Raw genomic sequence first — 56,841 nt, 5'->3', positions numbered from 1 at the left:
TAAAGTGGCGCCGATCCAGATCATGCCGGTGAAGGCTCCGCCCCTGGAGCAGCCACGGATCGCTCTTGAGCCCACGGTCGTGGCTCAAGCTGACCTAAAGATGGCGCACTCTGATGTGCCCCAGATCGGGATGCCCAACTCTCCTCTTGTCGGCATGAGCTTCGGTAACGGTCGTGGCACAGGACTTGGCTCCGGCGATGGTGCAGGTATTGGTCCCGGATCTGGCGGCAATACCGGAGGCGGTATCGAGCGCATCGGCGGTGGAGTCAGCGCACCGATCGTCACCTTCCAGCCAGAACCCGAATTTTCAGACGAAGCCCGCAAGGCGAAGGTTGGAGGCAATGTGCTCGTCTATCTCCAGGTCGATGAATCAGGCCACCCGATAAACGTTCGCGTCTTGCGCGGGATCGGCATGGGCCTGGATCAAAGAGCTGTAGCCGCTGTTCAGCAGTATCGCTTCAGGCCGGCGATGAAAGACGGCCATCCGGTCCGCATTGAGATGAATGTGGAAGTAAACTTCTCCATCTTCTAGTAGACCGGCACTGCATCCGACCCGTTAGGATGATCTTCTAAGCTTGCATCAAGGCTTATCAGGAGATCAGGGATGCGTATCGCGTTGGGATGTCTGGCACTCGCAGCTTGCATGGGGACGGCTTTTGCCCAAGACACAGTAATCCACGGCAAAGACGGCATTGCCCTTCCAGCGGCACCCAAGACCGAGAAGCGTCCGGTGACCGACACATACAAGGTTGCGGGCGCTACAGATGCGAAGGTGACGGACGACTACCGGTGGCTCGAAGATGCGAAGAGCCCGGCGACGCGGGCCTACATCGGCGCACAGAACGCGTATACGCAGCAGTATCTGGACCAGGTGAAGATTCTGCCGGAGGTTCGGACGCAGATGGCGGCGTTGCTGAAGGTTGACCAGATGAGTACGCCTACGGAACGCAACGGCAAGTACTTCTTCTCGCGGAGGCTGGCGGATGAGAATCAGGCTTCGATCTACATGCGCGTGGGGCTGCATGGGGAAGATGTGAAGTTGATCGATGGGAACAGCCGGAGCTCGGATGGGAATACTTCCGTGAATCTGAACGGAATTACAGAGGATGGATCGCTGCTGCTGTACGGCGTGAGAGTGGGCGGCGCGGACGAGAGCGAGGTTCACTTCTTCGATGTGGCAAGCCGCAAAGATACGGCTGACGTGCTGCCGAGTGCGCGGTACTACGGGGTGCAGGTGGCTCCGGATAAGAAGGGCGTGTACTACTCGCGCTTCTATCCGCATGTGGGGAACAAGGTTTTCTATCATGCGTTCGGCACGACGACGGACAACGACACGATGCTGCTGGGTGGCGAGTACCGGGGCGAGAAGCTTGGGGAGATCGACGGGATTGGCGTGCGGATTACGGCCAATGGACACTACCTGGTGATGAGCATCAACCGGGGCGTGCCCGCAGAGCGCGAGGACATCCTGCTGAAGGATCTGCGGGTGAAGGATTCGCCGATCGAGTCGCTGGTGTATGGCATCGATAGCCGGTTCAGCGAGATGAACGTGGGCGACGACTTCTACGTGGATACGGACTTCAATGCGCCGAACCATCGTGTGCTGAAGGCTGTGATGGGACAGAAGCCGGAGGAGTGGAAGACTGTGATTCCCGAGGCGAAGGATGTTCTGGAGGGGGTGAACATCGTCGGCGGCAAGATGTTTGTGCTTCGGCTGCACGATGTGAAGAGCGAGCTGACGGCCTATACGCTGGAAGGTAAGGAAACGGGCAAGATTGCACTTCCGGGGATTGGCGCAGGCTCTGAGTTGTCAGGGCGCGTGGAGGATAAGGACGGGTTCTATACGTTTCAATCGATCGTGACGCCTCCGACGATCTTTCACTACGACGTGGTGACGGGTAAGAGCGAGGTCTTCGATACGCAGAAGGTTCCGTTCAACTCCAGCGCTTATGAGTTGAAGGAGGTTTTCTACACGTCGAAGGACGGAACGCGGGTGCCGATGTTTATCGCGGGCAAGAAGGGCCTGAAGCGTGACGGCTCTGAGCGCCTGTTGATGACGGGCTACGGTGGCTTTGCGTTGAGCGAGACGCCGGTCTGGAACCCGGAGTATGCGTGGTGGATGGAGCAGGGCGGCTACTTTGCGCTGCCTGACCTGCGGGGCGGTAACGAGTACGGCGAGGCTTGGCACAAGGCGGCGATGTTCGAGAAGAAGCAGAATGTCTTCGACGACTGGTATGCAGCGGCTGAGTATCTGGTCGCGAACAAGTACACGAGTGCGGCGCACTTTGCGATTCGGGGGCGCTCGAATGGCGGACTGCTGATGGGCGCTTCGATGACGCAGCGGCCGGATTTGTTTGGTGCGATCTGGTGCGGGTATCCGCTGCTGGATATGTTGCGCTACCAAAACTTTCTGATGGGGCGGACGTGGACGACGGAGTACGGATCGGCTGAGGACCCGGCGCAGTTTGCTTATATACGGGCCTACTCGCCTTATCAGAACGTGAAGATGGGAGCGAAGTATCCGGCGATCCTGTTCTTTACGGGCGATGGGGATACTCGGGTGGACCCGATGAATGCGCGCAAGATGACTCCACTGATGCAGGAGGCAAGTGGGAGCGGAAGGCCGGTGCTGCTGCACTACAGTCTGAAGGGCGGGCATAGCGCGGGGGTGAGCCAGACGCAGTTGGTGGAGGACTATGCGGATGAGATGGGATTCTTGTGGACGGAGACGAAGTAGGTCTCTTGTCCAGAGTAGGAGCTGGAAAGGCGTAACGCGGATAAGAGGGATACTGGCGGATAAAGGCTCGATCGGACTCGGGCGGTGACTCTGGGGGCCGACAGTTGTAGTCTCATCTTAGTTATGGCGAGATTGAAGAGCTCTGAGAAGCGAGATGCAATTCTGCAGGCGGCGGTGGGGGAGATCGCCGAGGCCGGGCTGGGTGCGGCTACGGCGAAGATTGCCAGGAGAGCCGATGTGGCGGCGGGAACGCTGTTTACCTACTTTGTGAACAAGGACGAGCTGCTGAACGAGCTTTACCTGGAACTGAAGGGTGAGGTGTACAGCCGCGTGAACGAGAGCTTTCCGCATAAAGGCAGCCTGGAGCGCAGGGTGAAGCATATCTGGGTGAGCTACCTGGGGTGGGCGGTGGAGTATCCGCTGAAGCGCAAGGTCTCCGTGCAGTTGAATGTGTCTGACGTGATTACTGCGGCGACGCGGTCGCGGGCGGCGGAGGCTCGCGGGCTGATCGACAGGACGCTGCGTGAGTTAGGTGAGCGGGAGTCGCTGCGTGAGCTGCCTTCGGGCTTTGCGGTGGCGATGATGTCTTCCCTGCAAGACGCGGTGATGGAGTTTATTGCGAAGAAACCAAAGCAGCAGGAGATGCTGACTGAGCGTGCGTTCGAGGTATTCTGGCGGGCGGTGCGTTAGTTCGTTTTATTGATTAAAATAAAATGAGCATCCAGTCAGTCATTATTGAATCAGATGATTCAGGAGGATCTTGCACATGGCTAAGGTCTGGTTGATTACGGGAAGCGGAAACGGTTTAGGCAGGGATATCGCTGAGGCGGCGCTGGCTGCGGGCGATAAGGTGGTTGCGGCGGCACGGCGGACTGAAGAGCTTGATCCGCTGGTGGCGCAGTACGGCGAGCGCGTGAAGCCGGTGACGCTGGATGTTCGCGATGAGACGGCGGCCAAGGCCGCAGTTCAAGCGGCTGTGGATACGTTCGGGCGGCTGGATGTGCTGGTGAATAACGCCGGCTACGGTCAGTTTGGGCCGTTCGAGCAGATGAGCGGCGAGGACTTTCAGGCTGTGGTCGATACATGCTTTTATGGCGTGGTTTATACGACGCGAGCGGCGCTGCCGGTGATGCGCGCGCAGAAGAGCGGGCATATCTTCCAGGTGTCCTCGGTTGGCGGGCGTATGGCGTATGCGGGTAACTCGCCTTATCACGCGGCGAAGTGGGCTGTGGGCGGATTCAGCGATGCGGTGGCGATGGAGGTTGCACCGTTTGGCGTGAAGGTGTGTACGCTGGAGCCGGGCGGCATCAGGACAAACTGGGCACAGCGTGCGGGCGAGAATGTGCCCGAACTATTGCCGGAGTATGAGGCTTCGGTTGGGCCGATCCTGAAGCTTCTGGCCAGCGTGAGAGGAAGATCAGAGGGCGATCCGAAGAGGATTGCGGATCTGATTGTGCGGTTGGCCGCGAGCGATAAGGTCCCGGTGCGGCTGGTCCTGGGCGTGGATGCGGAGAAGCGCGTGCAGAAGGTGGAGGAGGCTCGTGCGAGTGAGGCGAAGAGGTTCCGGGAGCTTACGCTCTCCACTGTGTATCCGGATGCGGAAGCGATTCCGGGGCTGCTGAACCACTAACGCCAGGGGAACGGAAAAAGCCAAAGGCGCATCCTTCATGGGGATGCGCCTTTGGCTTTGGTGCGGTTGAGTTAGGCTGCGGGGGCTGCTGCCACTTCGTCAGGGGCATCGCTCTTGATGGTGACCTTGACGTGCGCGGTGACCTCGCGATAGAGCTTGACGGGGACGTGGAACTCGCCGAGGGAGCGGAGGGGCTCCTCGAGGGAGATCTTGCGGCGATCGACGGTGAAGCCCTGAGCCTCGAGGCCCTGAGCGATATCGCCGGAGGTGACGGAGCCGAAGAGCTGCTCGTTCTCGCCGACCTTGCGCTCGAAGGTGAGTTCGACTGCGGAAATCTGCTTGGCGAGATCTTCTGCCGCGCCCTTCTCCTTGACCGACTTGCGGACCGCCGAGGCCTTCATCTGATCGATGACTGCCTTGTTGGCTGCGGTGGCCTCAATGGCGAGCTTGCCCGGGAGGAGGTAGTTGCGTCCGTAGCCGTCCGCGACCTTGACCACGTCTCCGCGGTGTCCGAGCTTGACGACATCTTCTTTGAGAATGACTTCCATGATGAATCTCCAGTGTTCTTGCGCGGGTTTTGTTCCGTCCGCGAGGGCTAAGTTAGAAGCGGGCCGCGAAGGCGAGCAGGGCGATATTGCGCGACTGCTTGATGGCGAGCGAGAGGCGACGCTGGTGGCGGGTGCAGACGCCGGTCAGACGGCGCGGCACGATCTTGCCACGCTCTGCGACGAAGCCCTGAAGGAGACGGACATCGCGGTAGGAGATGGCGTCGATCTTCTCTGTGCAGAACTTGCAGACCTTCTTGCGGCGGAAGAACTTGCGTCCTCCGGGACCGCCGCCAGGACCGCCGGCGGGACGACCGCCGGGACCGCCAGGGCCTCCGGGTCCGCCTGCTGGGCGGGGGGTGCGAGGTACGTAAGGGGCGCGCTCGGCAGGCGCGGATGCGGCGGGCGCCTGCTGCTCGGGAGTTGCGTTGGTTTCGTCAGCCATGATTTTCTCCTGGTGCTGTTGGTTTGCCTTTACCCGGGCTCCAGACTCACTGGGGAGTCTCTGAACGACCTTCAAGGATGCAAGGACGGAAGACCGGGGTGGCGTTTTGCTGCTTGCGCGATGGTGAGGCTGTCGCGAGAGAGGAACGAGCTTAGACGGTTGCGACGGGCTCGGCTTCTGCGACGGGAGCAGCGGCTACCGGGGCTTCTGCGGGCGTTTCTGCAACGGGCTCGGCAGAGGCCTCAACCGGTGCGGCTGCTGCGGGCACGGGCTGCTGGATCTGCTGGGGGATGGCGCTGCGCTTGACGTGGGTATCGCGGTGCGCCTTGATCTTGGCGAGACGCTTCTCTTCTTCGTCCATGCGGACGGTGATGAACTTGATGACGGGCTCGGAGACGCGGAGGCGACGCTCGATCTCAGTGATGAGCTGGCCTTCCGCGGCGATGTTCATGAGGACGTAGAAGCCATCGTTGAACTTGCGGACGGTGTAAGCGAGGCGGCGGCGACCCATCTTTTCGATGGACTTGACCTCTCCGTTGCCATCGGTGATGTTCTTCTGGAAGCCTTCGACGAGCTTGTCGAGGTCTGCCTCTTCAACGTCGGGACGGACGATGAACATGATTTCGTAGGTGCGATTCATTGGCGCTTCTTTCTGCGAAGTTCTGCTTCGCACCGTGGCGGCTGAAGTGCCTGCCGACAACGGTCTGGACGTTTTATTACTTTGCGGCAGGGCCTTCGGGATCTTCTCCGTTGACCTTGCGGTTGAACTTGTTCATGGCCGCCTTGACTCCCTCTTTGAGGATGGTTTCGACGGCCTTTACGGTTTCGTCAAGCACCAGGTCAAGCTCCTGCAACATCATGCGGCGCATGGGAGAGAGCAGGTAATCGACGCCGCCTGCCTTGATCTCGCGTCCGGTCTCAGTGGGCTGCTTGCCTACGCCGATGCGGATGCGGGTCCACTCTTCCGAGCCGAGCACACCGGAGATCGATTTGACCCCGTTGTGCCCGCCCGCCGAACCGCGCTCGCGAATGCGAAGCTGCCCGAGGGGGATGGCGAGCTCGTCGTAAAGGACGATGAGATCGCTTTGATGACTGAGCCCGAGTTCCTGAAGCAGGGCGGCTACGGAAAGCCCGCTGAGGTTCATGAAGGTTTCAGGCTTGGCCAGCAAGACTTCCTGGCCGGAGATAACGGCTTTGCCGGTGAGGGCTTTGCCGCGGCGATTGTTGACTGCTGTGCCGAAGACCTCAGCAAGACGGTCTATGGCGAGAAAGCCTGCATTGTGCGGCGTGAACTGATATTCGATTCCGGGATTTCCTAGACCGACAATCAGGCGCATAAGGCAGTGATGAGACAGGGGCGAAGCAGTGAACAAGCAGTGATGAGACAGTTGACGGAGCCCACCTTTGATGGATGGGCTCCGAGAGTTTACTTCTTCTTCGGTGCGGCCTTGGCATCTGCTGCCGGTGCTGCTGCGGCGGCGGCATCACCCTTGCCCTTCTTGGCTACTTCAGGCTCGGCTGCGGGAGCGACGGCGGCATCGGGCTCAACCTCTTCCTTGATGAGGGTGACGTGGGCTACGAGAGCGGTCTCATCGCCGAGGAACTTGATGGAACCGGAGTGCGGCAGGTCCGAGATGTGGATGGCGCCGTAGAGCTCGAGGTTCGCAACGTCAACGTCAATGTGATCCGGGATATCGGACGGGAGGCACTCGATCTCAACTTCGCGCATGATCTGATCGAGAACGCCGCCGCCGGTCTTGACGCCAACCGGGATGCCGGAGAGCAGGACGGGAACGGAGACGCGCATGGCCTTATCCATTGCGATGCGCTTGAAGTCGGCGTGGAGGAGCTTGCCCTTGATGGGCTCGTGCTGCCAGTCGACGATCATGGCCTTGGCGAGGGGCGCGCCTTCGACGTTAAGGTCGAAGATGGTGTTGTGGCCGGACTCGGAGTGGAGGATCTTGGTGACGACCTTGGGGTCGACGGTGACGGCGACGGCATCGATGCCTGCACCGTAGACAGTGGCGGGGATCTTGCCTGCGACACGAACGCGACGTGCGTGGTTCTTGTTGAACTTGCCGGTGCGCGGGGTTGCTACGACTGCTTCAAACTTCTGGGAGGCCATGATGTTTCCTTTCGGGCGCGGAAGAAGCAGGGACTAGAGCCTAGGGCCTAGCGAGCCGACTTGCTTTGCTCCGTTTGCGGCTGGGTCCGCCGGGTTCGTGTTGCGTTATCTAGTTGAACAAGGTGGAGACGCTGGTCTCCATGTGAATGCTTTCGATGGCACGGCCCAGAAGGCCGGCGATGGAGAGCACCTTGATCTTTTCCACCTTCTGCGCTTCTTCCCGCAGAGGAATGGTATTGGTCACGACCAACTGCTCAAGCCGTGAATTGGCGATGCGCTCAACGGCTGGGCCGCTGAGCACGGGGTGGGAGGCGCAGGCGTAGACCTTGGCGGCTCCCTGTGCCAGCAGCGCGTCGACTGTCTTGACGAGCGTGCCGGCGGTGTCAATGATGTCATCGAGGATGAGGCAGGTTCTGCCGCGTACATCTCCGATGACGTTCATCACTTCTGTGACGTTGATGTCGGTGCGTCGCTTGTCGACGATGGCCAACGGAACGTCAAGCTTTTTGGCGAAGAATCTCGCACGTTCTACTCCACCGGCGTCCGGGCTGACTACGGTCAGGTCGGGCAGGTTGAGGTCCCGGAAGTATCCGACCAGCACGGGGCTGGCGAAGAGATGATCGACCGGGATATTGAAGAAGCCTTGAATCTGCGCGGCGTGGAGATCGACGAGGAGCGCGCGGTTTGCGCCTGCGGTCGTCAGAAGATCCGCGACGAGCTTGGAACTGATGGCGACGCGAGGGCGGTCTTTGCGATCCTGCCGCGCGTAGCCGTAGTACGGGATCACGACTGTGATGCGCGCGGCCGAAGCCCGTTTGAGCGCGTCCATCATGATCAGAAGTTCAACCAGGTGTTCATCCACCGGAAAGCAGGTGGGCTGAATGACAAAGACGTCCGCGCCGCGAACGTTTTCGAGCAACTGAAAGTAGATCTCGCCGTCAGAAAATCTCTGCATCTTGGTTTCACCCAAGGGCACTCCGACGAACCTGCAAACCTCTTCCGCGAGCCCTCGATTGGCGAGACCGGAGAAGATCTTGAAACGTTTCGCCTCGCTGAGCCGGCCCGTACGCGGTTTGCGTTCGGTGCCGGCTTTTGCGGAGGCTGATGCCGCAGATAGTGTTGCCTGCGCGAGGTCCGAGTTGGCGTTCATCTCGTCGTCGCGCGCTAAATCAGGGGGAAGAACCGCAGGCGTGTCTTTTTGATTCACGTTTGAAAAACTCCAGGCTGTTTGACCTTGGCGGATCTCTGCTGCTTTATGTCTTCCGGGCAGGTTGGCCCGGTACTTCTGTTACGAAATAAGACTTCCGGTTCTTCTTAGGTCTGCTCTGTTACTGCTCACGGTGTTCTCGCGTCAATTACCAATGCTTTACTTCTTCGGCCGGGGCAGCTTGTTGGGCTGAGGGCGGCCAGGGAAATAACCCTGAGATTGCTTTCGTTCCTTCGTGGCGCAGTGCGCTTCAGATAAGAACGCTGGGTCGAGAGCGACTAACCTATCTGGCGATGTGCTGCCTGTCGATCCCCGGCGTTTTCTGGCTGGGCGACTAGGATTCGAACCTAGACTAGATGCTCCAAAGGCACCTGACCTACCGTTAGTCGATCGCCCAGTAAATCGGCCCGGAGGCTGGTGGCCTGTCCTGATCTACAGAAGTAGTTTACAAGATGCGGCCAGCGCGGGGAGATTACTCTGCGAACATGTCACTCCAGTAGAGAGGGCGTGGCAGAGTCGTCGTGACAAGTGCCTTGACGCCGTGCTGCTGGAGCCTTTGTTGAGCGGCTTCTGCGTGCGACTTGGACCGGTAAAGGCCGAAGAGGGCAGAGCCTGAGCCCGAGAGCGCCGCAATGATTGCGGAGTTCTCTTGTTCCGAAGGTCCCATCAAATGTCGCTTGATTTCACGCAGGGAGGGATACTGAGGAAAGACGACCGTTTCAAAGTCGTTTTCTATCCCGGTGCGGACAAGCGCGAGAAGGGAGTTCTCGGCCAGATCAATCTTGATTCCGCTCCTGTCCGTAGTTTCAGGACTGCGATGAAGTTGCTCATCTGGAGTTCCCTGCAATTTCTCAGGGCTGCCTGAGGCTACGCTCAGACTCGGTTCAGGAAAGATACCGGAGGCGCCAGACTGATTGCTTTCCATTTCGCCTTGGTAGCCGAAGACGGACGCGTAAGTGCGGCTCAACTCATTCATCGTATCGCGAATGGGCGGATTGTGCAAATCGGGTGCGGATTTGAACCGTGCGTCCCAGTCGCGGAAGGCCTGGGGGGTGGAGACGCCGACGTTCGGGAGGGCGATGACACAGGGAATCTCGGACTGGCCCTCAAAGGTGATTACGGGGGCGGGGGTGACGGCTTCGCCACGATTGGAGCCGAAGGAGGCGCCGCCGACCAGGAAAAGTGGGACGTCCGAGCCGACCTGGGCGGCGATCTCGAGGCGAGTTTCGGGCGGGATAGAGAGGCAGAGAGCCTTTTCAAGGCCGATGAGGGCGGCGGCGGCGTTGGCTGAACCCGCTCCCATGCCGCCCTGAATAGGAAGATTTTTCTGGATGTGGACGGTGACTTCCGCAGTGCGGTTGAGGACCGACAAGGCCTTGGCGACCATCTTCCAGACCGTATTGCGGGCGTCGAGGGGGACGCGCGGATCGTTGGAGCGGAGGGTGATGCGGGTGACGGCGGCGGGGCGGGCTACCAGAGCGATCTGGTCGTAGAGCGCCAGGGTCTGATAGAGGGTGACGAGGGAGTGGAAGCCGTCAGAGCGCGGTGGGCCGATGGCGAGGCCGAGGTTGATCTTCGAATAAGAGCGGACGTGGGTTGGCATGGTGACTTCTTCCGGTAAGACGTTCGGTGCGGCGGAAGGGCTTGGCATCGACAGGTTTAGAGCGCGGAGAGAACGACTGCGGCGACGGCGAGGCCAAGGAACAGGCTGCGCTTATCGGTGATGGCGTAGACGACAGGGTCTTCGTCGAGTTCACCCCTGGAGGCCTGGAGCCAGAGGCGGCTGAGCCAGAGGAGCAGGACGGGGACGAGGAGCCAGAGGCGGCCGGGATGATGGTAGAGGGCGGTATCGAGGTCCGAGATATAGAGGGTGAGGACTACGACGGAGGCGTAGGCGGAGGCGGTGCCGAAGCTGCGAAGCTGCTCGATATCCGAGATGAGGTAGCCGCGGCCGTTGGTGGGAGCCGATTCGCGGAGACGGAGGGATTCAAGTTCTGCGAAGCGCTTGACGAAGGCGAGGGAGAGGAAGAAGAAGACCGAGAAGCCGGCGAGCCACTTGGAGACCTCGATGCCAGTGGCGCCGGAGCCGGCGATGATGCGGACTGTGTAGAGGCCGGAGAGGACGATGACGTCGAGGAGGACGACACGTTTGAGCTTGAGGGAGTAGGCCGTGGTCGTGATGGCGTAAAGCAGGAGCCAGTTAGCGAAGCGGTACGGTTGCGGGAGACTGAGTCCGAAGAGTGCGACCAAGTTGGGGAGAAAAAGGGCTAGCGCGGCGGCGGCGGCGAGGAAGGCGAGAACGACCAGGCAGCCAGACATGGCGGAGAGATCGCCAGCGGCAAAGGGGCGGCGGCGCTTGCGATGATGGCGGCGGTCGGCTTCGAGGTCGAGGAGGTCATTGACTATATAGGTTGCCGAGGCGCAGAGGCCAAAGGCAACGAAGGCGACGATGGAACCGGCGAAGTGGGCGAAGGACCAGGCGTGGGCGAGCAGCAGCGGAAGAAAGATGAGGACGTTCTTTGCCCACTGATGGAGTCGGATGGCGCGCAGCCAGGCTTTTGCAGGGTTGGCGCGGTCCATGAAGGTCTGGGTGGGGGCAATGCGGGCGGCTTGGAGACCGGAGGCGAGGCCGGAGGTCGGGTTGGCGACCATGGGCTCCAGGCAGCGGGTGAGAATGGGCAGGTCCGGGCTCGCGTTGCCGATGTAGGAGAACTGCTCGCCGAACTGCTGGAGGAAGGCCTGGTATTTATTTTCGCCGGCGAGGTTATGGGAGCCGTCCGAGGCGAGGACCCCGGCGAAGATCTGGTAGTGGGCTGCGATGCGATCGGCGAGGGTGCGGTCCGCGGCGGTAGCCAGATAGATGGCGCGGCCCTGGGAGTGCTGGTGGAAGAGGAACTCCAGCAGCGGCTTGTTGTAAGGGAGGGCCGAGACGTCAAGCGAGATGGCGTTGGTGACGTGCTGTTTGAACGAGGCTTTGCCCTGGACGAGCCATCCGGGGATGGAAAGGAGGGCTCGCGGATGCTGGCGGGCCAGGACGAGGACTGAGTCAACGAGGGTGTCCGATTTGACGAGAGTGCCATCGAGATCGACGCAGAGCGGCAGCCTGCCGGGCGTGAGGATGGACTCGTTCGGATTGGAGCTTGGCATCAGAGCGGGACTCGGGGTTTGAAGTTTGCTGGCCGTCGTGGTGGGTCAGAGGCTTGGCTCCGAACTCGTACGATTATAGGGAGCAAGGCGGGTGCGTGGGGTGCGCGGGGCCGGTTGGGGTTAAATTGGAAACCTTCCCGGTGATGAAATCGTCATTGCATCTGTATCATTTACCTAACAGCCTGCATGTTGTCTGTAGCTTACCTGCTGCAATTCTCCGAGTTGCGCGCACGATTCGGCCCTCGCGCCGAGGAACGGTGACCAAAGTCTATGTCTGTTTCTCCCCTTGATGCACCGAAGAGCGAACACGAACAGGCCGCGTTGCCTGCCCCCGACGCCCAGAAGGCGCTCCCCGCCCCGCACGACGGTGGCTCACAAAAGAACGCTGGCGGAATCTGGCGCAGAGTTGTGCTGGTGCTGGTCCTTCTGGCCTGCTGTGCGTTCGGCTACTGGCGGATTCGCGGGAACAAGGCGGATGCTGCGAAAGAAGAGCAGAAGACTGCTGCGGCTGCGAATCGCGCCACGCCCGTAACTGTGGCCCCGGTGGCTGCGAAGACGATGCCGATCTACTTTACTGCGCTGGGCACGGTGACGGCTTACAACTCGGTGACGATCAAATCCCGGGTGGATGGCCAACTGCTGAGCGTGAATGTACGCGAAGGTCAGCAGGTAAAGCAGGGCCAGGTTCTGGCGATGATCGATCCTCGTCCTTATGCTGCGGCGGTGGCGCAGGCTGAAGGTCAACTGGCGAAGGATGAGGCCGCGGCCCGGAACAATGAGGCTGAGGCGAACCGATACCGCTCTCTCTATGAGGCGGGCGTGGTGTCCAAGGAGACGGAGCAGGCGCAGATCTCAAACTCTGGGCAGAGCGTGGGAACGCTGGATGCGGACCGCGCGGCGATCCAGGCGGCCAAAGTCAACGTGGCGTATACGCGGATTACTTCACCGATCAACGGCGTGGTGGGACTGCGGCAGGTCGATCCGGGCAATATCGTTCATGCTGCGGATTCAACCGGGTTGATCCTGGTGACACAGCTTCAGCCGATCAGCGTGATCTTTACGTTGCCGGAGGATCAGCTTCCCGAGGTGCTGAAGTTGATGCGCGCGGGCAAGAAGCTGGTGGTGGATGCCTACGATCGCAATCAGTCGACGCATCTGGCAACCGGTTCGCTGCTGACGATCGATAACCAGATCGATACAACAACCGGCACCGTCAAGGGCAAGGCCGTCTTTGACAATAAGGATGGCGCACTGTTTCCGAACCAGTTTGTGAACGTGCGGCTGGTGCTTGAGGAGCGCGAGAACTCCCTGGTGATTCCGGCGGCGGCACTTCAGACCGGCGCGGGCGGCAACTTCGTCTACGTGGTGAAGGAAGGCAATCCACCTCATCAGGCTGACGACAAGAAGAAGAAGACCGATGGTGATGGGGCTGCTGCACCGGAAGAAGAGGCTGCACCCGCAAGCGGGAAACCAGCTGGGCCAAAGTACTACGTCCAGGTGCAGAACGTGGTTGTGGATCTGACGGAGGGTTCGCAGATCATTCTGAAGAGTGGCGTCAATGCGGGTGATTCGGTTGTGATCGACGGGCAGGAGAAGCTGAAGCCGTATGGCAAGGTGGCTCCGAAGCAGGGGCAATCCAGCGCGGGCAGTTCAGCCGGTAAGAGAATGGGATCGGCCGGGGCTGCACGCTCCAAGGCCAGTTCCGATACGACCACGAGCCAGGCACCGCAACCGACTGCGGTGCCTGCGGGTCAGGCCGGGAGCCGCCCATGAGCCCTTCACGGCCATTTATCTTAAGGCCGGTGGCCACCTCGTTGTTGATGGTGGCCATTTTGCTTGCGGGCGCGGTCGCCTACATGCAGCTGCCGGTCTCCGCGCTGCCTGAGGTCGATTACCCGATCATCCAGGTGCAGACGTTCTATCCGGGTGCGAGTCCGGATGTGATGGCGAGCTCCGTGACTGCGCCGTTGGAGCGCCAGTTTGGCGAGATCCCCGGGTTGAAGCAGATGACCTCCTCCAGTTCCGGAGGCGGAAGTGTCATCACGCTTGAGTTCTCGCTCAATGAGAGCATCGACGTCGCGCAGCAAGATGTGCAGGAAGCCATCAACGCCGGCTTCACTTACCTGCCGAAGGACCTGCCGAACCCGCCGACCTACAGCAAGGTGAATCCGGCTGACGCGCCGATCATGACGCTGGCGTTGACCAGCAAGACGCTGCCGTTGAGCAAGGTCGAGGATCTTGCAGATACAGTTTTGGCGCAGAAGATCTCGCAGCTGTCGGGCGTTGGCTTGGTGTCCATTGCGGGCGGACAGAAGCCGGCTGTGCGGGTGCAGGCGAATCCGACTGCGCTGGCTGGTTACGGGCTGAGTCTTGAGGATGTACGAACTGCGCTGGGTACGGCGAACGTCGACCAGGCGAAGGGTTCCATCAGCGGTGCGCGGCAGATGTTTACGATCGGTGCAAACGATCAACTGCTTTCCAGCGCCGACTACAACAAAGTCATCATCGCGTATCGCAATGGCTCGCCGGTGAGGCTGTCCGATATTGCGAACTCGGTGGACAGTGCGGAGAACCTGTACCAAGCGGCTTGGATGGGAACAGCAGCTAAGCCTGCGACGAAGACGACCGACGCGCAGGATGCGGTACTTGATCCAGCGGTCATCATCAACATCCAGCGGCAACCGGGTGCGAACATCATCGGCGTCGTAGATGCGGTGCAGAAGATCCTGCCGCAGCTACGGACGTCCATGCCGAGCAGTGTGAACCTGGACGTGCTGACGGATCGGACGAACACGATTCGGGCCTCCGTGAAGGACGTGCAGTTTGAACTGGTGTTGACCATCGGGCTGGTTGTGATGGTGATCTTCCTGTTCCTGCGGTCGTTCTCAGCCACCGTCATTCCATCCGTGGCGGTGCCACTTTCGATCATCGGCACGTTCGGGATCATGTACCTGCTGGGCTACAGTCTGAACAACCTTAGCCTGATGGCGCTGACGATCTCGACGGGCTTCGTGGTCGATGACGCGATCGTCATGATCGAGAACATTGCGCGTTATCTCGAAGAGGGCGACACGGCGCTCGATGCTGCGCTGAAGGGTTCAGAGCAGATTGGGTTCACGATTCTTTCGTTGACGATCTCGCTGATCGCGGTGCTGATTCCACTGCTGTTCATGGGCGATATCGTCGGCCGGCTCTTCCGTGAGTTTGCTGTGACGCTGGCTGTGACGATCCTGGTGTCTGCCGTCGTTTCACTGACACTGACGCCGATGATGGCGGCGAAGCTGCTGAAACACACACCTGATTCTGAGCAGGGCAAGCTCTACCGCAAGTCGGAAGAGTTCTTTAAGTACGTCATCGCGAAGTACGGCACGGGCGTTCGCTTCGTTTTGCGGCACCAGGTGCTGACGCTGCTGGTTACGCTGGCGACGTTTGTGCTGACGGTCTATCTCTACATCATCGTACCGAAGGGCTTCTTTCCCGTGCAGGACACGGGCGTGCTGCTGGGCATCACCGAAGGTCCGCAGGCGATCAGCTTTCCTGAGATGGCTGACCGTCAACAGAAGCTGGCGAACATCATCCTGAAGGACCCGGATGTTGAAAGCCTTTCGTCGTTCATCGGGATCGATGCGACGAATACGACGCTGAACAGCGGGCGTATCCAGATCAACCTACGCGATCGGGAACAGCGTTCCGCGACTGCGACGGACATCATCGCCAGGCTACAGCCGAAGGTGGCACAGATTGAAGGATTGCAGTGCTTCCTTCAGCCTCTGCAGGACCTGACGGTCGAGGACCGCGTGAGTCGGACGCAGTACCAGTACACGCTTGAAGATGCCAGTCCGACTGAGCTTGCGACGTGGACCGACAAGATGGTGGCGGAGTTGCGGAAGCACAGCAGCGTGCTGATGGACGTCGCCAGCGACCAGCAACTGGGTGGGCTTGAGGCTCACCTGGTGATCGACCGCGATACGGCCTCACGGCTTGGAATCACGCCGCAGAACATCGACGATACGCTGGACGATGCGTTTGGACAGCGGCAGGTCTCCACGATGTTTACGCAGCAGAACCAGTACCATGTGGTGCTGGAGGTTGCGCCTAACTTCCAGAAGAACCCTTCGTCGCTGGATAACATTTACGTGAAGAGTTCGAATGGGACGCAGGTTCCGCTTTCAACCTTCACGCACTTCGTGCAGCAGACGGCTTCGCTGGCGATCAATCACCAGGGGCAGTTCCCTGCCGTGACGATCTCGTTCAACATCGCTCCGGGCAAGTCGATTGGCGATGCGGTAACGGTGGTGAATCAGGTGCAGGCCGACCTGCAGCTTCCGCCGAGCGTCAATGCAGAGTTCCAGGGTTCGGCTGCGGCGTTCGAGGCTTCGCTCTCCAATGAGCCATTGCTAATTCTGGCTGCGCTGATCGTGGTGTACATCGTGCTGGGCGTGCTGTACGAGAGCTATATCCACCCGATCACGATCCTCTCTACGCTTCCCTCAGCCGGTGTGGGCGCGATTCTTGCGCTGCTACTGTTTCATGTCGATCTGAGTGTCATTGCGCTGATCGGCATCATTTTGCTGATCGGCATTGTGAAGAAGAACGCCATCATGATGATCGACTTTGCGCTTGAAGCAGAGCGCGACCACGGCATGGAGCCGGAGGAGGCGATCTACCAGGCCTGCCTGCTGCGCTTCCGGCCGATCATGATGACGACGATGGCTGCGCTGCTGGGTGGTGTTCCGCTTGCGTTGGGTAATGGCACGGGTAGCGAGTTGCGCAGGCCTCTGGGTATTACGATCGTGGGCGGCTTGATCGTCAGCCAGGTTCTGACGCTGTTTACGACGCCGGTGGTGTATCTGTTCTTCGACCGCATCGGCCGGCGCTATCTGCACACGAAGGAAGCGGACGAAGAGTTCCGCCAGCATGCACATGAGGGTGAACACGCTCATGTTGCGGGCGATTGATCGAGCAGCGAAGGAATTGGGGTAAAGGTGGATTCACGATACGCACAACCCGGTGACCGGACGCCTGAAGATCACGAGCGCGCAGGCGATGCGGCGAAGCTTTCAGGCCACGACCAGACTCGCGGGGGTGATCGTGCGCCCGGCGATGGCGCAAAGAGCGGTGATCAAGCTCGCTTTAATGAAGGTTTCGCAGGAGAGCAGGAGCCTTTGGGCGGAGACGGGGATGAGGGTGGGGTTCACTTCTCTGCTCCGTTTATCCGGCGGCCTGTGGCTACGTTTCTGCTTTCTGTGGCGATCATCCTGGCTGGCGCGGTAGCGTACAAGCTGCTGCCGGTTTCAAGCCTGCCGCAGGTAGAGTTTCCGACCATCAGCGTGGGTGCTGCGCTGCCGGGGGCCGATCCTGAGACGATGGCTTCGGCCGTGGCTACGCCGCTGGAGCGGCAGTTCAGCCGGATTGCCGGCGTGAACCAGATGACCTCGTCTTCGGGCGAGGGATCGACCTCGATCACGCTGCAGTTCGACCTGAACCGCGATGTAAATGGTGCCGCGCGTGATGTGCAGGCGGCTATCAATGCGGCTCGGAGTCAGTTGCCGGCGAACCTGCCTTCGAATCCGAGCTACCGCAAGATCAACCCGGCGGATGCGCCGATCGTCATGCTGGCGTTGACGTCCGACACGATGACCGTGCCGCAGATGTACGACCAGGCCGACTCCATCCTGGCGCAGAAGATCTCGCAGGTGGATGGGGTGGGACAGGTGTTCGTTGGCGGCAGCGCGAAGCCTGCGGTGCGCGTCGAGGCCAACCCAACGCTGCTGGCCGGGTATGGCCTGGGGCTGGAATCGCTGCGGACGGCGCTGGGGCAGGTCAACGTCAATCAGCCGACCGGCTATACGAACGGCGCTGCCCAACGCATCAGCATTACGACCTCCGACCAACTGTTTGGGTCCGAGGCTTATAAGCCGCTGATCATTGCGACGGATAAGGGGCCGGTGAGTTCGGCGACGGCTTCGTCCGGGCTGCCGTCCAGTGTCGCTTCTGCCGTGACCTCGAATGCGACCTCTGCGAACAGCACCACTGCGGCTGCAGTCAGTACGAATGCGGCTGTCAGTGCGACACCGGTGGCGCAGGCGGCGGTGACCGGGTCCGGTATTTCTTCGCACGGTGTGGTGCGGATCAGCGACGTGGCTGAGGTTGTCGACGGGGTCGAGAACATCCAGACGGGTGGGCTGTTCAACGGCAAGCCTGCGATCCTGCTGATCGTCTTCAAGAGCCCTGGGGCCAACGTGATCTCCACCGTGGACAACGTGCTGGCGATGTTGCCGCGGCTGAAGGCCTCCGTGCCGCCAGCGATCAAGATCGAGGTGGCGCTGGATCGTACGACGACGATCCGGGCTTCCGTGAAGGATGTGACGCGGACTCTGATCATTTCGATCGTGCTGGTGATCCTGGTGGTGTTCGTGTTCCTGCGCGAAGTGCGCTCTACGCTGATTCCCAGCGTGTCCGTGCCCCTGAGCCTGATGGGGACGTTCGGGATCATGTACGTAATGGGCTACACCCTGGACAACCTGTCGCTGATGGCGCTGACCATCTCGACGGGCTTCGTGGTGGACGACGCGATCGTGGTGATCGAGAACATCATGCGGCACCTGGAGATGGGGCTGTCTCCGTATGAGGCTGCGATGGTGGGGTCGAAGGAAATCGGCTTCACCGTACTCTCCATGAGCACGTCACTGATTGCGGTGTTCATCCCGATCCTGCTGATGGGCGGGATTGTGGGGCGGCTGTTCCGCGAGTTTGCGGTTACGCTTTCGGCGGCGATTCTGGTCTCGCTGGTGGTGAGCCTGACGACGACCCCGATGTTGAGTGCGAAGTTTCTGAAGGCTCACTCCGAGGGCCGGCATGGACGCCTGTATGTTTGGGGCGAGAAAGCGCTGGACTGGATGACCGGGGAGTACGACCGGGCCCTGAAGGCAGTGTTGAAGCGTCAGCCGCTGATGTTGGGCATAACGGTTCTAACCTTCCTTCTGACGGTGTTTCTCTACATCATCGTGCCGAAGGGCTTCTTTCCTCAGCAGGATACTGGACGGCTGGGCGGACAGATTCGCGGGCAGCAGGATGTCAGCTTCGACGCGATGAAGATCAAGGCGACGCAGATGGTGGACATCGTTAAGAAACAGGACGGCGTTCAGAACACGATGATGTTCCTGGGCGGCGGCGGGCCGGGCGGCGGCGGTGGCAACCAGGCCAGCATGTTCATGTTCCTATCTCCGGATGAAGAGCGGCAGAAGAGCGGGCAAAGTGCTGAGAAGATCATCAACGATCTGCGGAAGAAAACATCCGGCATCCCGGGAGTGCAACTCTACTTGCAGTCTTCGCAGGAGCTGAACATTGGCGGGCGCGGTTCGGCGACGCAGTATCAGTACTCGCTGACCAGCGAGGATCTGGACCTGCTGAACGAGTGGTCTCCGAAGCTGATGGCGGCGATGGAGAGGATTCCGCAACTGAAGGACGTGGCGACGGACCAGCAGCAGCAGGGTCTGCGGACGCAACTGGTGATCGACCGGGATACGGCGAGCCGTCTGGGAGTCTCGGCGTTGACGGTCGACTCGACGTTGTCCGACGCGTTTGGGCAGGCGCAGGTTTCTACGATCTACGAGACGCTGAACCAGTACCACGTTGTGATGGAGGTTGCGCAGCGGTTCCAGCGCGACCCGGATGCTTTGAAGAATATCTACGTGAAGAGCACGACGGGGGCGATGGTGCCTTTGTCGGCTATCACGCACTATGAGACGTTGCGGATTCCGCTCTCCGTGAATCACCAGTCGCAGGTACCGGCTACGACGTTGAGCTTCAACCTGACCCTAGGGGCCAGTTTGAGCGATGCGACGGCGGCGATCGAGGATGCACGGGTGGCGATCGGGATGCCGTCAGAGATTCACGGCGGATTCCAGGGCACGGCGCAGGCCTTCCAGGCGTCTTTGTCCAGTGAGCCGATGCTGATCCTGCTGGCTCTGGTGGCGGTGTATATCGTGCTGGGCATCCTGTACGAGAGCTTCATCCATCCTTTGACGATCCTTTCTACGCTGCCTTCGGCGGGCGTGGGTGCGCTGCTGTTCCTGCTGCTGTTCAAGGTAGACCTGAGCGTGATCGCGATGATCGGGATCATTCTGCTGATCGGGATCGTGAAGAAGAACGCGATCATGATGATCGACTTTGCGCTGGTAGCGGAGCGGGAGCGGGGTAAGACGCCCGAGGAGGCGATCTACGAGGCTTGCCTGCTGCGCTTCCGGCCGATCATGATGACGACGATGGCGGCTCTGCTGGGCGGTCTGCCGCTGGCTCTGGGGACCGGGACGGGCAGCGAGTTGCGGCGGCCGCTGGGGATTACGATCGTCGGCGGGTTGATGGTGTCGCAGGCGCTGACGCTGTTTACGACTCCGGTGGTGTATCTGTTCTTCGACCGGCTACGGGCTCGGATACAGCGGGCGCTGGGGCGGACGGAGAAGATGCAGCGGGTTGGAGTGCTGCCGAGTGAGCAGCACCAGACCGTTGCGGGGGATTGAGGATCGGTTTAGCGGGGTGGATCATGAGACCGGTTGTGGTCGTAGGGAGCTTGAATCTGGACCGGAGTTTCCGGCTGGCTGAGGCGGCGGCGGCGGGCAGGACGCAGACGGCCATCGGGTATGCGGAAGGGGTTGGTGGTAAGGGGGTAAATCAGGCTATGGCGGCAGCTCGGCTGGGGGCCGAGGTGCGGATGATGGGGTGCGTGGGGCGGGATTCCGCTGGGGAGGTTCTGCGGCGGGCGCTGGGGGAGGCCGGAGTTGGGGTGGAGGCGGTCGGGACCTGCGTTGAGCCGACCGGTACGGCGACGATCCTGGTGGGGCCGGATGGGGAGAATACGATTGTGCTGGTTCCGGGGGCGAATCATGTGTTTGGCGCCGAGGATGTTGAGCGGCAGCGAGGGTTGCTGGTGGGGGCGAGCATCGTGCTGGTGCAGCTCGAGACGCGGATGGAGGTCCTGGCGAAGGTGGTGGAGATTGCCGGGTCTGCGGAGGTTCCGGTGATGCTGGATCCGGCGCCAGCGGCGAAGATATCGGCGGAGGTGCTCCGGGGGTTGGCGTGGTTTACACCGAATGAGACGGAGGCAGAGTTCTATCTGCGGGATACGGGATGGGTGGGGTCCGCTCCTGGCATGGAGGAGCAGTGCCGGTATTTCCAGGGGTTGGGCCCGAGGAATGTTCTGCTGAAGCTGGGTGGGGCAGGGGCGGCGATGCTGACGGAGGATGGGCGGTTTGTGCGGGTGGCCGCTCCGCAGGTGGCGGTCGTGAACACGACGGGGGCCGGGGACACGCTGAATGGAGCTCTTGCAGCGGAGCTTGCGCTGGGCTGTGGGGCTGAGGCGGCGTTGCGGTTTGCTGTGGCGGCGGCCTCGCTTTCCACGACACGGGACGGAGCTGCAGAGAGTCAGCCGACGAGGAGTGAGGTCGAGAGCTTCGCGGTGAGAGCGAACGACCTATGACCTTCTTGTGAGGGCTTGTTCCTATGCTTGCGGGGTCCCGGGGGTGTCTGAAGGACAGAGCGCAAGGTAGCCGCCCGGCCGACGGCGATTCAACCTCAACTCTCCGTGACGACAGCCAATGTCTGAGAGGAAAGCTCCAAGTCTTCGAGTACCTGGCATTGCGCTTCCAGATCCTCTGCGACCGCTCGTGCATATTTCAGGAAGTGGTTCGCCGAAAGCAGGACCATGAAGGCCAGCCACATCTTTGCCGGCTGAAGAGCCCATCGCCGAATCGCCGTTAGGAGAAAACGCCAGTAGGCCAGGCGATAGTTGGAACAGACGCCCTGTTGCCAGATGGACTGAACAAAGACGCGGAGGTTATAGAGCAGAGGCAGCTCCGGCGGCCTCTGTGCGGGACGGGGCTTCCAGGACTCCAGGGAGCGCATTGCCCGTCCGAAGTAGTTTGCGGGGGTGTACAAGCCGGTCAGCAGGGTGCTCAATCCACGCAACAGGACGGGGAGAGGAAGCACTGTTTTGAAGTTTGGAGCACTGAAGTTGGTGGTTGCCGTACTGTCTTCAATCAGCCTTCCTTCCCGCTTCATGCGGTCGAAGAGCGCGGTGGTGGGAGGTGCCTGGAGGACGCCGGCCATGGCCCAGGTGATAGCGGTCTTATCGATAAACTGCAGCTGCCGTTCAAAGATCGTTTCATCGTCCGAATCAAACCCGACGATGAAGCCAGCCAGCACCCACAATCCGCTTTCCCGGATCTTGCTGACCTGGGTGACGAGGTCGCCGCGCAGATTCTGGAACTTCGACGATCCTTTCAATGCTTCGGCCGATGGTGTTTCGATCCCGAGAAAGACGTACATGAAGTTGGCCTCAACCATGGAGGCGAGCAGCTCAGGCTTGTCCGCCAGATCGATGGAAGCCTCTGTGTAGAAGGAGATGACACGCTTGCTGCGGTCCTGCCAGGCGGCGAGCGAGTGGGTGAGTTGCAAGGCAAGCTTGTGATTGCCGATGAAGTTGTCATCGACGATGAAGACCTCATTGCGCCAGCCCAGCGCCAGCAGCGCGTCCAGCTCCGCGATGAGCTTCTCCGGCGGCTTTGCCCGCGGACGTCTTCCGTAGATGGTGATGATGTCGCAAAACTCACATTGAAAAGGGCACCCTCGCGAGAACTGTACCGACATGGAGGTGTACTTGTTCATGTGCAGAAGATCAAAGCGGGGTATGGGACTGACTGACATATCCGGCTTGTCAGCGACCTTGTAGATGGCCTGTGCGGAGCCCTGCTCGAGTTGATGCGCAATGTCTCCGAAGACCTCCTCCGCTTCACCGACGAAGACATGGTCGGCCTGGGTGGTCAGGAACTCAGGTTCGCTGCTGGCCCATGGGCCTCCGATGAAGGTTCTCCGTCCGAGACGGCGAGCACGGGAGAGGACGTCCAGTGTGTCGATGCGTTGCGCCTGCATGGAACTGACCATGACGAGATCTGCCCAGAGGAGGTCCTCCTCCCGCAGTTCCTCAAAGGACAGATCCAAGAGTCGAATGACCCAGGAGGAGGGACAAAGAGCCGCGACGGTGATCAAGCCGAGCGGCGGCATGACCGACTTCTCCGGCACCATCTCCAGGACACCCTCAAAACCCCAGAATGAGGGTGGAAAGCGGGGCCAGACCATCAAAGCCTTGACCTCTTTGCCAAGCGGCTCAAAGTGCATGGTTGGGATGTCGTGGGCGGAGGGAGAGATCTGCTGAAACGGGTCGTTCAAAGAGGCGAGCATGGGCGATCTCCGGCAAAACGTGACCGCCATCTTTTGTGTCGCAGGCGGGATCAATTCAGTCAACTTCACACGGCGTGGTCATGGAGCAAGGACTGAGCTTGTATCCAACATGCTCTTCGTCCCTGAAGGTACCACGCCCAGAGCTTTGAGCCCTGTGTCGATATGACGATTCGTGTTGGGGCAACTGAGTGCAGAAGGAAAGGGAGAGTCTCCTCAGCAAGGGCAACAAGATGGAACGGACCATGGCAAGAGCAGATGCGGAACTTGTCGGAAGGCGGTGGGGCCGGCAAGCTCAAAGTTGAAATGCCATGCGTATTAACGGGGCTGAGGCTGAATCTTGGGTAATATTGTCTGCCTGGGGCCAAACAGGATTTTAAGGAAGCGCCGAACGGGTGCGCTTCAGTGGATGGTTAGCCGTGATGGCTTAGAGCAATGACTCTGACAAGACGTTTGTAGATAGAGCGTGCGAGGAAGCCACGATGGCGGTCGATTTTTTTCTGGAACTTGATGAAATTAACGGTGAATCGAAGGACGCTAAGCATACGGATCAGATCACGATTCAGTCATTCAGTTGGGGCGCGAGGCAGCATACGTCGGTGTCCGGGACGGGCGGGTCGGGTGCGGGTAGGGCAACGCTGGCCGATCTGATGGTGACGAAAGAGTATGACGCGTCAAGCGGGCCGATCTACAAGGCACTGCTGCTGGGCACTCATATCAAGACGGGAGTTCTGTCGGCGGTGAAGTCTGGCGGCGATGGTTCGGCGTTTCTGACGATCTCTCTGGGAGAACTGTTTATCACTTCGATTCAGATCGGCGCCTCAAACGAGACGCCTACGGAGAGTGTGACGTTCAGCTACAACCATATCGAGACCGCATATATGCAGCAGATGGAGAACGGTCAGATCCAGGCCAAGGCTCCGGTGATCTATGACCTGAAGGCTAATCAGGTCAGCTAAATGGGGAGCTAGGCTAAACAGTGAGGGGACCACGATGGATCGTGGTCCCCTTTTCCTGTATTCGGGCTAGACGAGAGCGGGTTCCTGGAGCTTGGGGCTGGTGGAGATGGCCATGCCTTCTGCTTCGGACTCTGTTTCAGGGGTTGCGTCGGCTGCGGGGGCCTGGGGGAAGTAGGCGTTGGCGAAGTACTGGCCAAGCATGCGGTCCGTGTTGAAGAAGCTGCCGTTCATGGCGATGCAGTGCTGCATCATGCGGGCCCAGGAGTTGGGCTTGGCGAAGAGGGGGGCGATGCGCTGCTCGAGCTTGTCATAGAGGCTGGTGGCTTCGGCGGCGTCAGTGTCGCCGTCGTCGATGGCCCAGCCGGTGACGTCTTCGGCGCAGCCCTCGATCCACCAACCGTCCAGGATGCTGAGGGAGGGGACGCCGTTGAGGGCGGCCTTCATGCCGGAGGTGCCGGAGGCTTCATATGGGCGGCGGGGGGTGTTGACCCAGACGTCTACGCCCTGGGTGAGGGTTGCGCCTAGCTCCCAGTCGTAATTCTCGAGATAAACGATGCGGAGGGAGTTGGACTTGATCTTACCGGCGATCTCAAAGACCTCACGGATGAGGCCCTTGCCGGCGGCGTCGGCGGGGTGGGCCTTCCCGGCGAAGACGATCTGGAGGCCGCCGATCTTCTGGGCGATCTTGAGGAGGCGCTTGGGATCTTCAAGGAGGAGGCTGGCACGCTTGTAGGTGGCGACGCGGCGGGCGAAGCCGAGGGTGAGGACGTTCTGGTCGAAGTGCTCGCCGGTACGGGCTGCGATCTCTTCCACGAGCTTGCGCTTGTTGCAGGCGTGGGCGTTGGCGATGCGCGCGGGCTTGATGCCGTAGACGGAGCGGAAGTACTGGTTGTCATGACGCCAGCGGGGGATTTCTTCGTCGAGGACGTTCTGGAGCTCGGGGCCGATCCAAGTGGCGGCGTGGACGCCGTTGGTGACGGATTCGACGTGGTAGTCCGGGAACATCTGCTGGGAGACTTTGCCGTGCTGCATGGCGACGCCGTTGACCCAGCGCGAGAAGCGGAGGGCGACGTAGGTCATGTTGAGGAGATTGTTGTGGAGACAGCCGAAGCGCTCGAGTGCCTTGCCGCGCTCCTGGCCGAGGATGGCGTACATCTGGTCGAGACCGAACTGGTCATGGCCGGCGGGGACAGGGGTGTGGGTGGTGAAGACGCACTGGCGGGCTACGGCGAGGCGATCGTTTTCGGTCGCGGTGGAGAGGGCCGCGCCGGGGGCGAGGCGGTCTTCGAGCAGGCCGAGGGCGAGGAGGGCTGCGTGGCCCTCGTTCATGTGATAAACGGCGGGTTCACAGCCGAGCTTGTGAAGGAGGGTGACGCCGCCGAGGCCGAGGACGGTCTCCTGGCAGAGGCGGTAGTAGGTGTCGCCGCCGTAGAGGTGGTCGGTGAGGCGGCGATCGAAGGGGTCGTTGCCTTCGACGTCGGTATCGAGGAGGAAGACGGGGATGATGTGGCCGGCGACGCCGACGACATCAAAGCGCCAGGCGCAGATCTTGATGGTGCGGCCCTGCATGGTGATGGAGACGGTCTCGCCCGCGGTGGGGAGGGTGTCCGGGGACCAGGGGACGTCGGTTTCGGTCTGCTGGCCGTTGGCGTCGAGGAACTGCTTGAAGTAGCCGCGGCGGTGGACGAGGGAGACGGCGACCATGGGGGCGCCGGTGTCAGCTGCGGAGCGGAGGGTGTCTCCGGCGAGCATGCCGAGGCCACCGGAGTAGGTGGGCAGGGCCTTGGCGAGGGCGATCTCCATGGAGAAATAGGCGATGGAGCGGGAGGAGAGGTCGGGCGCGGTCACTACAGGGGCCTGGGAGGTTGGAGTGGGCATGCTGGGGGTGGACCTCTTTTTCATCGTTTCGCCTCGGACGTTCGGGGCCCGGTGGACGTTGGGATAGGGTTCAGAATGATGGAGTTCCGGGCTGGGTTTGGCCGGCCTGGAGACGCTGGGTGCAAATCTGTCTTTCAAGGGTAACAAACGGGTAAATCGTTTGATTGGGATTGTTCCGCAACTTTCGGGGGATGAACGTGGGATTGAGCGTAAGCTAAGGGGCTTAGGTTATTACGGAGCGATAAGGGATCGCTCCGGTTTTCCGGCGTTCGCCTCACGGTGTACCCGATGGATCATGAGCCTCGTCACGTTCACGGTTTTTACGCGGAGGTTGAAGTGATTGCGGATCTTCGAGCGGATGGGCAGGTTGCGCTTGCCGACAGAACGGACGCGGTCAGGCCGAGCAATGGAAGCATGGCTGACGTGCGGCATGTGCTGAAGACTGCTGCCGTCCACTTCAAACAACTGGTAGTTCTTTGGGAGAAACATCATGGCTGAACATGGAGTCGTTACAACCGACGCGGAGATTGAAGCTGCCTTGAACAGGGCCAAGGTCCATGACAACGATCCGCTGGCAGTGACGGTTGAGCATGTGCAGGATCTGAGGTTGCTGATTGTGGGATTGAGCAACGGGAGACGGCTGGTGCTGCCGATGGAGGATCTGCAGGGACTGGGCTCGGTGACTCACGAGCAGATACAGAACTATGAACTGCTGGGCCGGGGAAGCGGGATCAGCTTCCCTGATCTGGACGTCGATCTGTATGTGCCTGCGTTGATCGAAGGGGTCTATGGAAATCGGCGATGGATGGCTATGCTGGGACGGAAGGGTGGGTCTGTCCGGAGTGAGGCAAAGCGGATGGCGTCCAAGACGAATGGAGCCAAGGGTGGGCGGCCGAAGAAGGTTTCGGCCGCGAGCGCTTAGAAGAGGTCGTGGGTGGCGAAGCCGAACTTTGAGAGGAAGCCGATGACCAGGGCGAGGAGGAAGGCGAGGGTGGTCCAGGGGGCAGCGGTGGAGATGCGCTTGCGTGCGGCTTCTATGAGGATGACGAGGACATAGACGGCAAAGGCGAGGAGGAGGCCGTCGGCTTTGAAGTAACGGGTGGAGGTGAGGGTGGGGTGGGTGACGAACCAGCGGAGATGGGTGGGGTCGAAGAGGCCGCCGAGGATGGAGCCTACACCGAAGACAACGAAGAAGAGGAGGAATTGGAGGAACGTGGAGATGGCTTTTTTCATGAGGTGTGCTTCCTTATACGGTTGGGGGCTGTGGAAGGATGCTGGTTTTGTGACAAGAGCAAGTGCAACGGCAACTACGGAGATTCTCCGCTTCGCGCAGAATGACGGCTAGAACGAACAACGGCGAGTGCAAGAGCAAGTACAACAGCCAATACGGAGGTTCTGAGCTTCGCTCAGAATGACGAACCTTTATTTATGGGTCAGAGGGAGGACTCGAAGAGTTGGAAGCGGTGTTCGAGTTCCCATTGCTGGGCGGCGCGGGGGCTTGATTTGAGGAAAGAGCCGCAGACGAAGGTGGTGGTGGGGGAGCCGATGGCCTGGCCGATGCAGGCGAAGTTGAGGGTGGTGAAGTCGTCCGGGTGGGCCCAGAGGCTGGGGCCGGGGAGGAAGGAGTGCTCGAGCGAGGTGCGGGCGCTGCGCTTTAGGTCCGGGTAGGTGAGGTTGAAGTCCTTTACCGCTCGGGCGTACTCGTGGGTGAGATCGATACGAGAGACGCCTTCGTCATCCGTGGAGAAGGCGGTGGGGACGTGGGCGGCGCGGTAGGCGGGGAGCGAGTGGTAGTTGGTGGAGACGCCGAGGATGCCGTCGTTGGAGGTGAGGTTGATCTCCACCATGATGTGTTTGTCCGCGAGCTCTTTGAGGAGACCCTTGGAGTCTGTCTCGTACATGACGTCCACGCCATGGCCGATGCGCTCTGCGTGGCCTAGCTCGACCGCCTGGCGGATGTGGAAGGAGAGGCCGGCGGGGGGGACCATTCCGGGGGCGAGCTCGCCGGCGTGGAGGGAGATGTGGACGCGAGGGTAGACGGAGTGGAGGTAGTCCAGCATGAGCATCTGGCGGTGATACTCGCTCATGGCCATGTAGTTGTCTTCCGGCTGGACGAAGTTGAGGCCTACGACGTTGGCGTTGGGGCCGGAGGCGAGCTCGGCGTCGGCGACCTCAAAGGCGAGGAGGGTTTGGGCGAAGACCTGCTGGGCGGGGAAGGCGCGGAGGACCTGATAGAGGAAGCGGATCTGGACTGCGCAGGCGGGGGCTGCGGTGGGGGTTCCGCAGTGCTCGATCTGGCGGCGATCTGCGAGGGCCTTGGCGAACTCGGCGCGGTCTGTTACGACCTCATCCTTGAGGCCTGAGGCGAGGAGCTTATCGCGGAGGTCTGCGAGCTCTGCGGGCAGGGTGCCGGTGGTGTCGTCCGGGACTGAGGTGGCGGCGGTGGTGACGATGCGGGGGGTGGGGGCGGTGGGCCAGCCGAGCTTGTAGCCGAGGGCTGCGGCCTTGGAGAAGGTGGGGGTCTCCATGATCTCGAGATACTGCTCGTTCTGGGCGGCGGCGCGGGATGCGACCTCGTCGAGCCACTCACCTTTGTGGGTTTTGGCGATGCCGCCGAACTTTTCGAAGGTGTCGAAGAACTGGTCATGGCCAGTATGGCCGGGGGTGGGGACGTAGGCACGCATGGAGAAGGAGTCGACGAGCGCGTCGTAGAGATGCTGATTTTTGAAGGCGGTGGCGGCTAGGACGTTGTCCGGGGCGCAGGTGGGATTGGGGGTGTCAGTGCCGATGCTTTTTGCGAAGGCAAGCTTGATGGGGTCTACGCAGAGATTGTCCTCTGCGGCGTCCTTGATGAAGGTCTCGGCGTAGATGGCGCCGGAGAGGTGCATGTGGAGGTCCGCGCCTTTGGGCATGCGCTCCAGGAAAGAGTGGAGGGCTAGCGGGCTGAGAGCTTTGGCGCTCTCAAAGGCTTGAGTGGCGCGGCGCTCCGACTGGTTGGCAGGGGCAATGTGGTGCGCGGGCTGGGCGAAGGCAGATACGGCAAGGCCAGAGGCCAGAAGAATACAAAGACTTTCACGCATAAATGAAGTTTATGCGAAAGGTTGAGGTGCGGATAGAAAAAGCAAGGCGTAACGGGGATAAGACGGATCAAGACGGGATAAGGACAGATAAGACAGGCGACGGCTTTTTATTTGAAAGGCAAGTACGAGTGTGACTGCACTGGGGGTGGTGCAGGGTGAGGATTGTGGGTGCGGGGCGAAGACGGGGCGAATAGAATGGTGGGGTGAGTGATGTGCCCCAACCCGATCGGTTCGGATTTCTGCATATCGACCTCAACAGCTTCTTTGCGTCTGTGGAGCAGCAGCTTCATCCGGAGATGCGCGGGAAGCCGGTGGGTGTGTGTGGGACGATGGCCGATACGGGGGCGCTGATTGCTGCGAGCTACGAGGCGAAGGCGCTGGGTATCCATACGCTGACGAAGGTGGGCGAGGCGAAGCGGATCTGTCCGGAGATCATCCTGGTGAATGGGTCGCATACGGAGTACTCGCGGTTTTCCCATGAGATTGCGGCGGCGGTGGAGCGGTGCTGCCCGGTGGCGCATACGCCTTCGATCGACGAGATGGTGTGCCAGTTGATGGGGCGGGAGTGTGAGCCGCCGAATGCACGGCGGATTGCGCTGGAGATCAAGCAGGCGATCAAGGACGATGTGGGGGATACGCTGCGGTGCTCGATTGGGATGGCACCGAACCGGTACCTGGCGAAGATTGCGAGCGATATGCAGAAGCCGGATGGGCTGATCGGGCTGCTGCCTTCCCAGTTGCCGAGGGCGATTGCACATCTGGAGCTGCGGGATCTGCCGGGGGTGGGGGCGAAGACCGAGGAGAGGCTGAACGGCAAGGGCATTACGACGATGGAGCAGTTGCTGGCGCTGGACCGGACGGGGATGCATAGGTTGTGGGATTCGGTGTGGGGCGACCGGCTGTATCACTGGCTGAGAGGCGGTGAGACGGGCGATGATGGTGCTCCGGTGGCGAGCGAGGTGCAGAAGTCGCTGGGGCACAGCCATGTGATGGGGCCGGAGTTCCGGAGCGATGGAGGTGCGTGGAGCGTCGCGCACAAGCTGCTGCATAAGGCGAGCATGCGGCTGCGGATGGAGAAGTTTTATGCGGGTGCGATGACGGTGACGATCAAGTATGCGTTGACGACCGAGCAGGCGGGGCGGATGGGGGCTAAGAAGCATTCCAGCGGGATCAAGAGCAAGGGGTGGGCGATGGAGGCTCGGTTCAAGGATTGTCAGGACACGCTGAGCTTGCTGGATGTGCTGCGGAATGTTTGGAAGCAGAGGCCCAGGGGAGAAGAGTTTGAACGGCCTTTTTTTGTTGGGGTGACGCTGCGGGAGTTGATTCCGGAGGATGAGCATCAGGCTTCGTTGTTTGGCGATCCGGATAATCGTGCGGACCTTTCCAAGACGATGGATAAGCTGAACCTGAAGTATGGGCATACGACGCTGCACTTTGCGGGGATGCTGCCGGCGAGAGACACGGCTCCGACTCGGATTGCGTTTACGCAGATCCCAGTTCAGTACGGCGTGGAGTATATGTAGCTGACGAAGACGTGCATTTACTGCTACAAGAAAGCATGGCTCCATTGCGATTTTCAGTTGGCATCCCGACCTTCAACCAGGCGGAGTATTTGGTAGAGACGATTGAATCCCTGCTGCAGCAGACTCGTCCGCCGGATGAGATTGTGATCTCCGACCACTACAGCACGGATGGGACGGCGGAGATTATTCGGAGGTATGCGGGTAAGGTTCGTGGGGTGCAGCCTCCGCCTGGAGTGAACCTGACGGGTCAGTACAACTTCACGCTGACGAGCCAGACGGGTGACTGGATCACGTTGCTTTCCAGCGACGATGTGGCTCGGCCGAACTTCTGCGAGGTGCTGGAGAGAGGTGCGATGAGGCAGCCGGATGCGGTGCTAGTGCGGACTGGCTGGGAGAACATCGACGCCGCAGGCAAGACCGTGAGCACGAACTATATGCTGAGCGTGCCGAAGGTGGAGCAGCCTCCGGCGACGCTGATCTCACAGAAGAATGGGCCGAAGGTCAGCTTTGCGGCGTTTGCGCTGAAACGTGAGGCTTATATGAAGTCGGGGCCGATTCTGGGGTCGCTGGAATCGCTGGCGGACTGGGGGCTGTTTCTGCAGATGGCGCCGTTCGGCAGCTTTGTTTATGAGCATGAGTTGATCAGTGGCTACCGGGTGGGGCATGACGGAGACAAGTTCCGGCGGCGGCTGGGGATGTGGATTCGCGATGAAGAGAGGATCTTCCGTGAGGTGATTCCGGCGGCGGCGGAACGGTGCGGCATGGCGGACACGGCGTGGATTATGGAGGCGGCCGGCGCGAACTTCCAACGGTATCTTTCCGCGGCGAGTAAGGAGTTCACGCCTCAGGAACGCGGGGAGATCGTCCCGCTGTTTCAATCATGGGCCGGGATGGTTGGGGGCAAGGCGATGCTGGAACGCTTTCGCGCGGGCGAAACGATCGAGACGCCGGCGACACTGCTGGAGCGTGCGAAGTCCTTGCTTCGGCCGCTGGCGCAAGGAGTGCTCGGCCGGCTGCGGCGCTAGCGTGGGGGTGACAAACGTCATCTTCGATTGCTGACAAGCGGCACTGATCTTCTGCTTTGGGTGGGGCGAGACTTCTTCTTGTAAGTCAAGGAGAAGGCGATGCCGACAGCGGAGATGGAAGCGGTTGAGAGCGTGAGCAGGACGGGTGAGGCGGTGGCCTCGCTTGAAAATGTGACGAAAAACTATGGAAGCGTAACGGCACTGGATGGGCTTTCCCTGAAGCTCTATCCAGGCGAGATTGTGGCGCTGCTGGGGGCGAATGGCGCGGGGAAATCGACCGCGGTGCGGCTGCTGCTGGGGCTTTCCGCGCCGACGACAGGGACGGTCACGATCTTTGGGCGCGATCCTCGATTGGCTGCGACGCGGACGCGGATTGGCGCGATGCTGCAGGTGGCGAGCATGCCGAAGACGCTGAAGGTGAAGGAGCATATCGACCTGTTCCGGAGCTACTATCCGAAGCCGCTGGCGGTGAAGGAGATTGTGCGGATCGCGCAACTCTCCGGAATTGAAGACAGGCTGTTTGAGCAGTTGAGCGGCGGCCAGAGGCAGAGGCTGCTGTTTGGGCTGGCGCTGTGTGGAGACCCGGAGGTGATCTTCCTGGATGAGCCTACGGTGGGGATGGATATCGAGGCGAGGCGCGGGCTTTGGGTGCAGGTAAGGGAACTTGCGGCGCAAGGGCGGACGGTACTGCTGACGACGCACTACCTGGAAGAGGCGGATGCGCTGGCGAGCCGGATCGTGGTGATCGATAAGGGGCGCGTGGTGAGCGAGGGGACGCCGAGCGAGATCAAGAGCCAGACGGCGAGCAAACGGATTCGGTGCAGGACGGCCTTGAGTTCAGCGCAGATCTGGACGCTGCCGGGCGTGATCGACGTGGAGCAGACGGATGGCTGGACGTGCGTGACGGCGGGCAATGCGGAGGCGGTGCTGCGGAAGATGTTTGCGTTTGACGAGGGGCTTTCGGGGCTCGAGGTGGTGAGTCCGGGGCTGGAAGAGGCGTTTCTTTCGTTGACGACCAAGCGAGTTTAGGCGGGTTAGGAAGTTCCACGAAATCTGTAACCGATTTTGTTACGAGGAGATTGAGATGGCTACTCTTGCTGTTACACATTCTGTTGTTGCGACTGAGCGGACGTTTGGCGGGACGGTACAGATCTTCGTGAAGGAAGCGAAGTACGAGTTTCTGAAGCTGGCGCGGACGAAGACGTTCTCGCTTTCGACGATTGGGTTTCCGGTGATGTTTTACGTCTTGTTTGGACTCTCGAACAAGGGCCATGAGATGGACGGGATGGACGCTGCGAAGTATATGCTGGCGAGCTATGCGGCGTTCGGCGTGATTGGTGCGGCGCTGTTTGGGGTTGGGGTGGGGATGGCGTCCGAGCGGGCGCTGGGATGGCTGGAGTTGAAGCGCTCAAGCCCCATGCCGGCGATGGCGTACCTGGTGTCGAAATGCATTTCAGCTCAAGCGTTTGGGTTGATCATCGTCAGCTTGCTGATGGGTTTGGCGGTGGCGTTTGGGGGAGTTCATCTGACTGGGCGCGAAGTGGTCATGGTGCTGGGAATGACGGTTGCAGGGTCGATTCCGTTTGCGGCCCTGGGGCTGTTGATTGCACTGCTGGTGCCGCCAAACGCGGCTTCAGGTGTCATCAACCTCATTTATCTGCCTATGTCGTTTATGAGCGGGCTTTGGATTCCAATTCAGTATCTGCCGAAGTTTCTGCGGCCGATTGCGCCTTATCTGCCGGCGTGCCATCTCTCGCAACTGATGGAGACGATCTTTGGGTATCAGCAGATTGGGTCTACCGCTGGGCATTGGGAAGGGCTGGCGGGGTTTACGCTGCTGGTGCTGGGGGCTTGCTGGGCAGTGTTTCAGCGGGCGGAGCAGGATGCGTAACTGAGTTCTTCGTCGTCAGTTCTCAGTTGTCAGTGAGTACACTGGCGGGGATAGGTGAATGTGATGGCTGTGCGTGAGCGGGTTGAGGGGTTGGAGCTGCCGGGGGATCTGTATGGGCTTGGGGTTGCGCGGGAGTGCGAGGAGAAGAAGCATGATGGGGCGAGTTATATCTGGCTGGCTTACTCCATCTTCTTCTTTATCGAGCCGATCATGCGGAGGGATGCCGGGTACTGGCTGCGGCAGGGGCTGATCTATGTGTTTTTTGTGGGCTTGTATGTTGCTTACGTGGAGTTCATCGCCACCAGAGTACGGATTGGGATTCTGATTGCTTTCTTTGTGCTGGGAATCTTTACGATGCCAGCGAATCCCGGAGCTTCGTGCTTCTTCATCTACGTGGCGGCGATGCTGCCTTTCAGCGTGGCTTCTCTGCCAGTGCTGCTGGGGACGATGGTGGTTGAGTCTGGCACGATGGCGATTGAAGGCTACCTGCTTCCGGGGAATCGAATCAACTACATCATCACGGGATTCTTCACGGTGGTGGTGGGGGTGAGCAATATCTTTGTGGCACAGCAGAAGCGGGCTGACCGCAAGCTGCGGCGGGCGCAGGAGGAGAACGTCGAACTGGCGGCGGTGGCGGAGCGGGAACGGATCGCAAGGGATCTGCACGATGTGCTGGGGCATACGCTGTCCGTGATCGTGCTGAAGGCGGAGCTGGCGGGGCGGTTGATGGGGCGCGATGACGTGCGGGCGGCGGTGGAGATTGCCGAGGTGGAGAAGACGGCGCGGACGGCGCTGGCGGAGGTTCGGGAGGCGATTGGGGGATACCGGGCGAAGGGGTTGAGCGCGGAGGTGGAACAGGCCAGGGTGACGCTGGATGCGGCGGGAGTGGTGCTGGAGTGTGATTCGGCTCCACCGTCATTGCGGCCTAAGGAGGAGACGGTGCTCTCGCTGGCGGTGCGGGAGGCGGTGACGAATATCGTGCGTCATGCAGGGGCTACGCGGTGTACTTTGCGCTTTGGGCGGACAGCGGATGGGTTCGATCTGATGGAGCTGACGGATGATGGGTCGGCTGGGGGAGCGGTGCGGGAGGGGAATGGGTTGAGAGGGATGCGGGAACGGGTTGTTGGACTTGGAGGGCGGTTGAGCGTGGAGTGGGAGGCGGGGACACGGCTGGTGGTGGAGATTCCGCATACGCCTGTTACGGGTGTGGGCCAGTGAAGATACGGGTGGTGCTGGCGGAGGATCAGGCGATGGTGCTGGGCGCGCTGGCGGCGCTGCTGGAGTTGGAGCCGGATATCGCTGTCGTGGCGAAGGCTGCGAATGGGCGTGAGGCGCTGAAGGCGGCCGAGCAGACGGGCGTGGATGTGCTGGTGACCGATATCGAGATGCCGGGGATGACGGGGCTGGAGGTGGCGGGGGCGCTGAAGGTGAGTCGACCGGGGGTGAAGGCGATTATCCTGACGACCTTCGCTCGGCCAGGATATTTGCGGCGGGCGCTGGATGCGGGGGCGAGTGGGTATCTGCTGAAGGATCGGCCTGCTTCCGAGTTGGCGGATGCGGTGAGGCGGGTGCATCGGGGGCTGAGGGTGGTCGATCCGGCGCTGGCTACGGAGGCGTGGAGCGCGGAGGCCGATCCGCTGACGGATCGGGAGCGGCAGATCCTGCAGAGGGCGGGTGAGGGGCGATCGAGCGGGGAGATTGCGGGGGAGTTGCGGCTCTCTGAAGGTACTGTGCGGAACTATCTTTCCGAGGCGATCAGCAAGCTGGGGGCGGCGAATCGGGTGGATGCGGCGAGGATCGCCCGGGCGAAGGGCTGGCTGTAAATAACCGTTGAGGCTTGTTTGGCATCCCATGGCAGGTGCAGTTTGGGAGCTAAACGTATGAATGCAAAACGGATGATGGCGATTGGGAGCTGCGTGGCTCTTTTGGCGGCAGCGGGCTGTAAGAAGACGGCGGATAACAAGATCAATTACACGTCGGCGATCAATACGTATTACTCGAGCCGTCCGGCTTGTTTGTGGACGGACTCGGTGAAGTTTCCGGTGCAGGCGGATACGTCCGATACGACGAAGACGCAGGGGTATGACGCGCTGGTCGATCAGGGCCTGCTGATGCGTACGACCGCAGAGAAGAAGGTTTTCATCGTGGCTTCGAAGCAGGTGACAAACTATGACATCTCGGACAAGGGGCGGGGGTCTTGGACGCCCGATACGCAGGAGCCGGGTGCGGGGAACTTCTGCTACGGCAAGCCGAGTGTGAAGAGCATCGACAGCTCTACGCCGACCACGGACAAGCCGGGGGCGACCACGACTGTGGGGTATACGTATGAGGTTTCGGGGGCTCCGGGTTGGGCTACCGCGGCTGAGACTCAGACGGCTTTCCCGGGGGTCGCCGCGCAGCTTTCAGGGCCTAAGACTGCTTCCGCTACTTTGACGAATACTACGAGCGGCTGGGCAGTGACGAGTGGGCCTGGACGGGCTACGAGGCCGGCTAGCTCTGCGGACGGGAAGGTTGTGGAGTAGGTTTTTTGTTTGGGATTGCGGGTCCGGGCCTTTGGGGGCCCGGACCTTTTTTGTGGTGGGATTGCGATGCGAGGACAGAAGAACAGGCAACTGCAACGGCCAATACGGAGGTTCTGAGCTTCGCTCAGAATGACGATCGTAGGGGGGTGAGAGCCTCTTCTTATCTCTAAGGCTGAGGGTCGGCGGTTTCGTTATCAGAAGGGCCGTTGCCGGACATGGCGGCCTGGACGGCGGCGTAGTCCTTCATCTTGTACTCGTGGGGCGGGGTTGCGCCGGCGAGGTAGCGGATGAAGTAGTCCCAGCGGCGGCGGGTCATGTACTGGCTGGCTTCGGCGTAGCCATGATGGACGTTGGGGATCATGAGGAGGTCGAAGTCCTTGTTGGCTTTGATGAGGGCGTCGACGACCAGGAGGGTGTTGGTGGGGGGGACGTTGTCATCCATCGTGCCGTGGGCCAGGAGCAGGTGACCCTTCAGGTTCTTGGCCCAGTTCTGGTTGGCCTGGGAGTCGTAGTTGCTGGTGCCATCGGGGTTTTTGATCTCGAGGCCGGCCCATTTTTCTGCCCAATCGTCTTCGTAGTTGCGGTTGTCATGATTGCCGCTCTCCGCGATGCCGACCTTGAAGAAGTCCGGGAAGTGGAACATGGCGGAGGCGGTGGCGTTGCCGCCGCCGGAGTGGCCGTAGATGCCGATCTTGTCCATGTCGATCCAGGGGTAGCGGGTGGAGAGATCCTTCATGCCTGCGATCTGGTCGGGGATGGTGTCGTCGCCTAGATCGTGGGCGTAAAACTCGTGGAAGGCCTTGGAGCGGTAGGGGGTTCCCATGCCGTCGATGCAGACGACGATGAAGCCTAGCTCCGCGAGGGACTGCATGTCACCGTGCGCGGCGGAGAAGCTGCGGGAGCCGCAGGAGCCGGTCTGGGGGCCGGGGTAGACGTGGTTGATGATGGGGTAGTGGCCGTCCGTGGTGAAGTTGGTGGGGCGGAAGAGCAGGCCGTAGATGTTGGTGTCGTTGTCACGGGCTTTGACCATGATCTGGACGGGGGGAATCCAGCCGGTGGCCTTGAGGCGGGTGATGTCCTCATGGGCGACCGAGACGGCGATCTTGCCGGTGAAATCGCGGACGACGGTGACCTGAGGGTCGGTAGGGGTGGACCAGGTGTCTACGAAGTAGTGATTGTCCGGCGAGGGGGTGACGGTGTGGTCGCCACGCTCGGGCGTCAGGAGGGCGAGGTTATCGCCGGTGAAGTCTACGCGGTAGTACTTCTGGAAGTAAGGGTCTTCGTTGGGGTCTTTGCCGACGCCGCGGAAGTAGATGACGCGCGCTTTTTCGTCTACGACGAGGACCTGGGTTACGTTCCAGTTTCCGTGGGTGATCTGGGTTTTGAGCTTGCCGGTGTTGGTGTCGTAGAGGTACAGGTGGCCCCAGCCATCGCGCTCGGAGAACCAGAGGAGCTCGTTGGTGGCGGCAAGATAGTGCCAGTTGACCTTGTCGTTGCCGCTCTCGAAGAACTTGGGGGCGGTCTCGCCCATGACCTCACGGATCTCTCCGGTGGCGGGGTTGGCGATGCGCATCCACTCCTGCCTGTGGTCGCGGGAGGTGGAGACGAAGGCGAGGTTTTTGGAGTCCGAGGACCACTGGACGTCGTCCCAGCCGCTGCCGCCACGGCAGCTGATGTCGTCACAGAGGGTGGAGCGGTGCTGATCCGGAGCCATCTTGAGGCGGACGAGTTTGGACTTGTCCGAGTCTTTGCCTTCGAGGTTGATGACGACGCGCTCGATCATGGTGACGTCTTTATCGCCGACGAGGGGGTACTTGAGGGTGGTGAGGGTGGGGTGGCCGTTGGTGACGTTGGTGAGGTAGAGCTCGCCGGTCTTGCGCTGGTCCTGCTGGAAGGTGGCGATGTGTTTGGAGTCCGGCGACCAGACGAGGATAGGGTTGTCCGAGTGGGACCAGCCGGCGTTATCGGTGGCGTAGCCGTAGTTGGGTATGCCGTCGGTGGTGAGCTGGGTCTCCTTGCCAGTGGGGAGGTCGCGGAGCCAGAGGTTCCAGTCACGGATGAAGGCGGCTTTTTTGCCGTCGGGCGAGACGTCTACGCCACCCATGGCTTTGCCCCGGCGGCCGGTCTTTGGGGCTCCGGCTTCCTTGGGGTCGAGTTCCTTGCAGACGCCGTCGCCGGCTAGATCGCAGGAGATGCGCTTGCCGGCAAGGGTGGTGAGGACGGTCTTGTCGGCGTCCTTGAGCTCAAAGTTGGTGATGGGGAGGTGATCGGGCGAGATGGTCTTCTTGGAGAGGGCCAGGGCGTTCATCGCGGAGGCGAGCTTGGCCTGGTCGAAGGCGGGGGCTTTGGCGGACTTTGCCGGGTCTACGAGCATGAAGGTGTTGCCCTTGGCGCCGGTATCGCGATACCAGAAGCGTCCGTCGGCGAGCCAGGTTGGGTTCTCAACCGCGTGCATGACGAGAGGGTTGGTGTTGTAGGGCATGAACTTTTCAGCCTGGGCGTAGTCGGCGTCGGTGTAGACGCGGGGTGCCTGCTGGGCGGCGGCAAAGGTGAGGGTGCAGGTGAGGAGGGCGGCAGACAGGTGCTTCAAAGGATGCATGTCGAGAGGATCTCCGGCCGCTGGGAGAAGCGGGGTGAGGTGGGATTTGTTGCGTGGCGATATGGTGACGAAGCTGGAATGGAGTTAGTTTACATTTCGGTGATATCTGAGGGTGGAAGTTGGGTGGCTTGCTGGTTCGGGCGGGGTTCTTCCAGCTGTCAACTATCAGCCGTGAGCTACCAGCTAGGGCTTTTCGCTCCCGGGTTTCAAGGCGTGGAGGAGTTGGCGGAGGATGCCGGTCCAGACGGGTGCATCGTCTGCGCTGAGGGCCATGCGGCGGACGAGGCGGCGAACGTTGGGCTCGCGGGAGTTGGCGGGATGGCGGCGGGTGTAGCCGGAGTCGTCCAGAACCTGCTGAAGGAGTGAGGTCAGGCGCTCGAGGTCCGCGGCGGCGGCTGGGGTTTCAGTGGGGGGTGCGGGTGGGGTGAGGGTTTCGTCGCCGAGGGCTAGTTGGTACAGGCAGACGGCGGCGGCCTGGCCGAGGTTCATGGAGAGGTGATGATCCGCCGTGAGGGTGTTCATGGGGATGGTGAGGAGGGCGTGGCAGTGGCTGAGCTCTTCATTGGAGAGGCCGGTTTTTTCTGATCCGAAGAGGAGGGCGATCTTGGCGGCGGGGTCGGTGCGGAGGGTCTGGCGGACGGTGGCGGCGGCTTGATTGAGGGTTTGGAGGGGGTGTTGGAGGGCTCGTTCGCCGACGGCGGTGGTGCCGAGGACGAGGGTGCAATCGGCTACGGCTTCTGCGACGGAGGCGGGTTCTGTGGCGGCGGCCAGGACAGAGGAGGCGTCTACGGCGGATTTCGCGGCGGCGAAGGGGACGGGAAAGTCATTGACGATGCGGAGATGGGCGAAGCCGAGGTCGTGCATGGCTCGGGCGACGGCTCCGATGTTGGAGGGGTTGCGGGCGCGGACGAGGACGACTACTACGCGGGATTGGTCGATGGTGGAGTCGAGCGCGGGGGGACCTTGGGGCATACGGCTATTTTATGGGGCGTTGCTGGTACCAAAGAAAAACCCCATGTCTCAGGAGCGAGACATGGGGCACCCGATGTTCTGAGTGAGCTTTATTTGTGACCGTGCTCACCGCCGCCGCCACGGGGGGCGTCATGCTGCTCCTGTCCGCGGGCTGCGCCGCGCTCCTGGCCGGGGGTTGCGCCGTTTCGGGCTCCGGCTGCTGCGTCATTGTTGGCGTTGTGCTTGTCATTGTTGATGGACTGGCTGACGTTGTTCTGGCGCTGGTTGATCTGACCGCGCTCCTGGCCGGTGAGACGTCCGCCGTTGGCAGCGCGGTCTGCGTTGGCCTGGCGATTGATGCTGGCGTCACGGTTTTCCACGTTGCGGGTCTCGCCGGGGGTCATCTGGCCGGAGCGGATGCCCTGGTTGACGCGAGCCTGCTGGTTGCCCTGGCGGGTGTTGACCTCGTTGGCGGTGCCGAAGCCGTTGCGGTTGCCGCCGACGACGGGGGTTGCGCCGCGGGCTGCTACCGCTCCCTGGGTCATGCCGGGACGCTGGAAGGCTGCGTTCTGGGGATGACCGCCATTGGCCGAGGCGAAGTTGGCCCGGTTCTGCTGCGCGGCCTGGAAGTGGCTCTGCTGCATGGACGTGGGGGCGATATGGTTCTCATGCGAGAACTGCGCCTCCTGCGGGGTGGGGCGGGCGTTGACACCGTTGGGGCCGCCGTTGAAGCTGGCGTGGTTAAAGTTGTTGTTGTTCACGATGACGGTGCGGTCGACGTAAACGTTGCGGAAGCCACCGCCGACGTGCATGACGGCGGTGTTATAGGCGAAGTGTCCGCCATCCCAACGTCCGCCGTAGAAGCCCGAGCCACCGTAGCCGAAGCCGTAGTTCACGCCACCGTAGAAGCCGACGTGGGGACCCCAGTAACCTTCATGGAAGCCATAGACTCCACCGGCGAAGCCCCAGTACGGGGGCGTCCAGAGAACACCGACCGATGGCGGCTGAACCCAGACGCCGGGGACCCAGTAGTAGCCAGAGGGCGCGTAGGCCCAGTAGCCGGGGGTCCAGAGATAGCCATCGCCGGGGCAGATGGGCTGGGCGTAGACGGGTAGGGCGGGGGGAGCGAAGCCTACGGAGATGAAGATGCCGGCGTGTGAGACGGCAGGGGCTGCGACGAGGGATGCAGCGATGACGAGCTTGCGGAAGGGGCTCAGGGAGATCATGTTTGTTCCTCTTTCTGACCGGCTCTTGTGGCCGGGGCGGTTCTTGTGGCTGCCTCAGTTGGAACCCGACGAGGCTGAGGAAGTTTTCTTTTTTCTTCGAGAGAATTGGTGTGGAAACAGGCGAAAGTGCCCTCCCTTTCGACCTCCCTCAGCGGCTAAAGCCGGAGTCGTGGCGTTGTTTTTATGGCGGGACTGAAGTCCCGCCCTTTCAAAGCGGATTCGATCAAGGTTGCCTTAGGGTTTGGGGGTGAAGTCGCGCAGGTCGGCGACGGCGGCGGCGTCCAGCTTCATGAGCATGGCGACGACGAGGTCTACGGTGCGATCGAAGTCCTGGCGGTTGACGATGCCGTTGTGGGAGTGGGTGTACCGGACGGGGACGACGAGGTTGATGGTGGGGGTGCCACCGCTGGAGGCCTGCATCTCGGCGGAGTCGTCTCCGTAGCCCTGGACGAGGTCTGCCTGAAGGGGAAGGCTGGCGGATCTGGCCGCGGCTCGGGTGAAGGCTACGAGCTTGCGATTGGGGATGGTGCTGGAGTCGTAGAGGAACATGCCGGGGCCTGCGCCGAGTTTGACCTGGGACTCCTCCGGGTGGGCTCCGGCGGTGTCGCCGGTGATGCCGCCTTCTATGGCGATGCCGATGTCCGGCTTGACGAGCTGGGAGGCTGCCTTGGCACCGCGAAGGCCTACCTCCTCCTGCGTGGTGGCGACGTAGAAGAGCTGGTTGGGGTGCGGCATGGCGGAGGTGCGGCGCATGGCTTCGAGGAGAACAGCGCAGCCGATGCGGTCGTCCCAGCCTTTGCCGAGGTAGTTCTGAGTGCCGTTCATGACGGTGAAGGGCGAGTCGGGGACGACCGGGTCACCGGCCTCAACGCCCATGGCGAAGACCTCCTGGGCGTTCTTGGCACCAACGTCGAGGTAGAGGGAGTCGCGGGAGAAGACGCGGGTGCGCTCTTCGGCGGGAACGATGTGAATGTCTCGGATGCCGGTGACGGCGTGGACGGGGCCCTTGGAGCCGATGATAATCCAGCGCTGGTCGACGAGAGCCTGGTCCAGCCAGCCGCCGAGCATCTGCATGGTGAGGAAGCCGTTGGGGGTGACGCGGCGGACCATGCCGCCGAGCTCGTCCATGTGGGCGTCGATCATGATGCGGGGGCCCTTGGTTCCCTGCTGCGCGATGACCGAGCCGGTGCCGTCGTAGCGGAGGGGCTCGGTGATGAAGGGCTTCATCTCAGGGACCATGATGGCGCGGACGGCTTCCTCTGCGCCGGGAGGTCCGGGGGCGTCGGCGAGGCGCTGGAGGAGGGTGAGGGTGCGGTCTGGCTGCTGGGCTGAGGCGAGAGAAGCTGCGAGGAGGAGGGCCAGCGCGGCAAAAGTCTTCATGGGCGCAGGATAGCATTCAGGATTCAAGGTCCGCTAAACTTGATTGAAGCTCATGGCTGACAACTTTGCACAGACCGTTAAGACGCAGGTAGATATCGTCAAGATCATTGGCGAGTATGTGAAGCTGCGGAAGACGGGGGCTCAGAACTACTCGGGGCTTTGTCCTTTTCATAAGGAGAAGACCGGGTCCTTCTCCGTCAATGCGGCACACAACTACTTCTATTGCTTTGGGTGTCATGAGAAGGGTGACGTCTTTACCTTTGTCATGAAGCTGGACGGGCTTTCGTTTCCTGAGGCTGTCAGGGCTGTGGCGGCGAAGGCTGGGATTCCGCTGCCGAAGCGGGAGTTTTCCTCGCCTGAAGACGCGCAGGAGGCGGGGATTCGGAAGAAGCTCGTGGACCTGCATGAGGGGGCTACACAGTACTTTGAGGCGATGTTGAAGTCACCGGGGGCGGCGGGGGCTCGGGAGTATTTGAGCAGCCGGGGGGTTACTGCGGAGACGATTGCGAAGTTTCGGATGGGGTTTGCGCCGGACGACTTCAACGATATGCGGGAGAAGATGAAGCCGCACTTTGGCGATGACGTGTTGCGGGCGAGCGGACTGTTCAACTCCAGCGAGAAGGACGATGATGGGCATCCGACCGGGCAGCTTTATGCTCGGTTCAGGAAGCGGATCATGTTTCCGATTGCGAACGAGCAGGGGAAGACGATTGCGTTTACGGCGCGGGCACTCGAAGCTGTCGACGATAAAGGCCGGCCGATTGCGAAGTATATGAACTCGCCCGAGACGCCGCTGTATACGAAGGGCAATGTGCTGTTCAACCTGGATAAGGCCAAGGCCGATATGCGGGCGCATGACTTTGCGCTGCTGGTCGAGGGGCAGATGGACTGCATTTCGGTTTATATGGCGGGGATCAAGAACGTGATTGCAACCTCCGGGACGGCGTTTACGGAGATGCAGGTCCGGCTGCTGAGCCGGTTTACGAAGCGGGTTGTGGTGAACTTCGATCCGGACCAGGCGGGGGCTACGGCAGCGGAGAAGTCGATTGCGTTGCTGACGGAGGAAGGGTTCGAGGTGAAGGTGATCTCGCTTGAGGGTGGGCTGGACCCGGACCGGTTTGTGCGGGAGAACGGCATCCAGGCCTATATGGGGGCGCTGCGGACGGCGAAGCGGCAGTCGGAGTATCTGATCGATCGTGCGATGCAGCAGTTCCCTGCCCGGACGGCGGATGCGAAGGTGCAGGCGATGAACTTCCTGCTGCCGCATATACGGCGGATGCCGAGCAGGATTCATCGGGATGAGTTCGCGGCGGATGCGGCGCAGAAGCTGGGGATCGATTCTGCGCTGATGCGGCAGGAGCTGAAACAGGCGGCGGCGCAGAAGCTCGAAAGCGTGAAGGCGCACCGGGCTGAGCCGGCGAACGAAACGGAACGGGTGCTGCTGCAGGCGCTGGTGCGGCCGGAGACGGATGCTGCCAGGGTGCGGGCGGCGAATGGGCTGGCGGATCATCCGGAGTGGTATGAGGGCATGGGGGCGGCGGCGCTGTTCGACACGCTGGCGCATGGGGTTGCGCCGGAGAATCCGATCGATGCGGCGCAGGATGATGCGAGCCGGTCTATGTTGGCGGAGGTGTTGAGTTCCGGGCCGGGTGAGAGGTCGCTGGTGGAGTTGGTGGAGGATGCGTTTCATACGCTCGCGTTCCGGCATCTGGAGCGGCGGCAGCGGGAGTTGAGGATGTCGATGGCGGAGGCGCAGCGGCGGGGCGATGAGGCAATGGTGGAGACGCTGATGATGGAGAAGGTGAAGGTGGATCGGGCGTTGCGGGAGCATTGAGGGTTTACGTCCCACCCATCGCAAGTGCGCGATGGATGGGGCACGGATATGTTGTTGCCGTCCTAAGCTAAGAACAAACAACAACAAAAGCAACTACCGAGATTCTCCGCTTCGCGCAGAATGACGTTCGTTCCTGGGTGGTTGGTAGAATCGGATTCGGTTATGAGAGGGTGTGCGACGCGATGAGTATGGATGCAGGCACCAAGAAACGCCTGATCCTGGGGCTCATTTCAAACTGGATCTCCAAGCTGGCGGGGAGCGTGATCCAGTTTGTGCAGGTCTTCGTGTTTTTGAAGTACTGGTCTGAGCCGCTTTATGGCGAGTGGCTGATTATCAACTCAATTCCGAGCTATCTGAGTTTTTCCAATATTGGTTTTGGGTCTGTGGCCGGTAACGAGATGACGATGGCCGTGGCCCGGGACGACCGGGAGTCGGCGTTGCGGGCGTTTCAGTCCTGCTGGTGGATGATTACCGTCGCGCTGACCGTGACGGGACTTGTGGTGGGGGTACTGCTCTATCAGTTGCCGGTCGGCCGCCTGTTTCACCTGCATGAGATCAGCGATTCCGATACGAAGTGGATCATCGCGTACCTGGGTTTCTCTGTTCTGCTGGGGCAGTTGGAGCAGTTGCTGCAGTCCGCTTATCGCTGCGTAAGACGTTATCCCTACGGCAGCTTTGTGAAGAGCTGCATGTCGCTGGCGGCGTTTGCAGTGATGCTGGTGCCGGTGCTGAGGCATCAAGGGCCCAGGACGGTGGCGCTCTGGTTTGCGGTGGCGAATGTGCTGGGGACCGTGATTCTGGCGCTGATGGTGCGGCATGACATTCCGTGGATCAGTTTTGGATGGAAGCACGCCAGCTTTGCGGAGATTAAAAAGATGTCGTTGCCTGCGCTGGCGTTCATGGGCTTTCCGATGGGCAATGCGCTGAACCTGCAAGGCACGCTGATGGCAGTGAGCTACGCGCTGGGGCCGGTGGCGGTGGTGGTGTTCTCAACCGCGCGCACGATGTCACGTGTAGCGTTGCAAATGGTGCAGATGATCAACTCCAGCTTTGAGCCGGAGTTCTCAAAGTCCTACGCGCAGAAGGATATTGCGCTGGTTCGCACGCTGCACCGTCGGGCGTGCCAGATGGCGATCATCCTGGCGCTGGGGGTGATTGCGGTGATGATCCTGGGGGGACCGTGGGCGCTGAACCACTGGACGCATGGCAAGGTGCCACCGAGCCGGGAGTTGCTTTCGATTCTGCTGCTGGTGGTGGTGTTCTATGCGCTGTGGTCGACCAGTTCCGGGGTCATGTATGCGACGAACCAGCATCAGAAGCTTGCGGCGGTCTACCTGGGGGGGACGGCGGCTACGGTTGCGCTGACCTACTTCGTCGCACAGTGGTATGGGCTTTATGGGGCGGCGGCTTCCCTGCTGCTATCCGAGCTGGTGATGAACTTCTATGTGCTGCCGGCTACGTTGCGGATCGCGCACGACACGTTTCCGGCGTTTCTGGCGAGCATGTTCGATGTGCCTCCGGCGCTGCATCCCCGGACTTGGCTGAGGAAGTTGAGCCGGTCTCATCCGGGGCTGGAGAGCTAGGCCGTCTTGCTCTAACCTGATCTCTATGGCCGACGCTTTGAAGCTCACCCCGGAATCGCTCCGCGTGCTTGGCGCTCTGATGGAAAAAGAGATGACCACGCCGGAGAACTACCCGCTGTCCCTGAATGCGCTGATTGGCGCATGCAACCAGAAGACCAGCCGCGAGCCTGTGATGGAGTTTACGGAAGACGCCGTGCGCGGTGCGCTGGACGCGCTGGAGATTCATGAGCTGATCTCGACCGCGCACGACTCGCGTGTGCCCAAGTACGAACACCGTATCCGCACGGTTCTCAACCTGCGGCGCGACGAGACGGCCGTGCTGTGCCTGCTGATCCTGCGCGGGCCGCAGACGACCGGCGAGCTGCGCGGCCGCTCCGACCGCATGTTCTCCTTTGACGATACGATCCAAGTGCAATCCACCTTGGACCGCCTGGCGGCACGCGAGACGCCGCTGGTGGCCGTACTTCCGCGCCAACCCGGTTCCAGCGCCTCCCGCAGCGCCCACCTGCTGGGGGACGTGGCTCAGACATATGCCGCAGCAGCAGCGCCGGCTGCGCCGAATGAGCTCTCGGTCCTGCGAGAACGTCTCGCGGAACTGGAGTTGCGAGTTGCGGCGCTGGAAAGCATGCAACATCCTGCTCATGAGGAATCGTGAAGCGTACATAGACTTGAGGCTGCGGGTTGCCTGTGACACAAAAGTGACAGAATTTATTTCCGGAACTGCGATAGACTTGGGATTGTCGAATGAGGTTCTGCGAATTCGATTTGCAGAACGAGATTCGAGATAGATCGTTTCAACAGATCAAAGACCCCGGGGAGTGTGTGGATGCAGATTTCAGCTTTGAAGCGGTGTGTGGCGGTTGCGGCGGCGGTTCTGGTGCTTGGGTTGAGCGGCTCTTCGAAGGCGAAGGCGGCGACTGGAACGGGAAACACGGCGAACGGGACACACACACTGGCCTCGGCTGAACAGTACGTTCTGCACCTGCATCATCTGCATACGGGCGAGTCGCTGGACGTGGTTTACCGGATTGGCGACACCTATGTTCCGGAGGCGATGGCGAAGCTGAACTACTTCCTGCGGGATCATCGGACGAACGATGTGAGCAGCTACGATCCGAAGGAGTTCGACACGCTGCATGAGCTGATGGCGAAGCTTGGGCGCGGGAACCAGACGATCGATATCGTGTGTGGGTACCGGACGCCGTGGAGCAATAACTTTCTGCGGACGCGGTCTTCCGTGACCGGGGTAGCGCAGCATAGTCAGCATATGCTGGCGAAGGCGATCGATATCCGGGTACCGGGAGTGCAGACTCGGACGCTGCGGGATATGGCTTTGTCACTGCATGCCGGGGGTGTGGGGTACTATCCAGTTTCGCAGTTTGTGCATGTGGATGTGGGGCCGGTGAGGCAGTGGGCCTTTGGTGGGCGTGGGGATAACTAAGGACAGTGAAAGAGCAGTTTTTAGGCAGGACCATGCAGTGGATGGGCAGTAAAGACTAAGCGGCTCGGGTGATTTCCCGAGCCGCTTTTGTTATGCGGAGAAGGCGGCTGTGACTGTGGGGAGTGGGTGGGTGGTGGCCAGGGCTTCGACCTGCTGGGCGAACTCCTGGGCCAACTCAGGGCGGATGGGGCGCATGGCAACCAGGGTCTCGATGAGGAGGACGCGGGCGACCATGTTGTGGGGTTCGGCGCGGGCGAGGTCAAGGGCTCCGTTCATGATCTCGCGCTCGCCATTGAGAAACTGGGGTGGGACGCCTTCCATGCCGGCGCAGCGGAGGGCGAGAAGCTGCTCCAGGCGCTGGAGGTAGGCGGTGAAGTCGGTGGCGTCGGGGACGTGGTACTGGGCGCTGTCTCCCGACCATGAGGCCGCTCCGAGGAGTTCGATGGTTTCGGCGGCGAGGGCGCGGAGGCCTTCCTCTGGGTTGGCGACGTTGAACTCCTGCGAGAGCTCGCCGATGCGGGTGCCGTCCGAGGTGCGGACGAAGGCGAGATCGGCGGTCCAAGGCTCGACCTCTGCGTCGATGTGGACGGAGACGACGTAGTCGCTCTTGTTGGCGTCCGCGTTGGCTGACTGGACGGCGACCTCGTCAGGCCAGCGCTGGCCACTGACGACGAAGCCTCCGGCGCGGCCGGGTGCTCCGACAGCCCAGGGGAGCATGGCACGACCGCTGGCTGCGGCTAACATCTCTACCTGCTCTGCAAGGAAGAGCGGCAGGGCGCGGGTGAGGCGGCCGAGAGCGTCCAGGGTCTCGGCCATGGACTGGGCGGCCTCCGGGCTGGTGGGTGCGGTCTGGGCCTCTTCCGGAGCCTCAGCGGTGCCGCCGAGGAAGGTGACGGATGGGCCTGCGGTGGTCTTCTGGCCGAAGAGCTTGCGGGCCGGGGACTGGAGGGGAAGCCAGATGGGGCCGTCGACGCGGAGCATGCCGAGCTGGACGTCCTGGGCGGTACCGGGCTGGGTTCCGGCGGCGCGAGCGGCGCGCTGACGGCCGATCTCCTGATCCCAGAAGGCGAGGGGCTGACGCCAGTCGGGGCGGTTGAAGGCGTCGAGGGCGCGGCGGATCTCGTCCGCGGGGTCCAAGTTGCCGGTATCGATGCAGGCCTTGATGAGATTGTTGCCGACGGCGAGGCCGTGGAGTTCAGGCACAAAGTGGGGGATGGTGAACTCGAGGAGCTCACGGAGGTAGCCGTGGCCGCCGAGATCGCCGCTCATCTGCATGAGGAAGTCGCCGGGGATGGGCTTGGGTGCGCGCTCCAGGGCCTCGTTGTAGTAGACCTTGGCGCCGTCCAGGTTGTTGCCGTTGAGGAGGCCGCGTGCAAGCCAGAGCTGGGCTCGCCAGGAGCCGGGGAGCTGGCGGATACGCTCCAGCGCGTCTGCGGCGGCCTGATCTCCACCGCGTTCCTGCGCCATGGAGGCGTACCAACCGAGGCCGTTGTCCAGATTGGGCTCAAGCTCAAGGGCGCGCCAGAGGGTGGATTCTGTGAGCTCCTGCTTGTCCTGTGCTGCGTATACCTTGGCGAGGTTGGTGAGGACGGAAGCGTCTTCGCCGTTCTTTTCCGTGAAGCCGGCGAGGAGCGACTCGGCCTCATCGAGGCGGCCCTGCTGGAGGAGGACGATGCCCCACATGCAGGCTCCGCGGGCGGGGATGGTGTCGGTTTCGGCGAGGTGCTCGGCGGCGGCGATAACTTCAGTGGCAAAGCCGTCGTTGAGGGAGTTGAGGATGACCATGTAGAGCTGGTCGGGCTGATCCCAGGCCTGCAGGATCATGTTGGGGAGGACGTTGGTGCTCCACTCTTCGCGGGGGACGAGGATCTCGCGGCCCTGCTCGTCAAAGGCGCGGATGCCGTCTACGGGGGGCTGGCTCTGGTCGCCGGCTTCCTGCGGGGTGAGGTCCGGGGATGCGGCGATTTCGGCGATGGAGGCCGGTACGTTGATGTCTTCTGGCTCTGGCTTGATGCTGACTACGTTGTCCCTGCTCATGGTTGAATCTTAACCCTTCTGTGGTGGTCCGGTTTGGGTGTGGCGGACCGTGGGAGAACAACGGCCCGGGGCTAAAGCCCGGATGATTTGTAGCCATGGACGGGGGGCTAAAGCCCCCCTCTAATCCGAACGGCAACGGCAAGAACGATGCTTAGGGCTTCTGCTGGTTTTCTACGGCCAGGCCTATGCGGAGCATGGTGGACTCGTCAAAGTGGCGGCCCATGATCTGGACGCCGATGGGGAGGCCGCCGGAGGTTTCGCCGCAGGGGACGCTCATGCCGCAGATGCCGGCGAGCGAGGCGGCTACGGTATAGATGTCGGCGAGGTACATGGAGACGGGGTCGTCCGTCTTTTCACCGAGCTTGAAGGGCGGGGTGGGGGTCATGGGGCCTACGATGACATCGCAGGACTCGAAGGCGGTGAGGAAGTCTCTGGCGAGCAGCGTGCGGACCTGCTGAGCCTTCTTGTAGTAGGCGTCGTAGTAGCCAGCGCTGAGGGCGTAGGTGCCGAGGAGGATGCGGCGTTTGACCTCCGGGCCAAAGCCCTCTTCACGGGTCTTGCGATACATGTTCGAGAGGGTTTTGCTCTCCGCGGAGCGCAGGCCGAAGCGGACGCCGTCGAAGCGGGAGAGATTGGAGGATGCCTCTGCGGTGGCGATGACGTAATACGTTGGGACGGCGTATTTCGTGTGGGGGAGGGTGATCTTTACGATCTCGCAGCCCTGCCGCTTGAGGCCTTCGAGGGTACGCTCGACTGCGGCGCGGATCTCGGTGTCGAGGCCTTCACCGAAGTACTCGTCCGGGACGCCAACGCGGAGGCCGGCGATGGGCTGGGTGAGGGCGGCGGCGTAGTCGTCTACCGGACGGACGGAGCTGGTGGCATCAAGCGGATCATGGCCGGCGATGATGCCGAGGACCGTGGCTGCGTCCGTGACGTTGGCCGCGAGGGGGCCGACGCGATCCAGCGAGGAGGCGAAGGCGATCAAGCCGAAGCGGCTGACGCGGCCATAAGTGGGGAGGATGCCGACGACGCCGCAAAAGGCCGCGGGCTGGCGGATGGAGCCGCCGGTATCGGTGCCGAGCGAGGCGACGCAGAAGCCTGCCGCAACGGCTGCGGCCGAACCGCCGCTGGAGCCGCCGGGGACGTGGTCGAGTGCGCGAGGATTTTTGACGGGGCCGTAGGCGGAGTTTTCGTTGGAGCTGCCCATGGCGAACTCGTCGCAGTTGAGCTTGCCGAGGAGGACTGCGCCGGCGGCTTCAAGCTTCTGGACGACGGTGGCGTCGTAGGGCGGGCGGTAGCCTTCGAGGATCTTCGATCCGGCGGTGGCGGGTGCGCCCTGCATCGCGAGAACGTCTTTTATGCCGATGGGCATGCCGGCGAGCGGCGGCAGGGGCTCGCCCTTTGCGGCGAGGGCATCAATGTGCGCGGCCTGAGCCATGGCACGGTCGCGCGAGAGGGAGAGAAAGGAGTTGATCGCCTTGCCGGCGATGCCGTCGTTGGCGGCGATGCGGTCATAGTGCCGCTCCGCGAGCGCCGTGGCCGAGCTGCCCTGGCGGATGGCGCGGGCTTCTTCTATCGATACCATTGCTGAATCATCCTCAAATCTTGTTTGCTGAAGAGCTTTATCGTTCGATTACTTTGGGGACTTTGAAGAAGCGACCATCGCTTTCGGGGGCGCAGGCCATGACGGCTTTGCGGTCGATGGAAGGGCGGATCTGGTCGGGACGGAGGGTGGCTCCGGCGGCGTCTTCGATCATCTGGATGAGTTCGCCGACCTGCGCCATGGCGGGGACGCCGGTAGTGTCGAGCTGATTGAGCTCCGCGACGTGGCCGAGGATGGCGTTGAGATCGCGCTGCATGAGAGGTTCTTCCTCTGGCGTGAGCTCCAGGTTAGCGAGCTCCGCGACACGCCTTACCTCTTCCAACGAAACCGACCCGACACTCATCAACGATCTCCTCTAAAAGACTTCAGGTAAAAGTGTATCCCGGACAGCTTGACGGCTGCGATCTTGGCGAGCTCGACCTCAAGCATGGCGCGCATGGAGAGGAGCTGGGCGAGCCAGACGTTGTCCTCCGCCTCGATCTGGACAGTGCCGGATTCGAAGGCGGTGATGCGTGCACGCTCGGCTAACTGGCGGCCGCATGCTACGGGCCACGCGGCCTGGAGGCGGTCGAGCTCCGAGAGGCCCTGGAGGCTGCGGCCGAGTTCTTTTTTGAGGAGATCGCGCATGCCTTGCATTACGAGGGCTCCTGGATTGCTGGAAACGGGAGCATGGCCTCTGCGGCGGCGGGGACATGTCTCAGGACGAAGGCCCGGATGCGGGCGAGGAAGATGGGGGTGGCGAAGGTTTCGGCCCAGGCTTTGGCGGTCTGGGGGGAGAACGTAGCTTCGTTGGCTTCAAAGTGCTGGATGGCTTGCTGCATGGCGGCGGAGGTCTGCTCCGGGAAGTAGACGCCCGTAGGCTTCGGGCCGGTGCCGCGTACGGTTTCAAGCGAACCGCCGGCGCCGAAACAGATAACGGGGCGGCCACAGGCCTGGGCCTCGAGGGGAACCATACCGAAGTCTTCGTCGGCGGAGAAGAGGAGGGCGCGGCAGTGGGCGTACTCGTTCCAGAGGGCGTCGGTGGTGAGTTCGCCGAGGAAGACGACGGGGGCGTTGAGGGCGGCGGCGAGCTTGCGGAGGCGAGGCTCCTCCGGGCCGGTGCCGGCGATGCGGAGGGGGCGGTTGAGGGCGGCGCAGGCTTCGATGGCCAGCTCCGTGCATTTGTAGGGGACGAGGCGGCCGGCGCAAAGGTAGTGATCGCCCGGGGTGGCTTTGCGGGCCAGGTAGAGGTCGATGGGTGGGTGAATGACGGTCGATTCACGGTGATAGGTGCGGCGGATGCGCTCGGCGACGTAGCGGGAGTTGGCGACGAAGTGAGTTACTTTGGCTGCGGACTTGAGGTCCCAGGCGCGGACTCGGCCAGCGGCAAGGCGGAAGAAGAGACGGGTGAGGCCGGTCATGCTGGCGAGGTACTGCTCGTAGCTGTCGTAGAGGTAACGCATGGGGGAGTGGCAGTAACAAATCTGGACGGCGCCGGGCGAGAGACGGACGCCTTTGATGGGACCTGCGTCGGAGGTGAGGACGAGATCGAAGCCGCGGAGATCGAGGCTCTCGGTGGCTGCGGGGTAGAGGGGCAGCATATGTCGATGATGGGTGCGGGCGAAGGGCAGACGCTGGAGGAAGGAGGTGTGAAGTTTGTGGCCGACGGCACCTCGCGGGAGGCCTTCCGGGGAGGCGACGAGGGTGAAGAGCTCGGCTTGAGGAAAGAGCAGGAGGAAGCGTTCTGCAACGCGCTCTCCACCACCGCGGGTGACGAACCAGTGATGCACGATGGCGACCCGCATCGGGTGTTCTACGCGGCGGGTGGAACTAATAGGCCCCGTCCTGGTTGACGACGGACTTGAAGGTGATGGCGAGGATGCCGATATCGCTGAAGAGCGACCAGGTTTTGACGTAATCGCAGTCCAGCTTGACGCGGGCGTCATAGGAGAGCTTGCTGCGGCCGGAGACCTGCCAGAGACCGGTCAGGCCTGGCTTGACGCGGGTATAGCAGTGGAAGCACTCGCCGTATTTCTCCACTTCGGCGGCGACGATGGGGCGTGGGCCGACGAGGCTCATCTCGCCTGAGACGACGTTCCAGATCTGGGGGAGCTCGTCCAGGCTGTAGCGGCGGAGGAAGAGACCGACGGAGGTGATGCGGGGGTCCTGCTTGAGCTTATGGGTGCGGTTCCACTCGGAGCGGGCGGAGGGGTGGTTGGCGAGGTAGTCGTCCAGCACCTCAGCGGAGTTGACGCACATGGTGCGGAACTTCCACATGGAAAAGAAGGAGCCATCCTTACAGATACGGCGGTGGGAGAAGAAGATGGGGCCGGGCGAGGTGAAGCGGACGACGGCCGCGACGATCAACAGCACCGGAACGAGCACGGGGATGGAGATCGCGACCAGGGTAATATCCATGATGCGCTTGACGACGCGATAACGAAAGAGGCGGGCCGGCAGGGTATTAACGCGGACGGTGCGGTTTCGGCCGTTGATCTCGTAGTTTTCAAAGCCGAAGTCGGTTGCCGAGACCATGACGGCGCGGGTGTCGCCGGGGTGCGATTCATTCGCCATAGGTTGCGCCGTCCTGGCCGGAGCGGCTGAGCCACATCGGCGCGACAAGGTAAAAGAAGGCCACTGATGTTCCGATCGAGTATGGCTGAGTTTGCCGACGCGTAACGTTGGTCCTATTCCCTGTGTAGCGTAAAGTCTGGCCCATCAAATCTGTCACCATTCCTGTCTCAACCGACGTCCCCGTCCTGTGTGATCCGGCGGATCGTTCCCCAAGCAGCGAGTGAATCAACGGGAATGCAACAAGTCATACAGTTGGGGCCTGTGCCGCTCGGATATCCTCAACTTGTTCTGTCTGACCAGCTTACTTGACTGAGCGAGACGCAACAAGGCTGAACAGCAGTTATCTGCAAGCAGTTTCAATCAAGGCAACATTCCCAATTAAGATAGTGGGATGCAAATAATCGACACTCCGCTGTTTGATGTGAAGCTGATTCGTCCCCGCCGGTTCGGGGACGACCGCGGTTGGTTCGCGGAAATGTTCAATACGCAGGCGTTTGCGGCAAATGGGCTGCCAGCACAGTTCGTGCAGGACAATCAATCTTTTTCTGCAAAAGGCGTGCTGCGCGGGCTGCATTACCAGTTGGAGCGGCCGCAGGGGAAGCTGGTGCGGTGCCTTTCTGGTCATATCTGGGACGTCGCGGTGGATCTGCGGCGTGAGTCGCCGGATTTCGGCAAATGGGCCGCGTTCGACCTGAAGCCGCTGAACGACGCGGGCGAGCTGGAGCTTTTGTGGATTCCCGAAGGTTTCGCTCACGGATTCCTCGTACTCTCTGAGACTGCTGAGGTTCTATATAAGACGACTGATTTATACCATCCGTTAGGTGAACGGTGTGTTAAATGGGACGACCCGACCCTGGCGATTCCGTGGCCGCTGGAAGGCATTACGCCCTCCATCAGCGGCAAGGATGCGCTGGGGAAGACGTTTGCCGAGGCCGATCTGCCCTAGCTCCGGCTACACCTGCGGCGGCAGGCCTTTGTTGAGGAAAACGCTCTGGTTGCGAAGGACGGCTATGTGCGCCAAGTAACGCATAAGTAGCTCGTAGCGGTTGGGGCCGAGGATGCGGAGCGCGGTCCGCAGAAGGGTGTGGACCATCTCCACACGGCGATCCTTGGAGGAGAAGTCCTTCCAGGTGGCCTTCTGCGGGGCGGCCTTGCCGGCGACGAGCCCCTGCTTGCGGGCGTAGGCCGACCATGCGCCGATGAAGGGATTGTCGGAAAAGTGAGCTTGGTGCTTTGCGTAAAGGCGGCGGCAGAGGCGCGTGATGGTGGTGCCGTCCGGGAAGGTGTCGAAGCCGTAAGGGATGGCCTCCAGGCTGGAACCGGAGTTGGCGAGGACCTGGGCCTTATAGTCCGCGAAGAGCTGCGTGAGGTCGGTGCGCTGGGCGAGGGTGAAGCGGTCCGTGTGCTTGGAGAGAACGGCCGGGTCCGAGGGGACGATGCCGCTGAAGTGGAAGAAGCAGAGGGGGGATTCGCCGTCCGGCCCTCGAACGGCATAGGCCGGGGCTGAGGCGGCGATGGAACGCTCGTGCAGGTTCCAGTACGCCATGTTGCAGCCGGGGTGGCGGAGAATTTTGACCTGCTCAAAGAGGCCGGGAGCGAGGTTCATCCATTTCTGGTCTACAAAAAGACCGGTGCGGCCTTCACTGTAGCCGAGGTCGAGGCACCGGCGCTCCCACCAGTCCAACAGACGCAGGCTCTCCGGCGTATTGCGGACGGCGATGAAGCCGAGGTTATAGGTGCCGTTGAAGAGGAGATCCTGCTCGCCGGGGGTCTTGCCGTCGAAGACCGGGGTGGTGATGTGGGGGGTGAGGACGGCGTCGTGGGTTTCGAGTGCGTCGAAGACCGGGGTGAGGGGGGCGTAGCAGAAGATGTCGGGGTCGAGATAGACGAGGCGGGTGAGGCTGTAGCGGGCGATGAGGTACTTGAGGAAGGTGGGCTTGACGTTGGTGTTGAGCTCCAGGATGTCGTACTTCATGGCCTCGGCGGGGAGGTCCGGGAGGCCAATCTCGTTGACGGCGACTGCGGTGTAGGGCTCAGCGGCGAAGGCGGTGGTATCCGCGAGGTCTGCTACGAGGAGCACGAAGAAGCGGTGGCCCGGGTGCTGGGCGAGGTACGAGGTGGCGATGGTGCGGGCGTAGGCGAGATAGTTGGGCGAGACGATAGTGCAGGCGGCCCGGCTTGTGGATTCTGTCATCCGGCTCAGGATACTAGAGGTGTAGCTCCGCGAGGACGGAGTTGAGGGAGTCCTGCCACTGCGGGAAGTGGAAGCCGAGCAGGCTGCCGAGCTTGGAGGTGTCCATGCGGCTGTTGGCGGGGCGGCGTGCGGGGGTGGGGTACTCGGCGGTGGTGATGGGGGTGAGGGTGGCGAGCTTCTGGGCGGGGTCGCGCTGCTGCTCATGTTCGACGGCGGCTTGTGCGAAGCCGAACCATGTGGTCTCTCCGGCGGCGCAGGCGTGGTAGACGCCGCTGAGGGGCTGGAGGGCCTCCGGCAAGGGCCGGCCGTTTGCGAGGGTCTCTGCGCGGGCGATGGCGTGATTCGTGAGGCGGGCGAGATCGCGCGACCAGGTGGGTGCGCCGTGCTGGTCTGCGACGATGCGTAGCTCAGGGCGTGCCTTGGCGGCGTTGAGGATGGTCAAGAGGAAGTTCTTGCCGGTGGCTCCGTAGACCCAGGAGGTGCGGAAGATGAGGTGGGCGGCACCGGTGGCGGCAAGGGCGCGTTCGCCTTCCAGCTTCGTAGAGCCGTAGATGCTATGGGGGGCGGGGATGTCTTTTTCTGTGTAAGGCAAGGTGCCTTCGCCGTCGAAGATGTAGTCGGTGGAGAAGTGGATGACGGCTGCGCCGGACTGCGCGGCCTCTTCGCCGAGGATGCGTGGGAGCTCTGCGTTGACCGCGTAGGCCTGGGCGGTCTCAGACTCGGCTTTATCGACGGCGGTGTAGGCGGCTGGATTGACGATCCAGCGGGGGTTGACCTTGCGGACGAACTCGCGGACGGAGGCAGGATGGACGAGGTCAAGCTCCGCGCGGGTGGGTGCGACGACCCGGCCGAACGGAGCGAGGGCCTGCACCAGCGCGCTGCCGACCTGGCCGGTGGAACCAGTGAGGAGGATCATGCTTTCCGATGCGAGGCTAATAGACGGGCTCCTCGATGAGGCGCAGAAGGTACTGGCCGTAGGTGCTCTTGGCGATCTTGCCAGCGAGAACACGAAGCTGCTCCGCGTCGATATAACCGAGGCGGAAGGCGATCTCCTCCGGACAGGAGACCTTGAGCCCCTGGCGCTTCTCAATGGTCTGGATGAAGTTCGAGGCGTCGAGCAGAGAGTCGTGGGTGCCGGTGTCCAGCCACGCCATGCCACGGCCGAGGACCTCCGTGCGAAGCTGTCCGCGCTCCATATACCAGCGGTTGACGTCCGTGATCTCGAGCTCGCCGCGAGGTGAGGGCTTGAGGTTCTCCGCGATGCCGACGACCTGGGCGTCGTAGAAGTAGATACCGGTGACGGCGTAGCGGGACTTGGGCTTGAGGGGCTTCTCTTCCAGTGAGATGGCCTTCCCGCTGGCGTCGAACTCCACGACGCCGTAACGCTCAGGGTCATGGACGGCGTAGGCGAAGACGGTGGCTCCGCTGACGTTGGCCGCGGCAGCGCGGAGGTTCTTGGGGAAGTCGTGGCCGTAGAAGATGTTGTCGCCA

At 61.6% G+C, this 56,841-nt stretch carries 48 protein-coding genes and 1 tRNA gene (2 of these 49 cut by a window edge); 22 read left to right on the top strand and 27 right to left on the bottom strand.

Annotated features, from left to right (window positions below; genetic code table 11):
• From ACIX9_RS01630 to ACIX9_RS01615, 4 genes are all read left to right on the top strand, one after another.
• A protein-coding gene (locus ACIX9_RS01630; RefSeq protein ID WP_013578728.1) for an energy transducer TonB crosses the window boundary here: on the top strand, positions 1–532 show its 3' portion. 440 nt of this gene lie to the left of the window's left edge; the window shows 532 of its 972 coding nt (coding positions 441–972); its start codon lies off the left edge, out of view; the stop codon is at positions 530–532.
• Between the two features lie 72 nt (positions 533–604).
• Positions 605–2,737, top strand: coding sequence for a prolyl oligopeptidase family serine peptidase (locus ACIX9_RS01625; protein ID WP_013578727.1), 2,133 nt, complete (start codon positions 605–607; stop codon positions 2,735–2,737).
• A gap of 123 nt (positions 2,738–2,860) precedes the next feature.
• On the top strand, positions 2,861–3,427 hold the full coding sequence (locus ACIX9_RS01620; protein WP_041596882.1) for a TetR/AcrR family transcriptional regulator: 567 nt from the start codon (positions 2,861–2,863) through the stop codon (positions 3,425–3,427).
• Positions 3,428–3,503: 76 nt separating this feature from the next.
• Positions 3,504–4,367, top strand: a complete 864-nt coding sequence (locus ACIX9_RS01615; RefSeq protein WP_013578725.1) for an SDR family NAD(P)-dependent oxidoreductase — start codon at positions 3,504–3,506, stop codon at positions 4,365–4,367.
• 71 nt (positions 4,368–4,438) lie between these two features.
• Here the strand turns inward: ACIX9_RS01615 and rplI are convergent, their stop codons facing one another.
• The 9 genes from rplI to ACIX9_RS01570 all read right to left on the bottom strand — a co-directional run bounded on the left by rplI (position 4,439) and on the right by ACIX9_RS01570 (position 11,836).
• A complete protein-coding gene (gene rplI, locus ACIX9_RS01610) occupies positions 4,439–4,915 on the bottom strand; it encodes a 50S ribosomal protein L9 (RefSeq protein WP_013578724.1) in 477 nt (158 codons plus the stop codon).
• Positions 4,916–4,967: 52 nt separating this feature from the next.
• Positions 4,968–5,357 carry a 30S ribosomal protein S18 gene (gene rpsR, locus ACIX9_RS01605; protein WP_013578723.1) on the bottom strand — a complete coding sequence of 130 codons (390 nt, stop codon included), beginning with the start codon at positions 5,355–5,357 and terminating at the stop codon, positions 4,968–4,970.
• A gap of 151 nt (positions 5,358–5,508) precedes the next feature.
• Entirely contained in the window at positions 5,509–5,997 is a 489-nt protein-coding gene (rpsF, locus tag ACIX9_RS01600; RefSeq protein ID WP_013578722.1) for a 30S ribosomal protein S6, read from the bottom strand.
• A 76-nt stretch (positions 5,998–6,073) separates the two neighbouring features.
• Entirely contained in the window at positions 6,074–6,694 is a 621-nt protein-coding gene (pth, locus tag ACIX9_RS01595) for an aminoacyl-tRNA hydrolase (RefSeq protein WP_013578721.1), read from the bottom strand.
• Positions 6,695–6,783: 89 nt separating this feature from the next.
• The gene (locus tag ACIX9_RS01590; protein ID WP_013578720.1) at positions 6,784–7,482 is read right to left on the bottom strand and encodes a 50S ribosomal protein L25; all 699 of its coding nucleotides are present in this window, start codon (positions 7,480–7,482) and stop codon (positions 6,784–6,786) included.
• Between the two features lie 109 nt (positions 7,483–7,591).
• On the bottom strand, positions 7,592–8,689 hold the full coding sequence (locus ACIX9_RS01585; RefSeq protein ID WP_013578719.1) for a ribose-phosphate diphosphokinase: 1,098 nt from the start codon (positions 8,687–8,689) through the stop codon (positions 7,592–7,594).
• Positions 8,690–9,012: 323 nt separating this feature from the next.
• Positions 9,013–9,086, bottom strand: a tRNA-Gln gene (locus ACIX9_RS01580).
• A 75-nt stretch (positions 9,087–9,161) separates the two neighbouring features.
• Positions 9,162–10,340 carry a 4-(cytidine 5'-diphospho)-2-C-methyl-D-erythritol kinase gene (locus ACIX9_RS23365; protein ID WP_232298767.1) on the bottom strand — a complete coding sequence of 393 codons (1,179 nt, stop codon included), beginning with the start codon at positions 10,338–10,340 and terminating at the stop codon, positions 9,162–9,164.
• Positions 10,341–10,348: 8 nt separating this feature from the next.
• Positions 10,349–11,836 carry a UbiA family prenyltransferase gene (locus ACIX9_RS01570; protein ID WP_013578717.1) on the bottom strand — a complete coding sequence of 496 codons (1,488 nt, stop codon included), beginning with the start codon at positions 11,834–11,836 and terminating at the stop codon, positions 10,349–10,351.
• A 270-nt stretch (positions 11,837–12,106) separates the two neighbouring features.
• On the opposite strand from ACIX9_RS01570, the gene ACIX9_RS01565 reads away from it, so the two are divergent.
• The 4 genes from ACIX9_RS01565 (at position 12,107) to ACIX9_RS01550 (ending at position 21,314) form a co-directional block, all read left to right on the top strand.
• The gene (locus ACIX9_RS01565; protein ID WP_013578716.1) at positions 12,107–13,609 is read left to right on the top strand and encodes an efflux RND transporter periplasmic adaptor subunit; all 1,503 of its coding nucleotides are present in this window, start codon (positions 12,107–12,109) and stop codon (positions 13,607–13,609) included.
• Entirely contained in the window at positions 13,606–16,794 is a 3,189-nt protein-coding gene (locus tag ACIX9_RS01560; RefSeq protein WP_013578715.1) for a multidrug efflux RND transporter permease subunit, read from the top strand. Before ACIX9_RS01565 ends, ACIX9_RS01560 begins: the two co-directional genes overlap by 4 nt.
• Before the next feature lie 207 nt (positions 16,795–17,001).
• Positions 17,002–20,358 carry an efflux RND transporter permease subunit gene (locus ACIX9_RS01555; protein ID WP_013578714.1) on the top strand — a complete coding sequence of 1,119 codons (3,357 nt, stop codon included), beginning with the start codon at positions 17,002–17,004 and terminating at the stop codon, positions 20,356–20,358.
• Between the two features lie 23 nt (positions 20,359–20,381).
• Entirely contained in the window at positions 20,382–21,314 is a 933-nt protein-coding gene (locus ACIX9_RS01550) for a ribokinase (protein ID WP_013578713.1), read from the top strand.
• A gap of 95 nt (positions 21,315–21,409) precedes the next feature.
• Here the strand turns inward: ACIX9_RS01550 and ACIX9_RS01545 are convergent, their stop codons facing one another.
• Positions 21,410–23,074: a B12-binding domain-containing radical SAM protein gene (locus ACIX9_RS01545; RefSeq protein ID WP_013578712.1), complete on the bottom strand. Its 1,665-nt coding sequence runs from the start codon at positions 23,072–23,074 to the stop codon at positions 21,410–21,412.
• Positions 23,075–23,553: 479 nt separating this feature from the next.
• Between ACIX9_RS01545 and ACIX9_RS01540 the strand changes: the two genes are divergently transcribed.
• Positions 23,554–24,030, top strand: coding sequence for an Hcp family type VI secretion system effector (locus ACIX9_RS01540; protein ID WP_013578711.1), 477 nt, complete (start codon positions 23,554–23,556; stop codon positions 24,028–24,030).
• 66 nt (positions 24,031–24,096) lie between these two features.
• Here the strand turns inward: ACIX9_RS01540 and glgP are convergent, their stop codons facing one another.
• On the bottom strand, positions 24,097–25,932 hold the full coding sequence (glgP, locus tag ACIX9_RS01535) for an alpha-glucan family phosphorylase (protein WP_013578710.1): 1,836 nt from the start codon (positions 25,930–25,932) through the stop codon (positions 24,097–24,099).
• 207 nt (positions 25,933–26,139) lie between these two features.
• A complete protein-coding gene (locus tag ACIX9_RS26660; protein WP_232298766.1) occupies positions 26,140–26,400 on the bottom strand; it encodes a hypothetical protein in 261 nt (86 codons plus the stop codon).
• On the opposite strand from ACIX9_RS26660, the gene ACIX9_RS01525 reads away from it, so the two are divergent.
• Entirely contained in the window at positions 26,399–26,830 is a 432-nt protein-coding gene (locus ACIX9_RS01525; protein ID WP_013578708.1) for a DUF2442 domain-containing protein, read from the top strand. The genes ACIX9_RS26660 and ACIX9_RS01525 overlap by 2 nt on opposite strands.
• Here ACIX9_RS01525 and ACIX9_RS01520 read toward each other — a convergent pair.
• Positions 26,827–27,141 carry a hypothetical protein gene (locus tag ACIX9_RS01520; protein WP_013578707.1) on the bottom strand — a complete coding sequence of 105 codons (315 nt, stop codon included), beginning with the start codon at positions 27,139–27,141 and terminating at the stop codon, positions 26,827–26,829. The two genes, ACIX9_RS01525 and ACIX9_RS01520, sit on opposite strands and share 4 nt — an antisense overlap.
• A 200-nt stretch (positions 27,142–27,341) precedes the next feature.
• Positions 27,342–28,988 carry an adenosine deaminase family protein gene (locus ACIX9_RS01515; RefSeq protein WP_013578706.1) on the bottom strand — a complete coding sequence of 549 codons (1,647 nt, stop codon included), beginning with the start codon at positions 28,986–28,988 and terminating at the stop codon, positions 27,342–27,344.
• 203 nt (positions 28,989–29,191) lie between these two features.
• Between ACIX9_RS01515 and ACIX9_RS01510 the strand changes: the two genes are divergently transcribed.
• From ACIX9_RS01510 to ACIX9_RS01480, 7 genes are all read left to right on the top strand, one after another.
• Positions 29,192–30,511, top strand: a complete 1,320-nt coding sequence (locus ACIX9_RS01510; protein ID WP_041596881.1) for a DNA polymerase Y family protein — start codon at positions 29,192–29,194, stop codon at positions 30,509–30,511.
• Positions 30,512–30,555: 44 nt separating this feature from the next.
• On the top strand, positions 30,556–31,536 hold the full coding sequence (locus tag ACIX9_RS01505) for a glycosyltransferase family 2 protein (protein WP_041596880.1): 981 nt from the start codon (positions 30,556–30,558) through the stop codon (positions 31,534–31,536).
• A gap of 99 nt (positions 31,537–31,635) precedes the next feature.
• On the top strand, positions 31,636–32,565 hold the full coding sequence (locus ACIX9_RS01500; protein ID WP_013578703.1) for an ABC transporter ATP-binding protein: 930 nt from the start codon (positions 31,636–31,638) through the stop codon (positions 32,563–32,565).
• A gap of 55 nt (positions 32,566–32,620) precedes the next feature.
• The gene (locus ACIX9_RS01495) at positions 32,621–33,427 is read left to right on the top strand and encodes an ABC transporter permease (protein WP_013578702.1); all 807 of its coding nucleotides are present in this window, start codon (positions 32,621–32,623) and stop codon (positions 33,425–33,427) included.
• A 63-nt stretch (positions 33,428–33,490) separates the two neighbouring features.
• Complete coding sequence (locus ACIX9_RS27255) at positions 33,491–34,645, top strand: sensor histidine kinase (RefSeq protein WP_013578701.1); 1,155 nt, start codon at positions 33,491–33,493, stop codon at positions 34,643–34,645.
• On the top strand, positions 34,642–35,250 hold the full coding sequence (locus ACIX9_RS01485) for a response regulator transcription factor (RefSeq protein ID WP_269744685.1): 609 nt from the start codon (positions 34,642–34,644) through the stop codon (positions 35,248–35,250). The genes ACIX9_RS27255 and ACIX9_RS01485 overlap by 4 nt, the downstream gene beginning before the upstream one ends.
• A 57-nt stretch (positions 35,251–35,307) precedes the next feature.
• Entirely contained in the window at positions 35,308–35,949 is a 642-nt protein-coding gene (locus tag ACIX9_RS01480) for a hypothetical protein (RefSeq protein WP_013578699.1), read from the top strand.
• 166 nt (positions 35,950–36,115) lie between these two features.
• On the opposite strand, the gene ACIX9_RS01475 is transcribed toward ACIX9_RS01480, so the two are convergent.
• The 4 genes from ACIX9_RS01475 to ACIX9_RS01460 form a co-directional block, all read right to left on the bottom strand.
• A complete protein-coding gene (locus ACIX9_RS01475) occupies positions 36,116–38,548 on the bottom strand; it encodes a S9 family peptidase (RefSeq protein ID WP_013578698.1) in 2,433 nt (810 codons plus the stop codon).
• 183 nt (positions 38,549–38,731) lie between these two features.
• Positions 38,732–39,520: an RNA methyltransferase gene (locus ACIX9_RS01470; protein ID WP_013578697.1), complete on the bottom strand. Its 789-nt coding sequence runs from the start codon at positions 39,518–39,520 to the stop codon at positions 38,732–38,734.
• 89 nt (positions 39,521–39,609) lie between these two features.
• Complete coding sequence (locus tag ACIX9_RS01465; RefSeq protein WP_013578696.1) at positions 39,610–40,725, bottom strand: YXWGXW repeat-containing protein; 1,116 nt, start codon at positions 40,723–40,725, stop codon at positions 39,610–39,612.
• Between the two features lie 234 nt (positions 40,726–40,959).
• Positions 40,960–42,105, bottom strand: a complete 1,146-nt coding sequence (locus tag ACIX9_RS01460) for a M42 family metallopeptidase (RefSeq protein WP_013578695.1) — start codon at positions 42,103–42,105, stop codon at positions 40,960–40,962.
• Between the two features lie 52 nt (positions 42,106–42,157).
• Between ACIX9_RS01460 and dnaG the strand changes: the two genes are divergently transcribed.
• The 4 genes from dnaG to ACIX9_RS01440 all read left to right on the top strand — a co-directional run bounded on the left by dnaG (position 42,158) and on the right by ACIX9_RS01440 (position 46,963).
• Entirely contained in the window at positions 42,158–43,939 is a 1,782-nt protein-coding gene (gene dnaG, locus ACIX9_RS01455; RefSeq protein WP_013578694.1) for a DNA primase, read from the top strand.
• Positions 43,940–44,121: 182 nt separating this feature from the next.
• A complete protein-coding gene (locus ACIX9_RS01450) occupies positions 44,122–45,522 on the top strand; it encodes a lipopolysaccharide biosynthesis protein (protein WP_013578693.1) in 1,401 nt (466 codons plus the stop codon).
• Positions 45,523–45,547: 25 nt separating this feature from the next.
• Positions 45,548–46,177 carry a YceH family protein gene (locus tag ACIX9_RS01445; protein ID WP_013578692.1) on the top strand — a complete coding sequence of 210 codons (630 nt, stop codon included), beginning with the start codon at positions 45,548–45,550 and terminating at the stop codon, positions 46,175–46,177.
• 171 nt (positions 46,178–46,348) lie between these two features.
• On the top strand, positions 46,349–46,963 hold the full coding sequence (locus tag ACIX9_RS01440) for a DUF882 domain-containing protein (protein ID WP_013578691.1): 615 nt from the start codon (positions 46,349–46,351) through the stop codon (positions 46,961–46,963).
• Positions 46,964–47,053: 90 nt separating this feature from the next.
• Here the strand turns inward: ACIX9_RS01440 and ACIX9_RS26230 are convergent, their stop codons facing one another.
• From ACIX9_RS26230 to ACIX9_RS01410, 6 genes are all read right to left on the bottom strand, one after another.
• A complete protein-coding gene (locus ACIX9_RS26230; RefSeq protein WP_013578690.1) occupies positions 47,054–49,000 on the bottom strand; it encodes a tetratricopeptide repeat protein in 1,947 nt (648 codons plus the stop codon).
• Between the two features lie 151 nt (positions 49,001–49,151).
• The gene (gatA, locus tag ACIX9_RS01430; RefSeq protein WP_013578689.1) at positions 49,152–50,585 is read right to left on the bottom strand and encodes an Asp-tRNA(Asn)/Glu-tRNA(Gln) amidotransferase subunit GatA; all 1,434 of its coding nucleotides are present in this window, start codon (positions 50,583–50,585) and stop codon (positions 49,152–49,154) included.
• 37 nt (positions 50,586–50,622) lie between these two features.
• Positions 50,623–50,946, bottom strand: coding sequence for an Asp-tRNA(Asn)/Glu-tRNA(Gln) amidotransferase subunit GatC (gene gatC, locus ACIX9_RS01425; protein WP_013578688.1), 324 nt, complete (start codon positions 50,944–50,946; stop codon positions 50,623–50,625).
• A complete protein-coding gene (locus tag ACIX9_RS01420) occupies positions 50,946–51,239 on the bottom strand; it encodes a DciA family protein (protein WP_013578687.1) in 294 nt (97 codons plus the stop codon). Before ACIX9_RS01420 ends, gatC begins: the two co-directional genes overlap by 1 nt.
• Positions 51,239–52,387 (bottom strand): glycosyltransferase, encoded by a 1,149-nt coding sequence (locus tag ACIX9_RS01415; RefSeq protein ID WP_013578686.1) that lies wholly within the window; start codon positions 52,385–52,387, stop codon positions 51,239–51,241. The genes ACIX9_RS01420 and ACIX9_RS01415 overlap by 1 nt, the downstream gene beginning before the upstream one ends.
• 25 nt (positions 52,388–52,412) lie before the next feature.
• The gene (locus tag ACIX9_RS01410; RefSeq protein WP_013578685.1) at positions 52,413–53,156 is read right to left on the bottom strand and encodes a sugar transferase; all 744 of its coding nucleotides are present in this window, start codon (positions 53,154–53,156) and stop codon (positions 52,413–52,415) included.
• A 391-nt stretch (positions 53,157–53,547) separates the two neighbouring features.
• Between ACIX9_RS01410 and rfbC the strand changes: the two genes are divergently transcribed.
• Positions 53,548–54,102, top strand: coding sequence for a dTDP-4-dehydrorhamnose 3,5-epimerase (gene rfbC, locus ACIX9_RS01405; RefSeq protein WP_013578683.1), 555 nt, complete (start codon positions 53,548–53,550; stop codon positions 54,100–54,102).
• Between the two features lie 6 nt (positions 54,103–54,108).
• Here the strand turns inward: rfbC and ACIX9_RS01400 are convergent, their stop codons facing one another.
• The 3 genes in view from ACIX9_RS01400 to rfbA are tightly spaced (at most 16 nt apart) and all read right to left on the bottom strand, a layout consistent with a single transcriptional unit that may run on beyond the window.
• Entirely contained in the window at positions 54,109–55,350 is a 1,242-nt protein-coding gene (locus ACIX9_RS01400; RefSeq protein ID WP_013578682.1) for a hypothetical protein, read from the bottom strand.
• 13 nt (positions 55,351–55,363) lie between these two features.
• Positions 55,364–56,266 carry a dTDP-4-dehydrorhamnose reductase gene (rfbD, locus tag ACIX9_RS01395; protein ID WP_013578681.1) on the bottom strand — a complete coding sequence of 301 codons (903 nt, stop codon included), beginning with the start codon at positions 56,264–56,266 and terminating at the stop codon, positions 55,364–55,366.
• Positions 56,267–56,282: 16 nt separating this feature from the next.
• Positions 56,283–56,841: the 3' portion of a glucose-1-phosphate thymidylyltransferase RfbA gene (gene rfbA, locus ACIX9_RS01390; RefSeq protein ID WP_013578680.1), read on the bottom strand. 317 nt of this gene lie beyond the right edge of the window; the window shows 559 of its 876 coding nt (coding positions 318–876); its start codon lies off the right edge, out of view; its stop codon occupies positions 56,283–56,285.

Origin of the sequence: Granulicella tundricola MP5ACTX9, from assembly GCF_000178975.2 — a bacterium.
Classification (GTDB): domain Bacteria; phylum Acidobacteriota; class Terriglobia; order Terriglobales; family Acidobacteriaceae; genus Edaphobacter; species Edaphobacter tundricola.
Note: the sequence above shows the minus strand (reverse complement) of the source record. Positions and strands in the feature narration are given on the sequence as shown.

Bases quoted from the DNA above. Each gene is read 5' to 3' on its own strand.
- ACIX9_RS01570 (WP_013578717.1), bottom strand. From the start codon at position 11,836: ATGCCAAGCTCCAATCCGAACGAGTCCATCCTCACGCCCGGCAGGCTG.
- ACIX9_RS26230 (WP_013578690.1), bottom strand. From the start codon at position 49,000: ATGAGCAGGGACAACGTAGTCAGCATCAAGCCAGAGCCAGAAGACATC.
- ACIX9_RS01400 (WP_013578682.1), bottom strand. From the start codon at position 55,350: ATGACAGAATCCACAAGCCGGGCCGCCTGCACTATCGTCTCGCCCAAC.
- ACIX9_RS01620 (WP_041596882.1), top strand. From the start codon at position 2,861: ATGGCGAGATTGAAGAGCTCTGAGAAGCGAGATGCAATTCTGCAGGCG.
- ACIX9_RS01545 (WP_013578712.1), bottom strand. From the start codon at position 23,074: ATGCTCGCCTCTTTGAACGACCCGTTTCAGCAGATCTCTCCCTCCGCC.
- ACIX9_RS01560 (WP_013578715.1), top strand. From the start codon at position 13,606: ATGAGCCCTTCACGGCCATTTATCTTAAGGCCGGTGGCCACCTCGTTG.
- ACIX9_RS01520 (WP_013578707.1), bottom strand. From the start codon at position 27,141: ATGAAAAAAGCCATCTCCACGTTCCTCCAATTCCTCCTCTTCTTCGTT.
- dnaG (WP_013578694.1), top strand. From the start codon at position 42,158: ATGGCTGACAACTTTGCACAGACCGTTAAGACGCAGGTAGATATCGTC.
- ACIX9_RS26660 (WP_232298766.1), bottom strand. From the start codon at position 26,400: ATGATGTTTCTCCCAAAGAACTACCAGTTGTTTGAAGTGGACGGCAGC.
- ACIX9_RS01460 (WP_013578695.1), bottom strand. From the start codon at position 42,105: ATGAAGACTTTTGCCGCGCTGGCCCTCCTCCTCGCAGCTTCTCTCGCC.
- ACIX9_RS01470 (WP_013578697.1), bottom strand. From the start codon at position 39,520: ATGCCCCAAGGTCCCCCCGCGCTCGACTCCACCATCGACCAATCCCGC.
- rfbD (WP_013578681.1), bottom strand. From the start codon at position 56,266: ATGATCCTCCTCACTGGTTCCACCGGCCAGGTCGGCAGCGCGCTGGTG.
- ACIX9_RS01420 (WP_013578687.1), bottom strand. From the start codon at position 51,239: ATGCAAGGCATGCGCGATCTCCTCAAAAAAGAACTCGGCCGCAGCCTC.
- ACIX9_RS01450 (WP_013578693.1), top strand. From the start codon at position 44,122: ATGAGTATGGATGCAGGCACCAAGAAACGCCTGATCCTGGGGCTCATT.
- pth (WP_013578721.1), bottom strand. From the start codon at position 6,694: ATGCGCCTGATTGTCGGTCTAGGAAATCCCGGAATCGAATATCAGTTC.
- ACIX9_RS23365 (WP_232298767.1), bottom strand. From the start codon at position 10,340: ATGCCAAGCCCTTCCGCCGCACCGAACGTCTTACCGGAAGAAGTCACC.
- gatC (WP_013578688.1), bottom strand. From the start codon at position 50,946: ATGAGTGTCGGGTCGGTTTCGTTGGAAGAGGTAAGGCGTGTCGCGGAG.
- ACIX9_RS01475 (WP_013578698.1), bottom strand. From the start codon at position 38,548: ATGCATCCTTTGAAGCACCTGTCTGCCGCCCTCCTCACCTGCACCCTC.
- rfbC (WP_013578683.1), top strand. From the start codon at position 53,548: ATGCAAATAATCGACACTCCGCTGTTTGATGTGAAGCTGATTCGTCCC.
- rplI (WP_013578724.1), bottom strand. From the start codon at position 4,915: ATGGAAGTCATTCTCAAAGAAGATGTCGTCAAGCTCGGACACCGCGGA.
- ACIX9_RS01445 (WP_013578692.1), top strand. From the start codon at position 45,548: ATGGCCGACGCTTTGAAGCTCACCCCGGAATCGCTCCGCGTGCTTGGC.
- ACIX9_RS01465 (WP_013578696.1), bottom strand. From the start codon at position 40,725: ATGATCTCCCTGAGCCCCTTCCGCAAGCTCGTCATCGCTGCATCCCTC.
- ACIX9_RS27255 (WP_013578701.1), top strand. From the start codon at position 33,491: ATGGCTGTGCGTGAGCGGGTTGAGGGGTTGGAGCTGCCGGGGGATCTG.
- ACIX9_RS01525 (WP_013578708.1), top strand. From the start codon at position 26,399: ATGGCTGAACATGGAGTCGTTACAACCGACGCGGAGATTGAAGCTGCC.
- ACIX9_RS01515 (WP_013578706.1), bottom strand. From the start codon at position 28,988: ATGCGTGAAAGTCTTTGTATTCTTCTGGCCTCTGGCCTTGCCGTATCT.
- ACIX9_RS01615 (WP_013578725.1), top strand. From the start codon at position 3,504: ATGGCTAAGGTCTGGTTGATTACGGGAAGCGGAAACGGTTTAGGCAGG.
- ACIX9_RS01480 (WP_013578699.1), top strand. From the start codon at position 35,308: ATGAATGCAAAACGGATGATGGCGATTGGGAGCTGCGTGGCTCTTTTG.
- rpsR (WP_013578723.1), bottom strand. From the start codon at position 5,357: ATGGCTGACGAAACCAACGCAACTCCCGAGCAGCAGGCGCCCGCCGCA.
- ACIX9_RS01440 (WP_013578691.1), top strand. From the start codon at position 46,349: ATGCAGATTTCAGCTTTGAAGCGGTGTGTGGCGGTTGCGGCGGCGGTT.
- ACIX9_RS01550 (WP_013578713.1), top strand. From the start codon at position 20,382: ATGAGACCGGTTGTGGTCGTAGGGAGCTTGAATCTGGACCGGAGTTTC.
- ACIX9_RS01625 (WP_013578727.1), top strand. From the start codon at position 605: ATGCGTATCGCGTTGGGATGTCTGGCACTCGCAGCTTGCATGGGGACG.
- ACIX9_RS01495 (WP_013578702.1), top strand. From the start codon at position 32,621: ATGGCTACTCTTGCTGTTACACATTCTGTTGTTGCGACTGAGCGGACG.
- glgP (WP_013578710.1), bottom strand. From the start codon at position 25,932: ATGAAAAAGAGGTCCACCCCCAGCATGCCCACTCCAACCTCCCAGGCC.
- ACIX9_RS01415 (WP_013578686.1), bottom strand. From the start codon at position 52,387: ATGCGGGTCGCCATCGTGCATCACTGGTTCGTCACCCGCGGTGGTGGA.
- ACIX9_RS01500 (WP_013578703.1), top strand. From the start codon at position 31,636: ATGCCGACAGCGGAGATGGAAGCGGTTGAGAGCGTGAGCAGGACGGGT.
- ACIX9_RS01540 (WP_013578711.1), top strand. From the start codon at position 23,554: ATGGCGGTCGATTTTTTTCTGGAACTTGATGAAATTAACGGTGAATCG.
- ACIX9_RS01410 (WP_013578685.1), bottom strand. From the start codon at position 53,156: ATGGCGAATGAATCGCACCCCGGCGACACCCGCGCCGTCATGGTCTCG.
- rpsF (WP_013578722.1), bottom strand. From the start codon at position 5,997: ATGAATCGCACCTACGAAATCATGTTCATCGTCCGTCCCGACGTTGAA.
- ACIX9_RS01565 (WP_013578716.1), top strand. From the start codon at position 12,107: ATGTCTGTTTCTCCCCTTGATGCACCGAAGAGCGAACACGAACAGGCC.
- ACIX9_RS01590 (WP_013578720.1), bottom strand. From the start codon at position 7,482: ATGGCCTCCCAGAAGTTTGAAGCAGTCGTAGCAACCCCGCGCACCGGC.
- gatA (WP_013578689.1), bottom strand. From the start codon at position 50,585: ATGGTATCGATAGAAGAAGCCCGCGCCATCCGCCAGGGCAGCTCGGCC.